The 40,612-nt window shown below is 25.8% G+C and carries 34 protein-coding genes, 1 pseudogene and 1 riboswitch; of the genes and pseudogenes, 15 read left to right on the top strand and 20 right to left on the bottom strand.

The window, feature by feature from the left end:
- Positions 1-303: 303 nt before the first annotated feature.
- The 3 genes from PWP28_RS08105 to PWP28_RS08095 form a co-directional block, all read right to left on the bottom strand.
- Positions 304-1,611 (bottom strand): McrC family protein, encoded by a 1,308-nt coding sequence (locus PWP28_RS08105; protein ID WP_308644550.1) that lies wholly within the window; start codon positions 1,609-1,611, stop codon positions 304-306.
- A 16-nt stretch (positions 1,612-1,627) separates the two neighbouring features.
- Positions 1,628-5,278 (bottom strand): AAA family ATPase, encoded by a 3,651-nt coding sequence (locus PWP28_RS08100; RefSeq protein WP_308644549.1) that lies wholly within the window; start codon positions 5,276-5,278, stop codon positions 1,628-1,630.
- Between the two features lie 103 nt (positions 5,279-5,381).
- Complete coding sequence (locus tag PWP28_RS08095; RefSeq protein WP_308644548.1) at positions 5,382-6,968, bottom strand: hypothetical protein; 1,587 nt, start codon at positions 6,966-6,968, stop codon at positions 5,382-5,384.
- A 34-nt stretch (positions 6,969-7,002) separates the two neighbouring features.
- Here PWP28_RS08095 and PWP28_RS08090 point away from each other — a divergent pair.
- Positions 7,003-8,205, top strand: a pseudogene (locus tag PWP28_RS08090) (recombinase family protein); the annotation flags it as partial.
- Positions 8,206-8,289: 84 nt separating this feature from the next.
- On the opposite strand, the gene PWP28_RS08085 reads toward PWP28_RS08090, so the two are convergent.
- The 4 genes from PWP28_RS08085 to PWP28_RS08070 all read right to left on the bottom strand — a co-directional run bounded on the left by PWP28_RS08085 (position 8,290) and on the right by PWP28_RS08070 (position 12,200).
- On the bottom strand, positions 8,290-9,309 hold the full coding sequence (locus PWP28_RS08085) for a hypothetical protein (RefSeq protein ID WP_308644547.1): 1,020 nt from the start codon (positions 9,307-9,309) through the stop codon (positions 8,290-8,292).
- 304 nt (positions 9,310-9,613) lie between these two features.
- Entirely contained in the window at positions 9,614-10,954 is a 1,341-nt protein-coding gene (gene rlmD / locus PWP28_RS08080; RefSeq protein ID WP_308644546.1) for a 23S rRNA (uracil(1939)-C(5))-methyltransferase RlmD, read from the bottom strand.
- Positions 10,955-10,965: 11 nt separating this feature from the next.
- Positions 10,966-11,529 carry an MBL fold metallo-hydrolase gene (locus PWP28_RS08075; RefSeq protein ID WP_158274727.1) on the bottom strand — a complete coding sequence of 188 codons (564 nt, stop codon included), beginning with the start codon at positions 11,527-11,529 and terminating at the stop codon, positions 10,966-10,968.
- Between the two features lie 110 nt (positions 11,530-11,639).
- Positions 11,640-12,200: a hypothetical protein gene (locus tag PWP28_RS08070; protein WP_264150118.1), complete on the bottom strand. Its 561-nt coding sequence runs from the start codon at positions 12,198-12,200 to the stop codon at positions 11,640-11,642.
- Positions 12,201-12,427: 227 nt separating this feature from the next.
- Here PWP28_RS08070 and PWP28_RS08065 point away from each other — a divergent pair, with 227 nt between their 5' ends.
- Positions 12,428-13,558 carry a sugar MFS transporter gene (locus PWP28_RS08065; protein WP_305082051.1) on the top strand — a complete coding sequence of 377 codons (1,131 nt, stop codon included), beginning with the start codon at positions 12,428-12,430 and terminating at the stop codon, positions 13,556-13,558.
- Between the two features lie 29 nt (positions 13,559-13,587).
- Here PWP28_RS08065 and PWP28_RS08060 read toward each other — a convergent pair whose 3' ends face one another.
- The 4 genes from PWP28_RS08060 to PWP28_RS08045 all read right to left on the bottom strand — a co-directional run bounded on the left by PWP28_RS08060 (position 13,588) and on the right by PWP28_RS08045 (position 17,899).
- A complete protein-coding gene (locus tag PWP28_RS08060; protein ID WP_109603710.1) occupies positions 13,588-14,385 on the bottom strand; it encodes a glycine betaine ABC transporter substrate-binding protein in 798 nt (265 codons plus the stop codon).
- Positions 14,386-14,451: 66 nt separating this feature from the next.
- The gene (locus PWP28_RS08055; protein ID WP_109603465.1) at positions 14,452-15,273 is read right to left on the bottom strand and encodes a proline/glycine betaine ABC transporter permease; all 822 of its coding nucleotides are present in this window, start codon (positions 15,271-15,273) and stop codon (positions 14,452-14,454) included.
- A 1-nt stretch (position 15,274) separates the two neighbouring features.
- Positions 15,275-16,468, bottom strand: a complete 1,194-nt coding sequence (locus PWP28_RS08050) for a glycine betaine/L-proline ABC transporter ATP-binding protein (RefSeq protein ID WP_264150120.1) — start codon at positions 16,466-16,468, stop codon at positions 15,275-15,277.
- Between the two features lie 579 nt (positions 16,469-17,047).
- Positions 17,048-17,899, bottom strand: a complete 852-nt coding sequence (locus PWP28_RS08045; RefSeq protein ID WP_308644545.1) for an alpha/beta hydrolase — start codon at positions 17,897-17,899, stop codon at positions 17,048-17,050.
- 153 nt (positions 17,900-18,052) lie between these two features.
- Between PWP28_RS08045 and PWP28_RS08040 the strand changes: the two genes are divergently transcribed.
- Genes PWP28_RS08040 through PWP28_RS08030 form a run of 3 tightly spaced genes read left to right on the top strand, consistent with a single transcriptional unit; the run spans position 18,053 to position 21,664 of the window.
- Positions 18,053-19,033, top strand: a complete 981-nt coding sequence (locus PWP28_RS08040; protein WP_264150122.1) for a LacI family DNA-binding transcriptional regulator — start codon at positions 18,053-18,055, stop codon at positions 19,031-19,033.
- Between the two features lie 2 nt (positions 19,034-19,035).
- Positions 19,036-20,355: an alpha-amylase family glycosyl hydrolase gene (locus tag PWP28_RS08035; RefSeq protein ID WP_264150123.1), complete on the top strand. Its 1,320-nt coding sequence runs from the start codon at positions 19,036-19,038 to the stop codon at positions 20,353-20,355.
- Entirely contained in the window at positions 20,345-21,664 is a 1,320-nt protein-coding gene (locus PWP28_RS08030; RefSeq protein WP_308644544.1) for an MATE family efflux transporter, read from the top strand. Before PWP28_RS08035 ends, PWP28_RS08030 begins: the two co-directional genes overlap by 11 nt.
- A 29-nt stretch (positions 21,665-21,693) precedes the next feature.
- Here the strand turns inward: PWP28_RS08030 and PWP28_RS08025 are convergent, their stop codons facing one another.
- From PWP28_RS08025 to PWP28_RS08015, 3 genes are all read right to left on the bottom strand, one after another.
- The gene (locus tag PWP28_RS08025; RefSeq protein ID WP_264150125.1) at positions 21,694-24,813 is read right to left on the bottom strand and encodes an AAA family ATPase; all 3,120 of its coding nucleotides are present in this window, start codon (positions 24,811-24,813) and stop codon (positions 21,694-21,696) included.
- Entirely contained in the window at positions 24,810-26,069 is a 1,260-nt protein-coding gene (locus tag PWP28_RS08020; protein WP_158274724.1) for a metallophosphoesterase, read from the bottom strand. The genes PWP28_RS08025 and PWP28_RS08020 overlap by 4 nt, the downstream gene beginning before the upstream one ends.
- Positions 26,070-26,228: 159 nt before the next feature.
- On the bottom strand, positions 26,229-26,432 hold the full coding sequence (locus PWP28_RS08015) for a putative motility protein (RefSeq protein ID WP_109603457.1): 204 nt from the start codon (positions 26,430-26,432) through the stop codon (positions 26,229-26,231).
- A gap of 109 nt (positions 26,433-26,541) precedes the next feature.
- Here PWP28_RS08015 and PWP28_RS08010 point away from each other — a divergent pair, with 109 nt between their 5' ends.
- Positions 26,542-27,453: an MBL fold metallo-hydrolase gene (locus PWP28_RS08010; protein ID WP_264150127.1), complete on the top strand. Its 912-nt coding sequence runs from the start codon at positions 26,542-26,544 to the stop codon at positions 27,451-27,453.
- Positions 27,447-29,174, top strand: a complete 1,728-nt coding sequence (locus PWP28_RS08005; protein WP_109603455.1) for an ABC transporter ATP-binding protein — start codon at positions 27,447-27,449, stop codon at positions 29,172-29,174. The genes PWP28_RS08010 and PWP28_RS08005 overlap by 7 nt, the downstream gene beginning before the upstream one ends.
- Here PWP28_RS08005 and PWP28_RS08000 read toward each other — a convergent pair whose 3' ends face one another.
- A complete protein-coding gene (locus tag PWP28_RS08000; RefSeq protein ID WP_109603454.1) occupies positions 29,175-29,702 on the bottom strand; it encodes a GNAT family N-acetyltransferase in 528 nt (175 codons plus the stop codon).
- A 103-nt stretch (positions 29,703-29,805) separates the two neighbouring features.
- Positions 29,806-29,920: riboswitch (FMN riboswitch) on the top strand.
- A gap of 112 nt (positions 29,921-30,032) precedes the next feature.
- On the opposite strand from PWP28_RS08000, the gene ribD reads away from it, so the two are divergent.
- The 7 genes from ribD to PWP28_RS07965 all read left to right on the top strand — a co-directional run bounded on the left by ribD (position 30,033) and on the right by PWP28_RS07965 (position 35,712).
- Positions 30,033-31,061 (top strand): bifunctional diaminohydroxyphosphoribosylaminopyrimidine deaminase/5-amino-6-(5-phosphoribosylamino)uracil reductase RibD, encoded by a 1,029-nt coding sequence (gene ribD / locus PWP28_RS07995; protein WP_264150128.1) that lies wholly within the window; start codon positions 30,033-30,035, stop codon positions 31,059-31,061.
- Entirely contained in the window at positions 31,046-31,603 is a 558-nt protein-coding gene (locus PWP28_RS07990; RefSeq protein ID WP_109603452.1) for a riboflavin synthase, read from the top strand. Before ribD ends, PWP28_RS07990 begins: the two co-directional genes overlap by 16 nt.
- The gene (locus PWP28_RS07985; RefSeq protein ID WP_264150129.1) at positions 31,593-32,762 is read left to right on the top strand and encodes a bifunctional 3,4-dihydroxy-2-butanone-4-phosphate synthase/GTP cyclohydrolase II; all 1,170 of its coding nucleotides are present in this window, start codon (positions 31,593-31,595) and stop codon (positions 32,760-32,762) included. Before PWP28_RS07990 ends, PWP28_RS07985 begins: the two co-directional genes overlap by 11 nt.
- Before the next feature lie 10 nt (positions 32,763-32,772).
- A complete protein-coding gene (gene ribH, locus PWP28_RS07980; RefSeq protein ID WP_264150130.1) occupies positions 32,773-33,234 on the top strand; it encodes a 6,7-dimethyl-8-ribityllumazine synthase in 462 nt (153 codons plus the stop codon).
- A gap of 318 nt (positions 33,235-33,552) precedes the next feature.
- Complete coding sequence (locus tag PWP28_RS07975; protein ID WP_264150131.1) at positions 33,553-34,257, top strand: amino acid ABC transporter permease; 705 nt, start codon at positions 33,553-33,555, stop codon at positions 34,255-34,257.
- A complete protein-coding gene (locus PWP28_RS07970; protein ID WP_109603448.1) occupies positions 34,250-34,975 on the top strand; it encodes an amino acid ABC transporter ATP-binding protein in 726 nt (241 codons plus the stop codon). The genes PWP28_RS07975 and PWP28_RS07970 overlap by 8 nt, the downstream gene beginning before the upstream one ends.
- Before the next feature lie 14 nt (positions 34,976-34,989).
- Positions 34,990-35,712 (top strand): basic amino acid ABC transporter substrate-binding protein, encoded by a 723-nt coding sequence (locus PWP28_RS07965; protein WP_109603447.1) that lies wholly within the window; start codon positions 34,990-34,992, stop codon positions 35,710-35,712.
- Positions 35,713-35,744: 32 nt separating this feature from the next.
- On the opposite strand, the gene gpmA is transcribed toward PWP28_RS07965, so the two are convergent.
- Positions 35,745-36,491, bottom strand: coding sequence for a 2,3-diphosphoglycerate-dependent phosphoglycerate mutase (gene gpmA, locus PWP28_RS07960; RefSeq protein ID WP_264150134.1), 747 nt, complete (start codon positions 36,489-36,491; stop codon positions 35,745-35,747).
- A gap of 147 nt (positions 36,492-36,638) precedes the next feature.
- Between gpmA and PWP28_RS07955 the strand changes: the two genes are divergently transcribed.
- Positions 36,639-37,223, top strand: a complete 585-nt coding sequence (locus PWP28_RS07955) for an isochorismatase family protein (protein WP_308644543.1) — start codon at positions 36,639-36,641, stop codon at positions 37,221-37,223.
- Between the two features lies 1 nt (position 37,224).
- Here PWP28_RS07955 and PWP28_RS07950 read toward each other — a convergent pair whose 3' ends face one another.
- Genes PWP28_RS07950 through PWP28_RS07935 form a run of 4 tightly spaced genes read right to left on the bottom strand, consistent with a single transcriptional unit; the run spans position 37,225 to position 40,429 of the window.
- Entirely contained in the window at positions 37,225-38,127 is a 903-nt protein-coding gene (locus PWP28_RS07950; protein ID WP_109603444.1) for an SMR family transporter, read from the bottom strand.
- A 13-nt stretch (positions 38,128-38,140) separates the two neighbouring features.
- Positions 38,141-38,905, bottom strand: coding sequence for a YdcF family protein (locus PWP28_RS07945; protein ID WP_109603443.1), 765 nt, complete (start codon positions 38,903-38,905; stop codon positions 38,141-38,143).
- Positions 38,871-39,332, bottom strand: a complete 462-nt coding sequence (locus PWP28_RS07940) for a prepilin peptidase (protein WP_264150135.1) — start codon at positions 39,330-39,332, stop codon at positions 38,871-38,873. Before PWP28_RS07940 ends, PWP28_RS07945 begins: the two co-directional genes overlap by 35 nt.
- Before the next feature lie 20 nt (positions 39,333-39,352).
- Positions 39,353-40,429, bottom strand: a complete 1,077-nt coding sequence (locus PWP28_RS07935) for a lipopolysaccharide assembly protein LapB (RefSeq protein WP_109603441.1) — start codon at positions 40,427-40,429, stop codon at positions 39,353-39,355.
- Positions 40,430-40,612: the final 183 nt, after the last annotated feature.

Raw genomic sequence — 40,612 nt, 5'->3', positions numbered from 1 at the left:
TCATATAACAAGTTTGAATAGTCATTAAAATCTATTTTATTCAATTTTCCTGTTTATAAGTACAGTGAGATATTTACTAATTTTTGCGGGACAAAAGTATGCATGTCTCAATATGGCCCGATAGGCTCATCTTGATGTCTTGAGTGTTTTTTTACATTTATCCGTATGTGGAAATTTGTCCAGGCTACTTTTGATACCACTCTCCGTATGCGGAAACATATTTATACAACTATTATACTTTTTATCCGTTAGTGGAAACAAGTCAATCTTTTATGTACCCGAACCATGCTGGATCATTATAATTTATCGTTCTACTTCTAATATGCTTTTTAATTTCGTGAGGCTTAACTCAATATCTGCTACATCAACAAAAAACAAATTTACAGTCGTCCCATCACCGCTATCGAATTTTATATGACTCGTGTTTCTCATTTCGTCGTTAGTGGGGTACAACAACCATATTTCAGCTGTTTCATATTTTTTGGAATAAGCATACATCTGATACATATCACTTTGATGAATTCCGTAATTGGCTCTTTCATCATTAATAAGATTTTTCCACTTAGTATCCAGAATTATTATACGATCATTCTTTCTAAGAACAATATCAGGTCTTAATGCAAATTGTCTTCTCGGCTCAACAAACAAATAATGTCCTTTATCTTGACTTGATACCTCCCAACCAATCGGCCGAAATGCTTTTTTCATTTGTAGGGCTACATAACTTTCATATACACTTTCCATTGGAAACAGTAAAGCTCTTGATGTTGTAGCACCAGAAAAGGTAGTAAAACTCTTATTCATTAGAAATACTTTTGACCATTGCATTAACATTTCATAGTCTTTTGTATTCCTATCTATAACTACTTTAGAAAAATCCTTTTGATAATTTACAGATGATTCAACCAACTCAAAAGCAGTAAGTAACTGTCTTATCTCTTTTGAATTTTCTGCACTGGTAGTTATTTTCTGCAGTTTCTCTAAAGTTGATTTCACCAGCTTATTTTCTGGCCTATTCATTAAGAACTCTTCATACCCAACATAAAAACGTTCTTTATGCACTAAATTGTTACGTAAATGCTGTCCTACCAGAAGCTTTCCCTTGTAATACCGCAGATTATCCTCTTGAGATATATAAGCTGACTTAATGCCTCGTTTCACCAAATGACGAACTTCCTGTAGATACATATTAATAAAAATTTCATATAGATTCATATGATCTATTTTAAGACTAGCGTCATTGAAAACCTTACTTGGAAAGTCTTTCATACTACGTAACATGCGCAGAAAAACTCTCTTAGTCTTAACATTTCCTGGATCTTCTCCATCTCCAAATGAAATCTTTGGTAGAACTTGAACCTGAAACCCATCCTTCATCTGAATTAGACCAACATAATTCTTGATGGTAATTGTCTCACCAACATTTCTTCGATACCCTATACGCATAAAATCTAATACATCTGCATTTTCTTTACTTCCCGAAAATTCATAGATAAACGTTTCTAGGTTATCAAATTCCTTTTTAATAAGGTACTTGTATTTATTTTCATTTTTATAATCACTATTGCAGATAATTGAATCATATTCTCTTACCTCAAACGGTTTACCCATGCTTTCTCACCACACTTTACTTTATCTCGATATAGCTTTGAATATTGGACAAGGCTTTTTTGTTAATAGAATATTTCTTTTCTGGCAAATCTATAATATCTTCAACATTACCCTTGAAAATATCCTTAGCAACCACTTTTTCATCTTTTATAAATTTCAAGTCAGGATTTTCTTTACCATCATCACCCAGGACCATCTGGATTTTCTGGTAGTCTTCATAAAAGTACTCCTGTAATAAAGGAATTACTGATTTTTCAAAAATGCATTTCAAACGTTCAATTGAAGGGTCATCCTTTAAATCTGTAAAAAATGCATGCCCAATTGTATGCTCTCTATCATACAAAAAACCAATTCTTTCATTGATTACATCAAGCATATCTGCTACATTTAGTTCTCCAACCTTATCTGCTCCTATGGAACGTAATATGTCCGTTTCAGGCATCATTTCTAAAAAGCTAAATCTTCTTCTTAATGCTGTATCCATCAGAGCAATGGATCTATCAGCAGTATTCATCGTTCCAAGTATATAAACATTTTTAGGTATACTAAAAGGATCCCCTGAATAAGGTAGTACAGCTTCAGTAGCTTCTGGCATACCTTCTCGCTTTGTACACTCTATAAGGGTAATCAATTCACCAAATATTTTTGATATATTACCTCTATTAATTTCATCTATTATAAATACATATGGTTTCTCATTTTGCTCAATTTCAGTGTTATATAGATCAGAGTTATATTTTTTTGCTAAGGAGACGATGTCGCTAACCTGCATGACTGGAACACGGGCAACGGTCATCCTATGCAACATCCTATTCATATTAATGTCTTTTATATCTTCATCTATATGTGTTGCTAGCCACATTACATCTCTTGTAGTTGCATCATTTTCGCTATCAAGAGAATATGCTTCATCTTTTGTGATAACGGCAATACCATTTATCTTACTTCTCGAACCATCTGTAGTTATAATAATGTCACCAAGTTTCATGTCATTAACAAATGCTGAAGCACCTTTACTCTCTATCCCCCAATCAATACGTACACGATTATTTTTAAAGCAGTCTTCGCTAACAGAAGTACGCACTGTTGCTTTCCATACCGATGCATCTTCTGGTATATCAAATTTATCCATTTTCACTTTTGATTTTTTTGCAGTTTCACAGAATCTTTTAAATATACCTGGCACAACTTTATAAGATACATCTCCGCTACCATCAGAACGTTCATCTGAGATCACAGGTTTAATACCTTCAATAAACTCTTCGTACCCATATGATTGATGAAATGTAGTGAATACAATACGTTGCTCATTCTTTAACTCGTTGTAACGTTTCATGACAGCATCATAATCGGTTAACTCATCCAAAGACTTATTGTCACAAATTGCTACTGCATATGTGGAAGAATGATATGTCTTTCCGGTTCCAGGAGGTCCATATAGTATTAGATTTTTATCATACTCAATGTCTTGATCTTCCAAATTGGTTAGATCCATTTTCGATACGTTCATCTCTTCTAATGCCTCCTTTAACTCATCCCTAAGCTTCCATGAATATCTTTTATTCCCATCTTCTACGACATTTCTTCCAACAAAAGGAATTGGAAAATATCTATTTTCTTCTCCATCCGGGCATAGTGTGACGTGATCGATTGCATCTACAATTTTCTTGCCATAATTGCTTCCTCTCATATTGTATGATGAAGCAGTGTTACCATGCCTTGTAGCGAGATTCGCCCATGTTGATTCTCCACCCTCTACAAGCATGCACTTGAACATTTTTAAATCTTCTTTACTAGTGATTCCTTCGTCTAATAAAATATTTAACCATTCATCTTTACTAATATTGGGATTATACTCTTCTAAACTTGGCCAGTATGCTATATTTTCGATTCCTAGAACGTGCTCATAGTAAGGGATCAATGATTCAATCGCCTCAAGCATTACATTTTCATAATCATCATTGGCTAATTCATCCACCCACTCTTGGACTCTACAAAGTTGAACTTTTTTATATACACCATCAGTAATTTTCTGCTTTATTTCATCTACAGATTCACTTAAAACCTTTGTGGCACCAAATTCATTACTTCCAGAAACATAAACAAGAGAGTTTTCTGTATCAACTGGCAAATCCAAAAAACTATGATATTTTTTCATCTGATACTTATCCGAATTGTCATTCTTTATTTCCAAACTAAAACGATACCTACTTTTATTAGTTTCATCAGATAACTCTACAAAGATCGAGATACTAATAGGATTATCCCCATACTGTCCATATTTCATCTGGGCCCATAGATATCTTCTTGTTTTTGTGTTTGAGCCGTCAAGCCATGACATGGGTTCACATTTATCTAACCCAAACCATTCGTTACAAATAGCAACCATTTTTTTCATTTCAGCTACTGCAGCCTGACCTTTATGTTTAATTTCTAGTAAACGTTTTTTTTCTTTCTCTTCAACACCTTGAGCTTCAGGATTTGAGTAAGGAATATCTCGGTTGTTATCCAAATAATCAAGAACACCAATATAGTCAATATCTGTCTGTGAGTGTTCTTTTCCTATGTTCCAAGCAGCCATATCAAAAATTCTATAATTCTTTATATTAAATTTTTCGTCTCTGTATTTTTTTACTTGGCGACAGTTCCTTATATACGTATGTACTTCTGTTTTCTTATCTAGATCAATTCCAAGATAAACGTATATATTGTCAGAGCCCATATTGCTATTGAAAATAGGAAATGTAAATGGTTTTAAGCAGTGTAATACCATTGATGCAGATGCGGCTTTCATACCATGATATTTTTTATCCAACACTTTTTCAAATCTATCGAAAATCTGATCATCATCTTCAATATCAAGTATGTCTACACAGGCTTTTATAAATTTTTGAGGAGAATCTTTATCTGTCTTTCCCTTAAATGAAAAAAAACCAGTGCCAAACATTCCAAAAGACCCATCACTATTTGTATACTCTTTGTTTTGAGCTCTTTTCCAAATAAGATCAAGTAAAGCCTTAAGTGTCTCTTTGCTTTTTCCAGGAAGATTACTAGAATCAATAATTTTCTTCTTTGATATGACTTTGTGCTTCCATGTACCTACCGTCATAAGATAAACAAGATTTAAGTCATTGTAATCACAAACACTTAGATCATCCATTTCTGAATAAGCACTTATAGTTTCTCTAACGAGCTCATAAGTACCATCGTGTTTATCAGGATCCATTTCTTCAGAATCCCTTAATTTTTGAATCAAGTCCATGTATGTTTTCAATTGTACAGGAAGTCGTATTGGACTCTGTGGTGAAGAGAATCCGTAATTCTCTAATATCTTTCTAGAAAATAAAGTTTCTGGAAATTCCTCTAACATTTCTAGTTCCATGTATCTTCCATAAGTTCCGTCAAATTCCCCTGAAACGTTAAATTTACTATCTTCAATATCCGGCTGTTTCATATTAACTTTATTTGCTCTACATTTAAAACATACCGCTTGAATTGTGTCAGAAACGTAAATATATACGATATCACCTTCAGAAATATTCGTACTCTGCTTCCAATCTACTTTCCCCAGTTCATGAAAAGCACTAACCACATTATATTTTTTGGGATTTCCTGAAATAATCCATTCCGTTATTACTTTTTCTTGAATGACCTCATCTTTGCCCATCTAAACACCTCTTTTTATCGGAAATTTATGATTAATAATTTACTGCTCATCTATTTTCAATCTATCTTAATTAACTTAATAAACACTCAAAACACTTTCTACATTATGAAGCTTTATGTTTATTGCTTGGAAGACGTTGCGAAATCCCCGCATCTTCAAGTCTCTTATTCCACTGGCTTAGGGTTTCATCTGTATGCCAAACCAAGAGCCATCTATATAAAATGTGTTCTGGTGTCTTCTTCCATTGATGTCCCGCTTTCTCAATTAGATCTTCAGCGTAAAGGTGGTGCAAGTTTAAACCTATACATAGTGCCATGACTGTAGGCAATTCTTTTGTAAGTGACTCATTATTCCTATAATCACTAATTATTCTTGCACTTAATCCAGACCGCTCTGCCAGAATCTCATTCGTGAGCTCCCTTCTCTTTATGTGGTATTCCAATGTTTTCGAGAAACTACCTGGCATGTTCATAAGCTCTTCTGACATTTCTATAGAATAAGCACTAACTTTTGAAGTCTCTTGCACACGATCCTGAATCTTTTGATTATCTTTATACTCAGGATCATACTTTGCCTCAATAAAATCGGTTGCGTTAACATCTCTGCAGAAGAAACATCTTCTATAAAATGAATCATCATAAAGCCTACTAATTCTATCAGTTCTATCAAAAACCAAGCAACATTCATCAACATGTTCTAACGCATACTCTGTCATCTCAAGTGAATTGTCACCATGTTGTATTACATATTTAGGATCATTTATGCAGAACATAGCGTTTATATAAACAACTTTACCTGAGTAGACCATTTCATAAAGTTCTTCTGACATGCTTATTTCATACAGAGCATTCATCTCGTCAATTACGAATGTCTGATTTTTATCTAATTTGCCATTAAGAAATGAATATGGAGGATGGTATTTTCCGCCTACATAAACAAATGTTCCCGCGGCTTGCTGAAATCCAATATCAATTGCTCGCAGTTTTGCAGCTAATTTTGACACGTTAAAAAAGTTTGCAAGCTCCTCTATAGCAAGTTGCATAACCTCAGCACTTCGTAACAATGGATTTTGATTATGCAAATAATCCAATATCTCATTGAGTTTCTGAGTTGTTGTTTTTAATGGCATCATAATTTTAGGTGCCAATACATTAGCCTGCCACTCCATCCAATGCAAAGCATTGTCGATTTCGTCAGTATTATCTCCATATTCTTCGACAGCTTCACAGCTTATTGAAGTTAATTCAGACTTCAACAACTTTTGGAGTTCAAAAAAATTCGAATGGAGATCATGGTGGATACACTCATGAATTATCGTGTTGTTGTTAGAACCAATATTTCTCATAAAACAAACATCTGGATTAACTAAAATGGTTCCAACATCTATAGTTTCTGTGCGTGTATCTACCATGTTATCTTCAAATATTTCTACTTCAGTCTCACTAAAAAAAGACATTCCAAAAATATGTGGTGGCAAAGGTGCATAATGCATTGTAAGACACATATTATTCAACAACTCATCTATATCTAAAGGCATCAGATTTTCAAGTGCATCGGGATAATTTCTTTGCAAGAATTTTTCAGCTTCTATATCTAGGTCCTCTGAGTATATATATGGTACTAGATACTTTGATAAAGCATTTTCTTTGCAAAATCGTTCCCTACTATACTCTCTAACATCAATTATCATTACTTTACGTAACCCTGATATTAGATGCCCGTAAAAGGATAAGAACATCGCGGTGTTTTTTGAAAAGGAAAATATCAACTCCATGGATTCCAAGGGTGAGGTTATGCTCACCATCATGGCTTCCCTCGCACAGCAAGAGAGTCAGTCGCTCAGCCAAAATGTAAAGCTTGGACTTCAATACCGATACCAACAAGGCGAAATACAAGTGAACTGCAAATGGTTTCTAGGCTACACCAAGGATGAAAACAAGAAACTGGTTATTGTTCCAGAAGAAGCTGAGATTGTAAAACGAATTTATAGAGAGTACCTCGAAGGGGCCAGCATGCTAAAGATTGCCCGAGGACTTGAAACCGATGGTATCAAAAATGGAGCTGGACGAGACAAATGGCATACCAGTAACATCAATCAAATTCTCCGGAATGAAAAATACATCGGGGATGCACTTCTTCAGAAGACATACACCGTTGACTTTCTCACAAAGAAACGCGTCAAGAACAATGGTCTTGTCCCCCAGTACTATGTGGAAAATAGCCATGAAGCCATCATCCCGCGTGAAATTTTCATGCAGGTCCAGGAAGAGATGATCAGGCGGCGCATCGTCCACACCAGCCCAAATGGTAAAAAGAGAACCTACAGCAGTAACCACTGCTTTTCACAAATGATTATCTGCGGCACCTGCGGAGAGGTTTTCCGGAGAGTCCACTGGAATAACCGCGGCAAGAAGTCCATCGTTTGGAGATGCGTCAGCCGCCTTGAAAACACCGGGCTGTTCTGCGACGCTCGAACTGTTCAAGAAAGCGTAATTGAACAGATTATTATAAAAGCCATTAATGAAACCTTGGGTGATAAGGACACCTTCCTATCCATTTTAGAAAACAACATTGCCACGGTAATCAACCAAGATAACAACCAGGCTCTAACCGATATCGACAAGAGATTAGGAGAACTACAGGCAGAACTTCTCAAGCTGGCCAGCACCAAATCCGATTATGAAGATGTTGCGGATGAAATTTACACCTTGAGAGAAGAAAAGCAAAAAGTTCAATTGGACAGTGCTAGCAAGGATGAAATCAAGAAGCGGATCACGGACATGAGCGCTTTCCTTAAAGGTCAACCCACAACCATTACTAAATACAATGAAGCCATAGTGCGAAGACTAATCGAAAAGGTCACTGTCCACGCAGACAAATTTACTGTGGAATTTAGGTCCGGACTGACAGTTGATATTACGGAATAGATAAAAAAGCAAGGCAGCCTATGAGTTAAATCTCATAACGCTTCCTTGCTTCCTCACCGCAGTTAAACATATGCGGTTATACTATCAAGGTATCTCGTGAAACCATACTGCATCATATATAATATCACAGTTTTCCATGAACCATCGACTCCACAAAGTTGGATTTGCATCTATTTGGCGGTTATTATTTTCATATTTTAAATATAATATCAATAATTTCCGTATCGATAATCCTATTTGTTCAATATCATCTTCGTATATTTCATAAAAATCCCACCATTTAGATTTTGACGGATGTGCTGTGAATCTACACCTTAATAAGTAAAGCCGTTCTAAGTTATACTTAACCGTCTCATCATATAATCCAATTTCATCATAAACAAAATTACACATTTCTTTACGCTCCTGTGTAGGCGCATTCTTACGTTTTTTTATAGATTGAAATATCACATCAACCATATTATCAGCTGCTGTTAATGCTTCTTCTGTAAAATCGGAATTGTGTAATTCTAAAGACCTTATATAGTAAAATATAGATTTATTGACAAAAGGATCAAGTGCATTTATTAACCTTAGGTATCCTAAGGTTTTTAAGCTTAATTCTGAAGTGCTCTCCTCTATGAAAGTTCTAAATTTTTCAATTTCTTGTGTTGCGTATTCACCATGTGTACGTTTTAATGTATTCCCTCTAAAATCTGTTGGAATGCCTGTAGCCAATGCTATGGCTCCAATCAAATTAACTTGATAGCTTCTATAAATATACTGTGAGATAAAATGGAAAAGAAAGTCTATTTGTTCAGAAACGAACTTATCCTTTGATATATTTCTCCACCCATTACTCCAATTCGGGCAGATAACACCAACCATTAGCGCGTTTTCCTTATCTGAATAATAACACATGATATTGTCATAAATAAAATTAATATTTAGGTTAGAAGTATTTCTAAAATCCCGAACTAGGAAAAGGCTCTCACAATCTCTCTGTGGAAGTGTATTGGTAGCCAATTTATTAAGAGCCGACTTAAATTTGGCAACTTTATTTTTTGTATTCTCAAACAAATTATAGTAGACACAAATTTTACTCTTGAAATCATCATATCCCATACATTTCTCACCCCCAATCCTTGATGAAACAAAGCAATCAATAGTAAATTCATATACTTACTTACATCCAACCTACTCTCCCAACCCCTACTGTTTTACAAAAACATCCATTCTGCTCTGTACGGACCCTCTGACATCTAATCTGTTCTGTACGGGGTCAGTGACATCTAATCCACTCTGTACAGGGTCAAAAGCCTCTCTTGGACTAGTTCCCGCAAAGCAAGAAATCATCGTTTTTCTAACTAAAATATTTATCACTAAAAACTCTGGAAGGCTTATATCAAGCCTTCCAGAGAACACTTCTTTATTTTCTAGACATCAATACTACCGTCTCAATATGGTGAGTATTAGGAAACATATCAAACCCTTTTATGGAATCCACTTTAAAACCATTTTGACTGAGTATATTAAGATCTCTTGAAAGAGTTGACGGATCACATGATATATATATTAAAGTTTTTTTAGTTATTTTAGACATTTTTTCAGCAGCTTTAACTCCAAGGCCACTTCTTGGCGGATCTATTATAATATAATCAAATGTTTTTTGTTTTTCTATACTTTGATTTATATATTGTAAAGAATCTTCTGCAATAAAGTTTATGTTCTTTATTGAATTTATATTTAGATTAGATTTAGCAGCTTTTATAGAGTTTTTTGAGTATTCTACACCAGTTACATGTTTAAAAAGAGGAGAATAAAAAAGACTGAATAAGCCTACACCACAATAAAGATCTAATAAAGTATCTTTAGAGGTGTTTTTAGTTTTTATATATTCTAAAATATATTGTAATATTTTTTCTGTTATATCATAATTTATTTGAAAAAATGAAGTTGGAGGAATTTGATATTCGAATTCATCAAAATTTTCTTTTAATATTCCTTCTCCAAAAAGAGTTTTATAAGGACCTCTTAAAGTTACTTTATCAGAACTGTTCATTACATGTATTAAAGAGTCAAAATTTAATTTTTGTAATAATAAATGTTTTAATTCTCTTGACTTTGGAAGAGTTTCTGTATGAGTTACTATTATTATCATTAATTTATTTGTTTTTGAAGATTTTTTTATTACTAAATGTTTTAACACACCTTTTCTTTTTTTAGGGTCATATATTGGGATATCTAATTCTTTTACAACTTCTTTTACTGTATTTCTTATAGTATTAAAGTAGTCTGGTGCTATATAACATTTTTCTATATTTATTATTTTATGAGATTTTTTTTCATTTAATCCTAATACTATATTATTATTTTCATCTTTTGAGAATGTGAATTCCATTTTATTTCTATAATTTAAATTATTAAAGGATTTTTCAAATTTTTCTGTTTCTATATTCAGATGACCTATTCTTCTTAATTGTTCTTTTAATATATTTTCTTTTTGTTCTATTTGTTTTTCATATCGATAATTTAATAGATCACATCCTCCACATTTATTAAAGTGAGGGCATACAGATTTGACACGATCTTTTGATGGTTCTATTATTTTTGTTACTTTTGAAAAATTTACAGATTTCTTTTTATTATACACTTCAATTTCAATTAGTTCTCCTGGAAGTGCATTTTCTATTAAATATACTTCATTATCATATTTTGCTAATGCATATCCTCCATAAACTATTTTTTCAGGTATTAATTGAATACTCATGATATCTCTCCTCAATATAAATATGGATTTGTTTCTAAAATAAGTTCTCTAGTTGTTTTGTTCATATGACCTGGATATATATTTTTAATATTTTTGTTTTTTTGTAAAAATTCTTTTACTTTTATAAGAGATTTTTCCATGTCTTCGTATGATGAACCAGGAAAATCAGTTCTTCCTATGCTGTCTGAAAATATAGTATCTCCTGTAAATAAATTATTTTCTAATATTATTATTATGGAACCAGGAGTATGTCCAGGAGTGTGAATAAATCTTGTAATATTGCTTATATCTTTATAAGGTATGTCTATTGTAAAAGGTTCATTAGTATATATTGAAAGATTTTTTTCTGGATCTTTTAAAAGTTCATAGTCTTTTGGATGAAGATATAGATTTTTCACTTTTATTTCTTTTATACCTTTAATATGGTCAAAATGAGCATGTGTAAGCCAAACATCATATTCTTTTTCTTTGTTTATATAATTTGATATTCCATATCCAGGATCTATTATTATTTTTTCATCTATTATATAAGCATTTGTTCCAATTGGTCCAGTTTCATATGATTCTATTTTCAATATTTTCACCTCTTTTTATCTTTTATAATATAATATATTTTAACATATTATATTTAATTAAAAAAGGTGGATTCTTAATGGAATCCACTGTTTTTTTGAAGTTGAATTTTTTATATTAATTCATCAGAAAAGTATTTTTTTGAAAAGTAAATATCTAAATTAAACATTATATGATCAAAATCCCCTTCGGATTCTTTTTTATCATTTATGTATAATATACATGATTTTAATTCTTGATCCAATACTTCTATAATAAAATAATCATCTAAATAAAAGTCTATATTTATTTGATTATTTGATATTTCAATTATGAATTCTTTTCTTTTTAAGAAATTTGATTTAGCTTTGATATATCTTGAAACACCTCTTTTTAGTCTCTCAATGTCCATTTTATTTAAATTTAAAGCTCCTTTTTTGTGTTTATTTATTTTTGAATCTAAGAGATTGATATTTTTTTGTAATTCCCAATTATTTTTTATTTTTAAGTAGTAATCACAATTATATTCTTCTAAGTTTTTTATGATTATTTTTAGATTTTTTTCAGAAGATTTTAAGTATACAATTTCTTTTCTAAAAGTTATTTTAGTTATTTTTTCATTTTTAAAGTAATTCAATAGAAGTTTTTTGATTGTAATTTTCTGATTATTATCTAAGTTTATCGATGTATTCAAAAGTACACCCCCCTCAATAAAATATAATATCAAATTTTTTTGAATTTTAATATAATTAATTATAAATTTTTTGAAATACATAAAAAGTAAGCTGACAACGTGCCAGCTTACTAATTTATTATACCATTTATATTTTAAAAAACAATGTTTATTTTTAGTAATTGTTTAATTTACAATAAATTATTATAATTGTATTTGATATTTTTTTAATAAAAGGAGTAGATTTTATGTCACAAAAAAGAATTATGTATTTTATTTTTATTTCTATGGTGTTTATAGCAATGATACCCAACTTTATTCCACCATTGATGAAGAATATTCAAGAGACTTATGGGATTTCAATTTCTCAATCTTCATTGGTTCCTATTTTTAATACTGTTGGAGGTTTTTTAGGTAATATTTTTGGTGGTATTTTGATTTCATTTTTGGGATCTCAGGGAGTCTTTTTGATTTCACTTTTTTTAAATATATTAGGATCTTTATTATTTGTAGGAGCTTCTAATTATATAATTTTAATTTTAGCTTCTTTTATTATAGGTTTTGGAATAAGTTTATCTATACTTACTATGACTACAATATTTGCTCAGCTTGATTTAAAGTATCAAAATTATGGAGTTTATCATGGTATGTTTGGTATGGGTGGTATTTTGTCACCAATTATAATATCATTTTTTATTAAAAAAAATGTTCCGATATCTTATTTCATTTACATGATAGTTTTTATCTTGTTGATAATTATTGTTTTGAGTTTTTTTAATAAATATTTTATGGAAGATAGCAATAAATGTGGTATTAATAAAAAAGGTTTTAAAAATTTATTTTTGAATAAATTAGTGATTATTTTTTTAATATTTTTTATGTTTTATTCTGGTATAGAAAAAGGTGTAGTTACTTGGAGTTCTAATTTACATGTAGATTATTTTCTGTTTTCTGAAAGTTACTCAGCTTTTTTTATCAGTATGTTTTGGTTATTTTATACTTTTTCAAGACTTATATCTGATTTTGTTCTTAAAAGAATAGGTTATTTTAAATTACTTTTAATTTGTATATTTGGAATATTTATTTCTATAATTTTATTATTGACTTTAAAATTATCTTTTTTGTATGTTTTATTAGGATTGTTTATAGGACCTATTTTTCCAGTTTTTCAAAGATTTGTAAATCAAAAAATCCCTTCTAATCAATTGGCTATTTTTAATGGAATTCTTTATGCAATAACGGGTTTTGGAGGGATGATAATTACAGGTGTTATGGGACTTGTTGCAGATAGTTCTATTTTTATGGCTTATTTATTTTTAACTTTTCCAGCAATAGTTATCTTTTTTATAATATTATATATAAATAAAAAAACGGTATGATTTATAATCATACCGTTTTTATTGTATTATTAATTATTTGGTATCCAATTTTCAACAACTTTTTTATTTTGTTTAATCCATTCTCTTGCAGCATCTTCAGCATCATCACTGTTTGAAATCATATCCATTAATGAACCAAGTTGTTGTGAATTAAGGTAAAAATGTGTTAGGAATTGTGCAACTTCTGGCATATCAATTATAAAATTTCTTCTTGCCATTGTATGAAGATTTTCTGCTTTTCCATATACTTCTTTTGGATCATCTAAGAATTTAAGATCAAATCTTGCAAATTTCCAATGTGGTTGCCATCCAGTTACTACAATCCATTCTTTTTTATCTATTGCATTTGCTAATGAAGCTGTCATAACCGGTCCTGAACTTTCTATTAATTCAAGATCTAAGTCATAAGCATCTATTGCACTATATGTAGTACTCATTATTCCTGCACCAGCATCTATTCCCACTATTTGAGAATCAAATTTATCTTTTGAATTATTTAATTCTTCTATAGAGTTTATATTTACATATTCAGGAACAACTAATCCTATTCTCGCACCTTCAAAATTGTATCCTAAATCAGTTAATTTATCTCCAAATTGTTTTATATAAGCTTCATGTGTTATTGGTAACCAAGCATCTAAAAATGCATCTTGATTTCCTTGAGCTAATGATACAAATATTAATCCAGGATCAGCCATTGTTGTTTCAACATCATAACCCATTTCATCTTCTAAAATAACTTTTGCGAGATTTGTCATCGCAATACCTTCAGCCCAATTTGCATAAGCAAGTTTGACAGTTTCCTTAGCGAATACGTTTAATGCCATAATAGTAATGAATAAAAATAATATGATTTTTTTCAAAAAAATCCCTCCTATATAGTATTTGAATTATTATTTCTTTTTTCCTAATGATTGAGTTATTCTATCGAGAATCATTGCAAGAATAACAACAGCTAAACCACTTTCAAATCCCATTCCAATTTTATATTGAGTGATACCATTTAAGACTTTTTTACCTAATCCGCCAGCACCAATCATTGAAGATATAACAACCATTGATAATGCAAGCATAATAGTTTGATTAATTCCGGCTAATATTGTTGGAGTTGCTATTGGTAATTCAACTTTAAAAAGCATTTGTGATGATGTAGAACCAAAAGAACGGCTTGCTTCAACTACATCTTCTGGAACTTGTCGTATAGCAAGATTAGTAAGTCTTACAGCTGGTGGCATTGAGAAAATTATTGTTGCTACTGCACCAGGAACTTTACCTAAACCAAAAAACAATACAGCTGGTATTAAATATACGAAAGCTGGCATTGTTTGCATGAAATCAAGAATAGGTCTCATTACTTTATTTACAGTATCACTTTTTGAAGACCATATACCCAATGGAATTCCAATTATTAATGCAAGTAAAGCTGAACTTGTTACTAATGCAAGTGTTTGCATTGTTTCTGACCAAAGATCCATGCTTTGTATTAAAAATAATCCTATAAACGTAAATATTGCTGTACCTTTTCCCGTTTTTCTCCAAGCAACTACTACTAAGATTGCTAACATTACATACCAAGGAATCCAAGTAAATAAATCTTCTAATGAAGATATTATAAAATTTATAAAACTTGCTACACCATCAAAAAAAGGTTCCCAATTATCTTTTAACCAATTAACTATTATTTCAAATCCTTTACCTATTTTTAAATCGATAATTTTAATCTACCTCCCCTAATATACCTGCTAAAACAGATACTTTTACAATTATTCCTAAAAGTTTGTTTTCTTCGTTTACTACACAGACAGGATGATTATATTCTATATGCATTGGTAAAATATCTAAGATTGGCATATCAGGTGAAACTTTATGTACATCTCTCTCTATAATATTTTCAATAGTTGTTTCTCCGTTTTCAACTGCTTTTGAAGCTTTTTCTATAGTAACTATACCTTCTAAAGTCCTATCTTTTTTTGTTACTAAAATAGAATCTATTCCAGCTTTTCTCATTTTTCTTACAGCTACTCTTGGTGTATCTTTAGGAAGAAGATTATCGAGTGGTTTTTGCATGATAGCTTCTGCTTTTATTACTTTGGATCTATCAACATCTTGAACGAAATCTTTTACATAACCATTTGCTGGATTAGTTAATATTTCTTCTGCACTTCCAATTTGAACTACTCTACCATCTTTCATTATTGCTATTCTATCTCCGAGTTTTAAAGCTTCATCTAAATCATGAGTTATAAATATTATTGTTTTATGTAGCCTTTCTTGAAGTTCTAATAGTTGATCTTGCATATCTTTTCTTATTAAAGGGTCTAAAGCACTAAATGCTTCATCCATTAATAAAATATCGGGATTTGTTGCTAAAGCTCTTGCAAGGCCAACTCTTTGTTGCATTCCACCACTTAATTCATTTGGCTTTTGTTCTTCATATCCTTTAAGACCAACCATTTCTAATGCTTCATATGCTTTTTCTTTTCTTTCTTCTTTGTCTACACCTTGAACTTCTAATCCATATTCAACATTTGAAGATATAGTTCTGTGTGGAAATAAAGCAAATTTTTGAAAAACCATTGCTAACTTTTTTCTTCTTATATTTCTCAATTCTTCTTTATTGGTTTTAACTATATCTTGACCATCGATTAATATATCTCCTGAAGTAGGTTCTATCAATCTATTTAAACATCTTATTAATGTGGATTTTCCACTTCCAGAAAGCCCCATTACAACAAAAATTTCTTTTTCTTTTACGTTAAAACTCACATCATTTACACCTATAGTATTTCCTGTTTTTTTTAGTATTTCACTTTTTGTTAATCCTTTTTTTATTAAAGGAAAAACTTTTTTTGGATTAGGACCAAAAACTTTATAAAGGTTTTTAACCTCTAATTTGTATTCATTATTCATTGTTTACCTCCTGAACTATTATTTGTTAAAAAAACAAAAAAACAAAAAAATAGAACCACTTTTAATGGCTTGATTTTTGAATTTTTTATTAGATTTTGAATTTGAAGTATTTTGAAGTTTTTTGTTAATAATAAGATTTAATTGAAGCTAATTAATCTTGCACAATTAATAATACACTATAGCTATTAAAAAGCTATTAAATTTATATAGATTAAAATGAAGTAAATTTAATTTAATAAATTAAATAGGAGTTATATTGATGATATGTTAATAAGAAGTTTTTTCATTTTTGAATTTTATGATTTTATAATTAGAATTTTTCCCATTATAAGTGTTTTATTGATTTTTGTTATTTTTTTGATTTGGATTTTATGAAAACAATAAAAATTTTTATTTAATATATATAATAGAAACACATTATTTATATTTACATAAATATAATATTATATGTAATTTATTGTTAATAAATGTTAATTAAAAACGATATTTAAAAACAACTTTTTCATTTCTTTAAAATTAAATTAAAAAAATTGAGCAAATAATAAAAAGTTATTTTTATTTCATTTAAATAAGAAAACATTAAATTGTTTCATTTTTTATATTTGAATTATTCAAAAAATGATTAATTGCATTTAAAAATTCTTTTTGATTTTCATAATATAACATATGTGATCCTTTTATATTTGATATATAGAGGTTTTTAAATTTCATTATTTTATAATCATTTGGATTTACAGAATTGTCATATATACCATTGATTATTAAGACTGGAATATGAATTTTGTCGGTTTTTTCATTAAAGTTTTTGAAATATTCTGAAGAATTTAAAACATATTGTTGTAGAAAATTTTCTTTATTTTCAATTTCATTTATTTTGAAAAAGTTTTTGTAATTTTCATACTTGAAAAAAGAAAGTTTATGTATTTTATTTTCTTTATTTAATATACTTAATTTTTTTAACCATTCATTTAATATTTTATTATTATTTATGGTTTCATTTTTTATATTTAATATTTTGTTTATTTGAGTTATTTGGTATTTTATAGAATCTATAAAGTTTAAAGTTGAATTTAAAAGAATTAATGATTTTATTTTTTGATATTTAAGTATATAATTTAAACCTAAAATTCCACCAAATGAATGACAAAGCAGATTAATATTATCTAATGAAAGTTTTTTTATTATTATATCTATATCATTTAATAAAGTATTTAAAGTATAATCGGTATTTTTATTTCCATCAGATCTACCACAACCTCTTTGGTCATAAGTTAATAAATTATAATTTTTTGATATTTGTTCTGACATATGTTTTTCAAAGAAATAAGATGAAGCACCAGGTCCTCCATGTATGAAAAAAAGAGTATTTTTTTTATTATTATTTTTAAAATTATAATATAATTTTAAATCATCATTTGTTTTTATAAACATATTGTTCCCTCCATATAATCTCATATTATATATTATCTTTTTTTTATTATTTTTTTGTTATCAAAATAACTTTTTATTATTATGAAATTCTGCAACCGGTTGCAAAAAAAATCTTTTTATGATAATATAAGTTAAATGGGGGTGAAAAAGGTTATGAAAATGAAAGAAATAGCAAAGATGTGTGATGTTTCTATTTCAACAGTATCAAGAGTTTTGAACAATAAATCAGGTGTAAGAGATGAAGTAAGAGAAAAAGTATTAAAAGTCATAAAAGAAACCGATTTCACTCCAAATATTTATGCACAAAGTTTAACTACAAAGAAAACTAAAACTATTGGAGTTTTTATTCCAGGTGTTGATACATATTTTAGAAAAATTATTTTTGGTATAACAGATTTTTTTTCAAAAAAAAATTATTCAATTCTTCTATCAGCTGATAGGTATAAAAGTGAAGTTGAAAATATTGAATTTTTATTGAATAAAAATGTTGATGGAATAATTTATTTTCCATGGTATATTGATAATTCAATTGATGGTAAAATTAAAGAATTTGGAAATAAAAAACCTTTTGTCATTATAGATTATGAGTTTAAAGATATTCCTTGTGTAATACAAGATCATTATAGTTCTATGAAAGAAATAGTTGAATTTTATTTGAAAAATGATAAAAAAAATTTATTGTTTATAAATGGTCAAGAATATAATTATAGTTCTCAAATTAGGAAAAAATCTTTTGAAAATACATTAAAAAATAATAATATTCATAATTATAAGATTCTTGAAGCATCTTTTTCTATTGATGAATCTTATAAAATAATAGAAAATTTTTTTAATAATAATAAAATTAGTGATTATGATGGAATAATATGTTGCAATGATTCAATAGCTATTTCATGTATTTCATATTTGAAAAGTGTAAATGTAAATATTCCAAAAAGAGTTTGGATTAGTGGTTTTGATGATATGGATATTGTAAAATACATAACACCTTCATTAACTAGTGTTAGCTATGATAAGTATCAACTTGGTTATAATGCTGCTGTTTTATTGTATCAACAAATTAAATCAAAAAATTCTATAAATAAAATATCTATGAACTATAAAATAGTTTATAGAAATAGTACAGGAGGTTAAATATGTTTATTGGATATCATATTTTAGTAAAATTCTTTTATAATGGTGATTCAGAAAATGATTTTTTACCAAATGAATATAGATTTTGTGAGAGCAATTCAGTAGAAGGAGATTTAAAAGGAATTATTGATAATTTTGATTATATTAAAGAACTTGGGGTTGATTTAATATATCTTGCACCTATTTTTAAAAGTGATACTACTCACGGATATGATACTGTTAATTATTTTAAGCTTGCAACTCATATTTTTGATAAAAATGAATTCAAAAGTCAGAAATTATTGCATAATTTTATAAATTTATGTCATTCAAATGATATTAAAGTTATTTTTGATTTAGTTCTTAATCATGTATCTAAATTTTATGAAATGGAAACGATTACACAGTTTAGACCCGTTACAGAAAATCCAAAAACACCTCAAGAAAATAGATGGCAAAGGCTTTTTAAGTTTTGGAATGTTGAAGATTTAGAAACAAAAAAATTTTTAATTTCTGTTGGGAAATATTGGGTTGAAAAATTTAATATTGATGGTTATAGGCTTGATCATGCAATAGGGTTACCTATAGAATTTTGGAGTGAATTTTATATAGAACTTAAAAATATAAATAAAGATATTATTTTGCTTGGAGAAGTTTGGGATGATATTTCTGATTCTAATGATAATTATAAACTTATAAAACATTTTAAAGAGTTTGATGGAAATACTACTTTTACATCTTTGTTTGATTTTTATATGTATGATTCTATTATAGAGTTTTTTGCGGAAGATAAAATTAATAATTCTCAATTTTTCAATAGAATAATTAAATCATACTCTATGAACAATAAAAACTTTAAATTGACATATTTCATGGAAAATCATGATTTACCAAGATTTATTAATATTTGTAGAGATTATAAGAAATTTGAAATGGTATTGAAATTTTTATTTACACTTAGTGGAAATTTAATGTTTGAATATGGAAATGAAATAGGTATTCAAGGAGATATAACTTATAAAAATTTTCATGAATCTGGTAGAGTTTCTATGAAATTTAAAGATAATCATTCTATTAAAGAAAAATATTTATTTGATTTATTCAAAAAACTTGTAAATCTTAGAAAGAATAACAAATCACTTGTTAAAGGGAATTATATTTTAAAAGAAGATGAAGATGTTCTTATTTTTGATAAAGTCTATAATGAAGACAAATTTATGATTTTAGTAAATAAAAATGATAATTATTTGTTGAAAGGAACTTATTTTGATGAACTGACTGAAGAATACTATGAAGATTCTTTTTTTGAAAAAGGAGTATATATTTTAAGTTATGAAAAATAGATTTAATATTTTGGTTGATATTTTTTTAATTTCTTTTCCATTAATAGTACAAAATACTTTGCGTATGCTTTTGGGAACTATTGACAAAATTTTTGTTGGTCAACTTGGAGAAGATACAATAGCTGGTGTTGGTGGGGCTAATCAATTGATATCACTTTTTTTGGTTATTGTTTTTTCTTTTTCTTCGGGTTTTACAATTTTAGTATCACAAAGCGAAGGTAAAAATGATAAAGAATATACTAACAAATTAATTAATAATACTATTAGTTTTTCAATTTTCTTATCTTTATCATTGATGAGCATTTTTTATATGTGGTCTGATACATTTTTAAGTTGGATGAAAATTGATGGAATAGCTTTTGATAGGGCTTATGAATATTTTTTTATAAATATTCCATCGATTATTTTTATAATATTGTCTTCTGTTTTTTCGGGTTTTTTTGTTGCTAATAAAAAGAATTTTTTTCCGATGTTAGCAACTGTATTTTCTATGATATTTAATGTTTGCTTTGATTATTTTTTTATAATAATTTTAGATTTTGGAGTTTTAGGGGCAGCTTGGGCTACTTTTTTAGCAAGAATATTAGAATTTATTATTTTGATTTTTTTTGTTTATAAAAGATTTAAATTTGAGAATATAATTTTTAAATTTAATTTTAATAAAAATATTTTAAAAAGATTATTATATATTTCTTTACCAATGACTATTGATGGCGCTGTTTGGCAATTTGCTGCTACTGTAAACACTTCATTAATTTTTAGATTGGGAACAGATCAAATGGCAATTTTTGAAGTTTTAAAAATATTTCAAAGTATTGTTCTTACTCCAATTTCAGCGTTAGCTTCTGCAAGTGTTGGTATTATAGCTGGATATTTAGGAAAAAAAGATTATGAAAAAGCTAATATTTATTCTAAACAAAGTATTTTTTTAAGTTTTTTAATTACTTCTATTTTGAGTTTTATAATAATTTTATTTTATGACAATATTTTTGATTGGTTTAAATTAAGTCAAAATTCTGTATTTATTGGAAAAAGTTTGATGATTTATTTGATATTTTTGATTTTTTGTCAAACTTCTAATATAATTTTTCCTTATATTTTAAGAAGTGGAGGAGATACTTGGAGTATATTATTTATAACTTTATTTGGTTTTTGGATTATTCAAATCCCTCTTTCATATATTTTAGGATTTGTTTTTGATTTTAAATTGAATGGTATATTTTTTGCTATGATAATAGGTGAATTTTTTAAAGGAACTTTATTTTTTATTAGATATATCAGAAAAAAATGGATAAAAAATTTGAATTAAAAAAATAAATGCTTTATATAATAAAGCATTTATTTTTCTAATATTCCATTTTTTAAAGTATAAATTTTAGAATCGTTATTTAAACTTTCGAAGATTTCTTTTGTTTTTTTATTACAAGTAAATACAAATATTTGATTATTTTTTGAGAATTCTATTAATAATTCGAGTGCTTTTCTTTTTCTATATAAATCAAATTTTATTAGTATATCATCTAATACAACAGGAAGAGATGATGATTTTTTATTATATTCTTCTATGAAAGCAAGTCTTGAAGATAAATATACTTGATCTAATGTTCCATCGCTCCATTTATTTTTGTTTTTTTCAATATTTTTTTTATCTTTTAAGAATAATTTTTCATCGTTATATATTAGTTTATATTTATAATCGGTCATTAATTGAATATTTTTACTGGCTGTATTGAAAACAGCAATTCTGTTATTTTTAAAGAAAGTTACTGTATCATTTATTATATTTTTACTTGTATTTAATTCTAATAATTTTTTTATATTTTTTATTATAGTATTTTTTATATTTTCTCTTTTTTGAATTAATTCTATATATTCTTCAAGATTTTCAAGTTCTATCTTTTCTTTTTCAAAGTTTATATTTTCTTCTTTTAGAGAGAGTTTTTTATTTTTTAATTTTGATATATATTCATCACAATCTTCAATTGTTTTTTCTATAGTTGTTTTATCTATATTTTTTAATATATCTATTATTTCAGAAAAATATTTATTGTTTTTCAAATAGTTATCCATTTGTTTATCTAAATCATTTATATTTTCTTTTAGAATTGTTAATTTTTTAAAATCTTCTGAGACTTTAAAATATTCATCTTCATTTGTTGTATTAGCTTTTTTAAATAGATTTAATATATTATTATCAAGATTTGATAAAAATTCTAATTTATTTTTATAAATAGCTTCTTTTTCTTTTATTGTTTTATCTAAAGAATCTTTTATAGTATTATTTTTTATATTTTCTAATAATTCTTCATGGATATTTTGAATTGAATTTAATTCATATTTTTCTTCAAATTTTGATTTTAAAAGATTTAATTTATTTTCATATTCATCTATAAAAGTTTTTAATTTTTTTATTATATTTTCAGCATTTCTGAATTCCCTTAAGATATTTTTTGAATGATTTATGGAGTTTATAAACCCTTCAAAGTTGAATGGAGTGTATGATTCATCGTATTTTTTTTCTTTTAACCATTCTTTCCATTTATTTTCTATTTCCATTTGTTCATTTTTTAATTTTTGTATTTCATCATTGTATTTTTCTACCAAATTATTCGAATTATTTATTCTTTCATTGGTGTTTTCAATAGAATTTGAATAGTTCATATATTTTTGATAATTTTCATGGGCTTTTTCATTTTTTATTAATTCTAATTCCATTTCTTTTTCTAATATATTTGGATTTATTTCGATTTCTTCTGATATTTGAACTTTTTTTTGGGCAAAATTTTCTATTTGATTATTTATATTTTTTATTTGAGAATATTTTTCATCTATCAGAGCATTATTTTCTTCTATTTCATTTTTCAAATCATTTAATTTAAAATTTTCATTATTGTATTTCATTTTCCCTATTATTATCATAAAAAATGAAAATATTGATATAGATATTCCAGCAATATTATTTAAAAAATAAAAAGTTGCTCCACCAGAAATCATTAATAATATCCAAATTATTATATAACCAGTAGTTCCAAAAAATGTTCCAAAATTATCTTTTTTTGAATTTATTTTCTCAATATTTTGATTTATATGATCAATTTCGTTTTGTATTTCATCTTTTCTTTTTACTAAATTTTCTATTTGAGTAAATATTTTTTGCATTTCAAAAAGTTTTATTTTTTTATTTTTTATGTTTTCAACATTTAAATCATCTATTTTTATGTTACTTCTTTCTTCAATTAATTTATTTTTGTCCAAGTTTAAATTATTTATATTAATTTTTTCGATTTCTAATTGTTTTTCAAGAGTTTTTATTTCTTGGGTAATATCTTGATGTTTTTTCGAAATTTTAAATGCTACATTTCTTGAATCAGATGTTATTTGAGTATCTTCAAGACGGTTTATATTCCAGTCTTTACCGATTATTTTTAATTGTTCTTCTAACTCTAAAGATAAGTTGTTATATTTATCTTTGGCAGTTTCATAATCAATTTTTTTCTTTTTATAATCATAATTATTTTCAAAAAGATATTTTATCAATTCAGAATTTAATAATATATCTTCATTTATTTTTATTGTTTCTTTTTCTGCTTTTAGGTTTTTAATTTCCAAAGATAATTCTTTAATAGTTTTTTCAGTTTCATATTTCTGATTTTTAATGTTTAAATATCTTTCATCTCCGCGAGTTGGGAAACAAGAAGAGTATTCTAATGAACTTATTTCATTTATTAATTTGTTTTTTTCATGAAACATAGGGAAAATTTTGTTTGATATAGAATAAATTTCTTTTTTATTAAAAAAATCTTTTATATTTAAATCTATAGAATTTATCTTTTCAATGTTTTTATTTATTTTATTATTATAATCATCATATTTTTGAAGTTTTATATTTAATTTTTTTATATTTTCATCTAATTCATCTATTTTATCAATCTTTCTATTTATCAATTTTTCTTGATTTCTTAGAGAAATCAATTCTTCTTCTTTTAATTCTATATTTTTTATTATTTCAGTGATTGATTTATTTCCAAGACCAGTTCCAGCAGAAAATATAACATTATTTATATTTTTATCTGAGATATCCAGTCTTTCAAGATCGTTTATATTTAAGGAAAATATTTTATTATATGTGTTGTAATCTATTGAGTTTAAAAAGAGTTCTTGAGGATTTTTATTAACAATTTTTCCATTCTCATCTATTATGGAAAGGCTGTTTTCATATCTTATTATTTTATAATATTTTTCTTTTGAAGTTATTTCTAAATATCCACCAAAATTTATATCTTCATTGGATCTATAATTTAAATTTTCTCCAAAAAAGATATAATTTATAAAGTTTTTTAAGGTTGTTTTTCCAGATTCATTTTCACCATATATTAAATTTATATTTTTATCAAAATTTTCAATATGAAAATTGTTGAATATTCCAAAATTTTCTATAAATAAAGATTTTACTTTCAATATTCTTCACCACCGAGATAGTCAAAAGCTTTTATTAGAGATTTTTCATATATTTTATCGAATTCATCGTCTTTTATATAATTTAAATATTTTTCTATTTTTTTATAAGAATTTTCATTTTGTATATTTTTTAGTATATAATTTTTTGAATTTTGTTTATTGTTTTCATATATTTTTATAGTTCTTGAAATGAAATCATCTGTTTTTTTCCTCATTTCAAAGTCTAAATCCGGAAAAGTTTCATTTTCTATATTTATTAAATTTATTATTGAGTTGCTATATTTTGTTAAATTTTTGTATTCAAAAAAAAGTTTTTCTACATTTTGTTCATTTAAATGTTTATGAAGATATCCTTTGCCTTTTAAAATTATATTTAAAAAAATATATTTGTTTTGATATTTGTTTATCAAATTATTTATATTTGAATCGATTACTTTTTTTAATTCTTCAATATTTTTCAATTTATTTATATGAATATCCAGATTTTCATATATTATATTTGATATTGGATGAAAATCAATGTTTAGAATCCTTTTACCTTTAACTTCAACTAAATAATACCCTTTTTCTCCTAAATCATCTAAAGAATGAGCACTTAAGCTTCCAGAACTTACAATATATGGATCGGCATTTAATATATTGTTTGTATGTTCTGAACCTATTGCCCAATAATTTATAGTATTATTTTTTAAATCATCTATGCTCACTGGATTTATTTTAAAGTTTTCATTTATTTCCATTATATTTGCATACATCATTCCAATTGAAAAAGTTTCGTTGCTCTTATTTGTAAACATATATGAAAGATTTTCTTTAGGGTTAGAATCGTTAAAGCTTATTCCAAATATATTTGCAACTACTTTATCTTTTTTTATAAATGGAAATACTTGAGTTCTTGAATTAGAAAAGTAATTTACATTTTCTGGAATATTGAATTCTTTCCAGAATACTTCTTTTGATTCATCTATTTGACCACCTATAATATATACATTTATATTGAATTGTTTTAAATGATCAAATTTTTCAATTATATGTTTTTTTGCTTTTAAAGAATAAATATTTTTGTTTATTAAATCTCCACTTATCAATATGAAATCAACATCAAAAGCAATTGCATCTGATATTAGTTTATCAAATGTTTTAAAACTTTTAATTTTATTTTTAGAGTCGTTTTCTTGATTTATATCATTCATATAATATAAATCATTTAAGTGTATATCAGAACAGTGTATAAACTTAAATTTAGGTTCTTTCATACAAATCCTCCCAATAATAAATAATGATAATAATAAATACATATTTATTATACCTTAATAATAAACAATTTTAAAATTTTAATATTTTTTTTATAAATTAAAAAAAACCGTTTTTAAAAAACGGTTTTAATATAATTAATTAACCTAAGTATTTTTATATCAAACTAATATATCTAAGTTATGCCCTCTGTTAGGATCTTTAACCATTGGATCTACTTTTGCGCTTTCTATATTTTCCATAACCATGTTACCTATCAATTTTGTTGTATCTAAAGCTTTGCTTGTTACAGAAGTTGAAATTTTCATTGCTGTTTCCATTCCTTGCATATTTGACATCATTGCTGATACACCTTGTACATTCATTATAGCTCCTCCTTTCGGATTCGAATATAGTGTTATTTAATTATAACATATTTTTTTTGTTAGGTTAGCTAATTAAATGTTATAATGATAAATGTTTGGAGGTATTCTTATGAGTAAAATATCAATAAATAAAAAAGTAGGCTTTTTTACTGGTGATACTAACTTAGGTTATGTAAAAAATAATAATGAAATAATTTTGATTGATACAGGATGTAATAGAAAAACTACAAATTTTGTATGTAATTTTATAAAAGAAAATAATTTAAATCTTATAGCAATAATTAATACACATTCACATGCAGACCATTGTGGTGAAAATTATTATTATAGAGAAATATTTAATCCGATTATATATGCAGATGAAAAAGAATCTATTTTTATAGAAAATCCTCAATTAAAAGTCAATTCACAATTTTTAGGTGCAAATGCTCCAAACAGAATCAAAAATAAATTTGTTTTTTCAAATCCTTGTACTGTAGACATTAAATTATCGTCCGATATTAAAAAAATTAAAGTTAAAGATTTTGAATTTGAATTAATAAGAAATGAAGGACATTCTTATGGCCATCTAAGTATTTTATATGATAATGTTATTTTTGGTGGCGATCTTGTGATCTCTGAGGAAATTTTAAATAAACATAAATTATCTTTTTATATAAATATTGATTCATTGATTGAAGGTTTAAATTTGATAAAGAACTATTCAAATTACTTATATGTTCCTTCACATGGAAATATCATAAAAGATTTAAATAAAACAGTTGATTTAAATATAAATAGAATAAAAGATATAAATGATATCATTATAAATATTTTTATTAATAATAAAAATAAACTTTCTTTTGAAGAACTGTATAAAAAAATTTTTGAAAAACTAAACTTAAAAAATTCAACTCCAACAGAATACTACTTTAATATTACAACTATAAATGCTCATATATCTTCATTGATAAATAATAAAAAAATTAAAATTATTATGGATAATCTAATAAAATTGAAGGCAGGGGATAATTTGTGTTAAAAAGATTTGCAGAATATTATAAGCCACATAAATTTTTATTTATAATTGATATGACGGCTGCATTTTTGATTTCAGTTTCTGATTTAGTATACCCTTTAATTTCGAGATATATTTTAAATGATTTGATTCCAAATAAAAATTTAAATAAAATAATATTTTTTGGAATTTTTTTAACAGTTTTATATTTAGTTAGAATGTTTTTAGAATATGTTGTAGGATATTGGGGACATGTTTTAGGAGTAAAGATCCAATATGATATGAGAAAAGATCTTTATCAACATCTTCAAAAATTATCTTTTAAATTTTATGATAATAATAAGACTGGTCATATAATGTCTAGAATAGTAAATGATTTGTTTGAAATTTCTGAAGTTGCTCATCATGGACCAGAAAATCTTTTTATTTCTTCAATCAAAGTAATAGGTTCTTTCATAATTCTTCTGTTTATTAATGTAAAATTGACATTAATAACTTTTGCCATTATACCGTTTATGTTTTGGTTTATGATTTATTATAATAATAAACTTGAAAAAGCCTTTAGAGATTTAAAAAGAAGAACATCAAATATTAATGCTAAAATTTCTGAAAGTATATCAGGCATAAGAGTTGTACAAACTTATACAAATGAAGACTATGAAAATAAGAAGTTTGATGAAAATAATAAAAGTTTAAGAGATGCAAGAAGACAAGCAGTTAAACATATTGGAATATTTGATTCGGTTGTTAATTTTTTTTCTAATATGGCAATAGTTATTAATCTTGTAATTGGAGGAATTTTTGTATACAAAAACATTATAAATATAGGGGATTTTTTTGCGTATTCTATATTAATAGGACAGTTTTTAACACCTTTAAATGTTCTTTTAAGATTTATTGAACAATATCAACAAGGAGCGGCAGGATTTAGACGTTTTTTAGAAATTATGGATACAGAACCAGATATAAAAGATTCTTCAAATGCTTTAAGATTAAAAAATGTAGAAGGAAATGTACAATTTAAGAATGTTACTTTCAAATATGATGAAGGTAAGAATATTTTAAAAAGCATAAATCTTTTTGTTAAAAAGGGTGAAAATATTGCAATAGTTGGTCCTTCTGGTTCAGGAAAAACAACTTTATGTAGTTTAATACCGAGATTTTATGAAATTAGTGATGGAGAAATATTAATAGATCAAATAAATATAAAAAATGTAACTTTAAGATCTTTAAGAGAAAATGTTGGAGTTGTACAACAAGATGTAGTTTTATTTTCTGGTAGTATTTTAGAAAATATAAGATATGGAAAATTGGATGCTTCAGAAGATGAAATTATCGAGGCATCAAAAGCAGCAAATGCTCATGATTTTATTTTGAATCTTGAAAATGGTTATGATACTTACATAGGTGAAAGAGGAGTTAAATTATCTGGTGGACAAAAACAAAGATTATCTATTGCTCGAATGTTTCTAAAAAACCCTTCTATTTTGATACTTGATGAAGCAACTTCGGCTTTAGATAATAAGAGTGAAAAAATTATTCAAAAATCAATAGAAAATTTATCAAAAAATAGAACAACTTTTATAATTGCTCATAGATTGAGTACAGTTAAAAATGCTGACAGAATAATTGTTTTAACAGAAGATGGAATAATTGAAGATGGAAATCATAATGAATTAATAGAAAATAAAGGATTATATTATTCCCTTTATAATAGTCAAAATAATGATTTTATAAAAAGTTAATTATATCAATAAATACCAAAATAAAGCTATTTCATCGTAATTTTCAAATCCTATATAGTATAATTCATCAAATCCTTTTAATTTAAATCCGAGAGATTCATAAAATTTACAAGCTTGATAATTTGTATTTTGAGTTTCAACAAATAATCCGCTGCAGTTATTCATTTTTGCCCATATTTTTGAAGATTGAATTAATTTATTACCTATACCTATATTTCTAAAATTATTTGAAACCCTTATATCCATTATATTAACAAAATTATTCCAGCTTTTTTTTAGTGTTATTGAACCAACAATTTCTTTTTTTAAGAAAGCAAAGTATATACACCGATCTTCCATAGTAATAAATTTTTCAAGTTCAAAATCAAATGAATAAGATTTTTCATATTGATCTATTCTTTGTAGGTCATAATATAAATGAGAATCTTTCATTTTTGGTACAACTTTAAAATTAGATATGAATTTACTTTCTATTATTTTAAATAAATTTAAGTTTTTTTGTTTTAATTTTTCTATTCTTATATTCATTAAATCACCTCTCAAACTATACTATGTCAATTATACATCAAATATTTTTTTGTATGTTACTTTTTTGTGTATTGAATAGTTTATGTGATATAATATTTGTGTAACACTTCTTCGGGGCAGGGTGAAATTCCCGACCGGCGGTAAAGTCCGCGAACCTTTTTGGTTGATCCGGTGTAATTCCGGAACCGACAGTAAAGTCTGGATGATAGAAGAAGAATAAATATATTTATATATATTTTTTCAATTTATATAAATTTAAACCCCGGAGAAATCCGGGGTTTTTTGTTATATATTTAAATTTTGGAGGTGATTTAAATTAAAGAATTTTATATGAGAATGGCTTTAGAAGAATCCAAAAAAGCTATTGGATATACTAATCCTAATCCTTTGGTTGGAGCAATTATAGAAAAAAATGGACATATTCTTTCAAAAGGATATCATAAATATTTTGGTGGTGATCATGCCGAAGTAAATGCTATAAAAAATGCATTGAAAAAAGGTCATGAGATAAAAGATTCAAATATTTATATAACTTTAGAACCTTGTTTTCATTATGGTAAAACACCTCCCTGTGTTGATGAAATATTAAAGTATAAATTTAAAAAAGTATTTATTGGGATCAAAGATCCTAATCCAAAAGTTAATGGTAAAAGCATAGAAAAACTCAGAAAAAATGGAGTAATTGTTGATGAAGGAATATTAAAAGATGAAATAACAGAATTAAATAAATTTTTTATTAAAAGTATGAATTATTCTATACCATATATAAATATAAAATATGCACAAAGTTTAGATGGGTTTATATATAATGATTCAATTAAAGGTAGATTTACATGTAAAGAATCCTTAATTGATGTTCATAAAATGAGAAAAAAATATCAATCTATTCTTGTAGGTGCTGGAACTATTTTAAAAGATAATCCTAAACTTAATTTGAGATATTTAGAAGGTATTTCTCCAATAAGAATAGTAATTGATAAAGATTTTGATATAAAAAGTACTGACTTTAATATATTTAATATTCCAGGTAAAAATATTATTTTTACTAATTCTAAAAATTATATTTGTGATTCAAAAATAACAAAAATTGTTTATATAAAAGATTTTAGTATTTTAAATATTTTGAAAGAAATAAATAAAATGGATATTAATTCTGTACTTGTAGAAGGCGGCGGAAAAATAATTTCTTTATTTTATGATTATTCAGATGAAATAAATGTTTATATTAGTAATAAAATATTTGGAAAAGGTATTTCTCCTTTTGAAAATTTAAAAGAAATTAAAGAATTTCATATTAAGAATAGTTTTATTATTGGAGAAAATATCAAGTTGGAGTTGAAAAGATGTTTACGGGAATAATAGAAAAAAAATCAGATTTTAATATTTTTAACAATAAGATTGTAATAAATAATTTTTCAAAAGAAATAAAATTAGGAGATTCTATAGCCCTTAATGGAGTTTGTTTAACTGTAGATTCTTTATCAGAAAGTAAATTGCAATTTACACTTGGAGAAGAGACTAAGAAAATTACAAATATTAATATATCCAAAAAATTAAATATAGAAAGAGCTTTAAAGTTTAATGGAAGACTTGATGGTCATATTGTAACTGGTCATATAGACGGTATGATAAGATTTTTAAATTGTAAGAAAATTTCTGATACTTATTATATGGAATTTAAAATGCCAAAAGAAAATTGGGCAATTGTAAGAAAAGGAGCAATTGCACTAAATGGAATTAGTTTGACTATTGCCGAAAAATATATGGATTCTTTTGTAATTCAAGTTATTCCACATACTTATTTAAATACAAATTTATTTGATTTGAAGATGTATGATTATGTTAATTATGAAATTGATATTTTAAATAGATATGCGAGAGGTGAAAAGTATGGATATTGAAAATATAAAAAAAGATTTTGAATTAGGTAAACCGGTTATTATATTAGATACTAAGAGAGAAATAGAAGGGGATATGGTATTTCCATCTGAATTGATGGATGAAAAAATTATAAATTTATTTATACAAAAAGGTAGAGGATTGTTATGTACAGCAGCAGATGAAAATATCCTTTTGGATGGAGGTTTTATAAAACTTCCATCTAATAATAAAGAAAAATTTTCCACAAATTTTTATATTCCTATTGATTATAAGCTTTCAAACACAGGTATTTCTTCTATTGAAAGAGCGAATACTGTATCTGTTTTATCCGAAAATCCAAATATAGGACTTTTTGCTTATCCTGGTCATGTTAGTTTGATTGGTGGAAGAGGTCTTAATAATAGAAAAGGTCATACAGAAGCTTCTATTGAATTAATGAGTATTTTAGGATATAAAAGATTTTCTTCTTTTGTAGAAATAATAGATGATAATGGAGAGTCTCATAATTTAAAATATATTGAAAATCTTGCAAAAGAACTTCAAATTAGAGTAATTACTATTGATGAAATTTATGAAGAATATATAAAAAGAGTTCAAAATATTTTTATGGTTTCAAAAGCAAAACTTCCAACAAAATATGGAGAATTTGAGATAATAGCTTTTAAAAATAATCTTGATAAAAAAGAACATTTTGTCATAAAAAAAGGTGATTTTTATAATAAGATACCTTATGTGAGAGTTCATTCTGAATGTGTAACAGGTGATGTGATGAGTTCATTAAAATGTGATTGTGGAAGTCAATTAAATAATTATTTAAAGTTCATATCAGAAAATGATGGGATTTTAATTTATATGAGACAAGAAGGTAGAGATATAGGAATAACAAATAAAATTAAAACCTACGCTCTTCAAGATAAAGGTGTAGATACTTATGATGCTAATGAGGTAATAGGACTACCAGCAGATAATAGAGACTATTCAAATGCTGCTCAAATTCTCAAAGCTATGGAAGTAAATAAAATAAAATTATTAACTAATAATCCAGATAAAATAAAACAATTATCTAAGTATGGTATAGATATAGAAGAAAGTATAAATCTATATGGAGAAATTAATGAATATAATGAATTTTATTTGAAAACAAAAAAAATTAGATTTAATCATAATTTGAATGTTTAAGGAGGTTATTATGAATATATATGAAGGTAAATATAATGGATTAAATAAAAAAATAGCAATTGTAATTTCAAGGTTTAATTCTACAATCACAGATAATTTATTAAAAGGTGCAAATGATTGTTTAATAAGACATGATGTCAAAGAAGAGGATATAGATGTTTATATTGTTCCTGGAGCTTTTGAAATTCCACATTTATGTAATAAAATTTTAGATTCAGAAAAATATAATGGAATAATAGCTTTAGCATGTATTATAAGAGGGGATACATATCATTTTGAAATTGTTTCAAATGAGGTTTCAAAAGGAATAGCTCATTTAACATTGAATTCTAAAATTCCTATAAGTTTTGGAGTTGTAACTTCAGATACATTAGAACAATCTTTTAATAGATCAGGATTAAAATCTGGAAATAAAGGATTCGATGCCGCTTTATCTTTGCTTGAAATGATTAATATAGATAATTTGATTTAATAAAATTAACATATATCACATGATTTGTAAATAAAAATATTGTAAAATATCAAAAAATAAAAGGAGGAAATAGTATGAAAATGCGATATCACCGAAGATCATTTGAAATGAATAATTATTTTATCATACTATTGACTTCATGTTCATTATAATCATTTTTTGAACTAATTTTTGTATATCTAAATATATTTTTAATATAAAAGTGGAAGTCTTAGTATGACTTCCATTTTATTTTATATAAGGAGGTATACAAATGTTTAAAAAACGGAGTTTTCAATATAATGAAAAAGATTAAATTTATATTGAGAGGAGATTTTAATGAATTATTTAGAAACTTTGAGTTTTATTTTTATAGAAAATGAAAGATATTTATATATTTTAAAAGGTTTAGGTTTTTCACTTTCTGTTACATTTTTTGCGGCTTTAATTGGATTAGGATTGGGGATATTAATTGCTTTTTTGAGATTGTTTGAATTTCACCCTTTTAAAAAATGGGGAATATTTCTAAATCCTTTAGAAAAAATAGGAGAATTATATGTTAATCTAATAAGAGGTACACCAGCTGTTGTTCAATTAATGATATTTGCAAATTTAATATTTGTTGGATATCTTAAAAATACACCTATATTTATAATAGCTTCTATTTCTTTTGGTATAAATTCATCTGCTTATGTTTCTGAAATTATAAGATCTGGAATACAAGGAGTTGATAAAGGCCAAAAAGAAGCAGCATATTCATTAGGTCTCAGTTATTCTATGACTATGAAGAATATAATAGTACCTCAGTCCATTAAAATTATTTTACCAACATTGATAAGTGAATTTATAACTTTGCTTAAAGAAACTTCAATTGTAGGATTTATTGGTGGCATGGATTTATTAACCTCTTCTAAAATTATAACAAGTCAGACATATAGAGGTATTGAACCTTTAATATTAGTTGGAATAATTTATTTGATTTTAACTTTTATTTTTACAAAGATAATGAAAAAAATAGAAAAAGGAATGAAAGTAAATGATTAAAATAAAAAAATTAAATAAATATTTTTCTGATAAACATATTTTAAAAGATATAAATATTGAAGTTAGAAAAGGTCAAAAAGTTTCAATAATTGGTCCTTCTGGTTCTGGAAAATCAACTTTAATAAGATGCATAAATTTATTAGAAATTCCAGAAAGTGGTGAAATATATATTAATGGCACTAATATTTTAAATGAAAAAAATATTAGTAATATAAGAAAAAATATAGCAATGGTTTTTCAAAATTTTAATTTATTTAACAATAAAAATGTTTTAAATAATATAATTTTGGCTCCGATTTTATTAGGCCTAAAAACTCAAAAAGAAGCTGAAAAAAATGCATATGAATTACTTGATAAAGTTGGACTTTTAGATAAAATAAATTCATATCCATCTCAATTAAGTGGTGGGCAAAAACAAAGAGTAGCTATAGCGAGAGCTATGGCTATGAATCCTGAAATAATACTTTTTGATGAACCAACTTCTGCACTTGATCCAGAAATGGTTCAAGAAGTTTTGAATGTTATAAGAGATTTATCCAAGGATGATATAACTATGCTCATTGTGACACATGAAATGAATTTTGCAAAAAATATATCAGATGAAATTTGGTTCATGGATGAAGGAAAAATTATAGAAAAAGGATCACCAGATATATTATTTAATAATCCAAAAAATAAAAGAACTTTAGATTTCTTAAATAAAATTAATTTAAAATAGGGAGTTGTTGATATATGAAAAAATTTTTACTTAGTATTTTATTGACTATTATGGCTATTTTTTTAGTTTCATGTAATGAGAATAATATTATATATGTTGGAACAAATGCTGAATTTCCTCCTTTTGAATATTTTGATAAAGATAAAATAGTTGGTTTTGATATAGATTTAATAAATGAAGTTGGGAATATATTAAATAAAGAAATAAAGGTTATACATATGGACTTTGATGGTCTTTTACCAGCTTTACAGAGTAAAAAAGTTGATATGGTAATTGCAGGAATGACCGAAACTGAAGAAAGAAAAGAAAATGTCAATTTTAGTAATTCTTATTATGAAGCCAAACAAGTAATAATTATAAATGAAGATAATAATTATATAAAAAGTTTTGAAGATCTTGAAAATAAAAATGTTGGTGTTGTTTTAGGTTTTACTGGAGATGCTTTGATGACAGAAAAAGATAATTCAATATTAAAAAGATTTTCAAATGTTTATTCTGCTGTATTAGATTTAAAAAATGGAAAAATTGAAGCTATAGTATTAGATTCAGAACCAGCTAAGAATATTATAAAAAATAATGAAGGTATAAAAGTTGTAAATACTGATTCATTGAAAGAAAGTTATGCAATAGCCTTTAGAAAAGATGATGAAAATTTGATGTTAGAAATAAATAATGCTTTAAAAAAATTAGGAGAAAATGGAAAATATAAAGAATTAATAGATAAATATTTTAATTAAAAAAAGCAGTTCATTTTGAACTGCTTTTTTAATTATTTGGATTTTCCTTGATTTGCAACGGCATTCATTGCTGCTTTTATAGCTTCTTGATCTCCCAAATAATAATGTTTAATTGGTTTTAAATTTTCATCTAATTCATAAACAAGAGGTGTTCCTGTAGGAATATTTAAACTAACAATTTCTTCTTCTGATACATTATCTAAATATTTTACTAAAGCTCTTAATGAGTTACCATGAGCAGCAATTATAACTTTTTTTCCTTCTTTTATTGTAGGAGCTATTTCTTCATGCCATAAAGGTAAGAATCTTTCAACAGTATCTTTCAAACATTCTGTTAATGGTAATTCTTCTTTTGAAAGATTTGAATATCTTCTATCTTTTCCGGCATATCTTTCATCATCTTCTGTTAAGGCTGGAGGTTGTATATCATAACTTCTTCTCCAAATTTTCACTTGTTCATCTCCATGTTTTTCAGCTGTTTCTGCTTTATTTAAACCTTGTAATGCACCATAATGTCTTTCATTAAGTCTCCAATCTTTAATTACTGGTATCCAATCTTGATCCATTTCATCTAAAACAAAGTTTAAAGTTTTTATAGCTCTTTTCAAAACTGAAGTAAAAGCTATATCAAATTCAAAACCTTCTGATTTTAATAGTTTTCCACCATTTTTAGCTTCACTAACACCTTTTTCGGAAAGGTTAACATCTGTCCAACCTGTGAATTTGTTTTCTTTATTCCACTCACTTTCGCCGTGTCTTATTAATACTAATTTATACATATTATTCACCCCTTTAAATGATTGTGAAAAATTAGAACATACAATATATATTATATAAGAGATATTTTACAAATAAAATACTTTAAAGGAAAAATAATATTATATATGATAAAATATTTATAGAATAACTTTATGGGGGGATTTAAAATGAACATATTAGAATATATTAAAACTAAATTTAATTTAAAGAATACTGCTTTATTATGTGTTGATTGCCAAAACGGTTTTACTGAAAGATGCCCATCAGAACTTCCAGTTAAAGGAACTGATGAGTTTTGGATAAAAGATATTAATAATTTTGTAAAAGATATAAAAAAAGAAGGTATAAAGATTTTTTCAAGTAAAGATGATCATCCGAAAAATCATATTTCATTCAAAGAATGGCCAATTCATTGCGTTAAAAGCACATTTGGTAATCAGCTTTTCATAGAATACTATGATTTTTTATTTCAAAAGGGAACATCTGAAGAATTTGATAGTTATTCTGCATTTTATGATGATTATGAATTAAAAAAATCAAATGGTCTTGAAGAAAGGTTAAGATTAGAAGATATAGAAAATCTTATAATCTTAGGACTTGCAGGAGATGTATGTGTTAAAGAAACAATAAAAGATGCATTAGACAAAGGTTTTAATGTAATAGTTTTAAAAAAATTTGTTAAATCTGTTAATAAAAAACAAATTTCAGAAAATTTAAGTAAAGATGTTTTAGATGAGATAGAAATTATTTAATTTAAATATTTAAAAGAAACAGAGATAATATAATGATAAAAATACCTATTATTTCTATTTTTTTCAATCTTTCTTTAAAAAATAGAAAACTTATTATATTTATTATTAAAATACTTCCTATTGAATAAATTGTGAAAGCTATAGAGGTTTTTATATAATTTAAAGATAATATTAAAAAATAAGATGAAAATAAATTAGGAATTCCTACTGATATACCAGTAAGAATTTCTTTTTTTGTTAATTTTTTTAAATCTTTTTTTGAAAAAATTAAACTTATCAAAAATGCTGATATAAAAACAAAAAATAGAAATATACTTTTAATTTCTGTTTTAGCATATTTTTGGAATAATTTATTTGAAAATTCTGCCATTCCACCCGTTAATAATAATAAAATTAATAAATAATTAAAATTCTTTTTTTCATTTTTATTTGGAATATTTATTAGAAATATAGAAGTTAAAGATAAAATTATACCAAAAGATTGGATTTTAGTTGGATATTCTTTCCATAAAATTATTGATATTATCATTGGAACAAGAATTCCAATTTTTGAAAATGCACCAGATAATGAAGCTCCATTTTCTTTAATATTTATTTGATAAAGTAAAAAAGATAGAAAAAAGAATAATCCAGCAGGAACTCCTATAATTAAGCTCCATATGAAACTTGAACTATTACTTAAAATTAAGTTGGGGGTTTCTATTACATTTTTAAACTCATTAAAAAAATTTATGTTATTTTCAAAATTAAGTGGGATTCTTAAAGACATAATCCCACTTATTATTGAGGCAGTTGCATAATTAAATGTTGTAACATTTAATCTACTTTGAGAATTGAGTTCTGATACTTTAAATATTATTGCTATTGAAGAACTAAAAAATATTGCTATTATTAAATATATCAAAATAACACCTCAATTAATTTTTTAACATCAAATACAAAATACCAATATATTCATGTAATGCACTTGCTGTAGCTTTTAAAAATTCCATCTTTGGCAAAAAATCATACCAACTTAATTCTGTTCTTGAAAGTTGATAATCTGTAGGTATTGGTATTAAATTTTCTTCAAAATATTTTTCGAATATTTTCATAGACCTTGGTAAATGTACAGCTGAAGTAACTAAATATATTTTATCCTTATTCAAAGATTTAGCTATATCAGATGCAAATTTAGCATTTTCTTCTGTGTTTCTAGCATTTATTTCTATAAAAATATCTTCTGGTTCAACTCCCATTTTTATCAATGTATCTTTCATAACAAAAGCTTCCGGAAGATTTTTTGTCCCTTCAATTTTTCCTCCTGTTACTATTATGGGATATCTTAAATTTTTATACATTAAATATGATTGATATATTCTTTGCATAGATGAATCTGAAAGTTGATTTGTGTTTTCTGAAATATTAGATATTATTCCACCACCAAGTGTCAGTATTATACCATTATCATTTGAAAATTCTTTACCTTGAAGTTTAAATGGAGGATATTTATTTTCTAAAGGATAAACAAGCATTCTTGAAAACCAACCAGTTGAAATTATATATATTATTATCAATATAGAAAGAAGAAATTTTCTAACACGTTTCTCTTTTTTTAAGTAGTATAAAAACATTATAAAACATATCAATATAAAAATTCCGGGAATTTCAAAAAGGGAACCAATAATTTTGTAAAGGATCATAAAACCACCTCATGAATAAATTTATTAATACTCCAAACATTATATAAAAACCAAAAGGTATTTTAGCTTGTTCTTTTTTAAAATTTAAAATAATTATCAATATGATACTAAATATTATTATAAAAAAAATTTCATATCCAAAATATAAACTTAATACTGTTAAAAGTTTTACATCTCCAAATCCCATTTTTTTCTTTTTATAAAAATTTAGAAGTAATAAAAAAATTATTATTGAAATTATTAAATTATAAATAGAAAAATTAAATAAAGATACAATTAAAATTATTATTACAGAAGTATCTGGAATTATGAATTTTTTATAGTCAATATATCCAGCAAATATTATAGAGTTTATAATAATTATATCAAAGAAATTTTCAAATAAAAAGAAATGAATTAAATTTATACAAAAAATTAAAGTGCCCAACAGGCACTTTTTTTTAAAAGTCATATCAGTTCTAATTCCTTTAGTTCATCTTTATTTAAAACAGCATTGAAAGAATCTTTTAAGCCATATATATACCATGAGTATTCATCTTTTAAGTTTTTAAAAATTTTTTTAGCTTTTTCTATTTCGCCAGATTTAAAATATGGTATAACTAATAAAAGTTTGAAATGTTCATTGTTTTCAGATCTTTCGATGAATTTTTCTATAAATTTTATGACTGTTTTATTTTTATTGTTTTCTATCATTAATTTAGTCCATATCTCTATATCACTCTCGTATTCCGGAATAGAATTTAAAATTTCGTTTAAAAGACCTTCAGCTTCTATATTTCTTGATAATTCTTTATATATATTTGAAAGTTGGAATTTTCCAAGTATACTTTTTGGAAATCTATTTAAAAATTTTTCTAAAATGTTTGCTGCTTTATCATATTTGTCTACTTCCATATAAGCATCAGTTATCATAAAATAAGTTACATAATTATTAGGAGCAAGTTCTATTTCTTTTTTCCAAATTTCAGCCGCTTTATCATATTCTTTTAAATTAAAATAAGCCTCTCCTAGTTCAGACAAAGCGGCAATATTCCAAGGGTCTATTTTTGCAGCTTTTTCGAGAGACTTTTTTCCATCTTCAAAATTTCCTTCTTCAATTAGAATAGATCCTAAAAGTTCATATGCAGGGGCAAAATTAGAATCAATATCTAATGTGAAGTATAATATTTTTTTTACTATATCAAAATCTTTTTTATCAGCTCTATCCAAAACTATATCTATTAAACCATTTAAAGAAACATGATTAAAATCATTTATTTTTATATTGAATTCTTCCATATAGGATAAAAAATCATTAAAAATAAAAGGACTTGTTATGAAGTTAGAATTTATACCTGGAATATTATCCATGAGAACTTTTAACGTTTTACATTCATTTATAAAGTCTTTTTTTTCTTTTAAATCTACCATCATAAGATCAAAATCGCCTTCATATAAATATTCAGAAAGTAATAATGGAAAGGGTGTTCTATCTGTTATAGTGTAAACCTCTCCATTTAAGTTCACGTTTACAATGTTCTCCATATAAATCTCCCCCTTTGAAGTATGTAAAAAAATCTTCATAATAATTTTACCATACTTAACAAAAATTAAAAAATTTGATTATATTTTAAAAATTAAAATATAGTGCTATAATTATATTTAAATTATAATAATTCAAGGAATTTATATATAGTTTTATAAATAATATTAAAATATAAAAGGAGT

Source organism: Oceanotoga sp., assembly GCF_030445905.1.
Taxonomy (GTDB): domain Bacteria; phylum Thermotogota; class Thermotogae; order Petrotogales; family Petrotogaceae; genus Oceanotoga; species Oceanotoga teriensis.
This window is presented reverse-complemented; position numbering and strand designations above follow the sequence as displayed.

Bases quoted from the DNA above. Each gene is read 5' to 3' on its own strand.
- PWP28_RS07985 (WP_264150129.1), top strand. From the start codon at position 31,593: ATGGATATTGAAAATATAAAAAAAGATTTTGAATTAGGTAAACCGGTT.
- PWP28_RS07945 (WP_109603443.1), bottom strand. From the start codon at position 38,905: ATGATCCTTTACAAAATTATTGGTTCCCTTTTTGAAATTCCCGGAATT.
- PWP28_RS08100 (WP_308644549.1), bottom strand. From the start codon at position 5,278: ATGGGCAAAGATGAGGTCATTCAAGAAAAAGTAATAACGGAATGGATT.
- PWP28_RS08060 (WP_109603710.1), bottom strand. From the start codon at position 14,385: ATGGCATTAAACGTATTCGCTAAGGAAACTGTCAAACTTGCTTATGCA.
- PWP28_RS07975 (WP_264150131.1), top strand. From the start codon at position 33,553: ATGAATTATTTAGAAACTTTGAGTTTTATTTTTATAGAAAATGAAAGA.
- PWP28_RS08085 (WP_308644547.1), bottom strand. From the start codon at position 9,309: ATGGGATATGATGATTTCAAGAGTAAAATTTGTGTCTACTATAATTTG.
- PWP28_RS08035 (WP_264150123.1), top strand. From the start codon at position 19,036: ATGTTTATTGGATATCATATTTTAGTAAAATTCTTTTATAATGGTGAT.
- PWP28_RS07935 (WP_109603441.1), bottom strand. From the start codon at position 40,429: ATGGAGAACATTGTAAACGTGAACTTAAATGGAGAGGTTTACACTATA.
- PWP28_RS07990 (WP_109603452.1), top strand. From the start codon at position 31,046: ATGTTTACGGGAATAATAGAAAAAAAATCAGATTTTAATATTTTTAAC.
- PWP28_RS08030 (WP_308644544.1), top strand. From the start codon at position 20,345: ATGAAAAATAGATTTAATATTTTGGTTGATATTTTTTTAATTTCTTTT.
- PWP28_RS08065 (WP_305082051.1), top strand. From the start codon at position 12,428: ATGTCACAAAAAAGAATTATGTATTTTATTTTTATTTCTATGGTGTTT.
- PWP28_RS08010 (WP_264150127.1), top strand. From the start codon at position 26,542: ATGAGTAAAATATCAATAAATAAAAAAGTAGGCTTTTTTACTGGTGAT.
- PWP28_RS08000 (WP_109603454.1), bottom strand. From the start codon at position 29,702: ATGAATATAAGAATAGAAAAATTAAAACAAAAAAACTTAAATTTATTT.
- PWP28_RS08095 (WP_308644548.1), bottom strand. From the start codon at position 6,968: ATGATAATTGATGTTAGAGAGTATAGTAGGGAACGATTTTGCAAAGAA.
- PWP28_RS08050 (WP_264150120.1), bottom strand. From the start codon at position 16,468: ATGAATAATGAATACAAATTAGAGGTTAAAAACCTTTATAAAGTTTTT.
- PWP28_RS07970 (WP_109603448.1), top strand. From the start codon at position 34,250: ATGATTAAAATAAAAAAATTAAATAAATATTTTTCTGATAAACATATT.
- PWP28_RS08020 (WP_158274724.1), bottom strand. From the start codon at position 26,069: ATGAAAGAACCTAAATTTAAGTTTATACACTGTTCTGATATACACTTA.
- PWP28_RS08040 (WP_264150122.1), top strand. From the start codon at position 18,053: ATGAAAATGAAAGAAATAGCAAAGATGTGTGATGTTTCTATTTCAACA.
- ribH (WP_264150130.1), top strand. From the start codon at position 32,773: ATGAATATATATGAAGGTAAATATAATGGATTAAATAAAAAAATAGCA.
- PWP28_RS08105 (WP_308644550.1), bottom strand. From the start codon at position 1,611: ATGGGTAAACCGTTTGAGGTAAGAGAATATGATTCAATTATCTGCAAT.
- PWP28_RS08045 (WP_308644545.1), bottom strand. From the start codon at position 17,899: ATGTTTATAAAAACAAATGATGATTTAAAATTATATTATAATTTTAAA.
- PWP28_RS07965 (WP_109603447.1), top strand. From the start codon at position 34,990: ATGAAAAAATTTTTACTTAGTATTTTATTGACTATTATGGCTATTTTT.
- ribD (WP_264150128.1), top strand. From the start codon at position 30,033: ATGAGAATGGCTTTAGAAGAATCCAAAAAAGCTATTGGATATACTAAT.
- PWP28_RS07955 (WP_308644543.1), top strand. From the start codon at position 36,639: ATGAACATATTAGAATATATTAAAACTAAATTTAATTTAAAGAATACT.
- PWP28_RS08015 (WP_109603457.1), bottom strand. From the start codon at position 26,432: ATGAATGTACAAGGTGTATCAGCAATGATGTCAAATATGCAAGGAATG.
- rlmD (WP_308644546.1), bottom strand. From the start codon at position 10,954: ATGAGTATTCAATTAATACCTGAAAAAATAGTTTATGGAGGATATGCA.
- gpmA (WP_264150134.1), bottom strand. From the start codon at position 36,491: ATGTATAAATTAGTATTAATAAGACACGGCGAAAGTGAGTGGAATAAA.